Origin of the sequence: Nitrosomonas sp. Is35, from assembly GCF_033063295.1 — a bacterium.
In the GTDB taxonomy this organism is placed as follows: domain Bacteria; phylum Pseudomonadota; class Gammaproteobacteria; order Burkholderiales; family Nitrosomonadaceae; genus Nitrosomonas.
Genome location: NZ_JAWJZH010000001.1, coordinates 2302728 through 2360398, shown reverse-complemented (window position 1 = coordinate 2360398; position 57671 = coordinate 2302728). Strand labels below are relative to the sequence as shown.

General features: G+C 46.8%; 53 protein-coding genes and 1 tRNA gene (2 of these 54 cut by a window edge). 38 read left to right on the top strand and 16 right to left on the bottom strand.

All coding sequences use genetic code 11. The features are described 5' to 3' along the window. From R2083_RS11200 to R2083_RS11165, 8 genes are all read right to left on the bottom strand, one after another. Window positions 1-136: the start of a flagellar brake protein gene (locus R2083_RS11200; RefSeq protein WP_317538486.1), read on the bottom strand. The gene continues 650 nt to the left of window position 1, outside the view; 136 of the gene's 786 nt are visible here — the first part of the coding sequence; the start codon lies at window positions 134-136; the stop codon falls past the left edge of the window. 2 nt (window positions 137-138) lie between these two features. Further along, a complete protein-coding gene (locus tag R2083_RS11195) occupies window positions 139-462 on the bottom strand; it encodes an EscU/YscU/HrcU family type III secretion system export apparatus switch protein (protein ID WP_108698705.1) in 324 nt (107 codons plus the stop codon). Next, on the bottom strand, window positions 449-1492 hold the full coding sequence (locus R2083_RS11190) for a flagellar hook-length control protein FliK (RefSeq protein WP_317538485.1): 1044 nt from the start codon (window positions 1490-1492) through the stop codon (window positions 449-451). The genes R2083_RS11195 and R2083_RS11190 overlap by 14 nt, the downstream gene beginning before the upstream one ends. 70 nt (window positions 1493-1562) lie before the next feature. Continuing rightward, window positions 1563-1898, bottom strand: a complete 336-nt coding sequence (locus R2083_RS11185; RefSeq protein WP_317531333.1) for a flagellar protein FliT — start codon at window positions 1896-1898, stop codon at window positions 1563-1565. Between the two features lie 38 nt (window positions 1899-1936). Beyond that, window positions 1937-2365: a flagellar export chaperone FliS gene (gene fliS / locus R2083_RS11180; protein WP_132428147.1), complete on the bottom strand. Its 429-nt coding sequence runs from the start codon at window positions 2363-2365 to the stop codon at window positions 1937-1939. Window positions 2366-2403: 38 nt separating this feature from the next. Continuing rightward, entirely contained in the window at window positions 2404-4374 is a 1971-nt protein-coding gene (gene fliD, locus R2083_RS11175) for a flagellar filament capping protein FliD (RefSeq protein WP_317538484.1), read from the bottom strand. 28 nt (window positions 4375-4402) lie between these two features. Continuing rightward, complete coding sequence (locus R2083_RS11170) at window positions 4403-4774, bottom strand: flagellar protein FlaG (RefSeq protein WP_317531331.1); 372 nt, start codon at window positions 4772-4774, stop codon at window positions 4403-4405. Between the two features lie 98 nt (window positions 4775-4872). Then, window positions 4873-6336 (bottom strand): flagellin, encoded by a 1464-nt coding sequence (locus R2083_RS11165; RefSeq protein ID WP_317538483.1) that lies wholly within the window; start codon window positions 6334-6336, stop codon window positions 4873-4875. A 322-nt stretch (window positions 6337-6658) separates the two neighbouring features. Between R2083_RS11165 and R2083_RS11160 the strand changes: the two genes are divergently transcribed. The 17 genes from R2083_RS11160 (at window position 6659) to R2083_RS11080 (ending at window position 26132) form a co-directional block, all read left to right on the top strand. Continuing rightward, window positions 6659-8212, top strand: a complete 1554-nt coding sequence (locus R2083_RS11160) for a histidine kinase (protein WP_317538482.1) — start codon at window positions 6659-6661, stop codon at window positions 8210-8212. Between the two features lie 15 nt (window positions 8213-8227). Then, a complete protein-coding gene (locus R2083_RS11155; RefSeq protein ID WP_107803953.1) occupies window positions 8228-8860 on the top strand; it encodes a response regulator transcription factor in 633 nt (210 codons plus the stop codon). A gap of 144 nt (window positions 8861-9004) precedes the next feature. Next, a complete protein-coding gene (locus R2083_RS11150) occupies window positions 9005-10708 on the top strand; it encodes a diguanylate cyclase (protein ID WP_317538481.1) in 1704 nt (567 codons plus the stop codon). 292 nt (window positions 10709-11000) lie between these two features. Continuing rightward, window positions 11001-11717: a GGDEF domain-containing protein gene (locus R2083_RS11145; protein ID WP_317531327.1), complete on the top strand. Its 717-nt coding sequence runs from the start codon at window positions 11001-11003 to the stop codon at window positions 11715-11717. 161 nt (window positions 11718-11878) lie between these two features. Then, window positions 11879-13117, top strand: coding sequence for an EAL and HDOD domain-containing protein (locus R2083_RS11140; protein WP_317531326.1), 1239 nt, complete (start codon window positions 11879-11881; stop codon window positions 13115-13117). Window positions 13118-13406: 289 nt separating this feature from the next. Further along, complete coding sequence (locus tag R2083_RS11135) at window positions 13407-13991, top strand: hypothetical protein (protein ID WP_317538480.1); 585 nt, start codon at window positions 13407-13409, stop codon at window positions 13989-13991. Window positions 13992-14044: 53 nt separating this feature from the next. Then, a complete protein-coding gene (locus tag R2083_RS11130; RefSeq protein ID WP_090318542.1) occupies window positions 14045-14410 on the top strand; it encodes a response regulator in 366 nt (121 codons plus the stop codon). Between the two features lie 131 nt (window positions 14411-14541). After that, window positions 14542-16740, top strand: a complete 2199-nt coding sequence (cheA, locus tag R2083_RS11125) for a chemotaxis protein CheA (protein WP_317531324.1) — start codon at window positions 14542-14544, stop codon at window positions 16738-16740. A gap of 59 nt (window positions 16741-16799) precedes the next feature. After that, window positions 16800-17312, top strand: a complete 513-nt coding sequence (locus R2083_RS11120) for a chemotaxis protein CheW (RefSeq protein WP_317531323.1) — start codon at window positions 16800-16802, stop codon at window positions 17310-17312. Between the two features lie 308 nt (window positions 17313-17620). Beyond that, window positions 17621-18484, top strand: coding sequence for a CheR family methyltransferase (locus tag R2083_RS11115; RefSeq protein ID WP_317531321.1), 864 nt, complete (start codon window positions 17621-17623; stop codon window positions 18482-18484). A gap of 4 nt (window positions 18485-18488) precedes the next feature. Continuing rightward, window positions 18489-19100, top strand: a complete 612-nt coding sequence (cheD, locus tag R2083_RS11110; protein WP_090318531.1) for a chemoreceptor glutamine deamidase CheD — start codon at window positions 18489-18491, stop codon at window positions 19098-19100. Window positions 19101-19137: 37 nt separating this feature from the next. Further along, window positions 19138-20217 carry a chemotaxis response regulator protein-glutamate methylesterase gene (locus tag R2083_RS11105; protein WP_317531320.1) on the top strand — a complete coding sequence of 360 codons (1080 nt, stop codon included), beginning with the start codon at window positions 19138-19140 and terminating at the stop codon, window positions 20215-20217. Window positions 20218-20267: 50 nt separating this feature from the next. Then, window positions 20268-20762 carry an NlpC/P60 family protein gene (locus tag R2083_RS11100; RefSeq protein WP_132428174.1) on the top strand — a complete coding sequence of 165 codons (495 nt, stop codon included), beginning with the start codon at window positions 20268-20270 and terminating at the stop codon, window positions 20760-20762. A 112-nt stretch (window positions 20763-20874) separates the two neighbouring features. After that, a complete protein-coding gene (locus R2083_RS11095) occupies window positions 20875-21201 on the top strand; it encodes a DUF4389 domain-containing protein (protein WP_317538479.1) in 327 nt (108 codons plus the stop codon). A gap of 224 nt (window positions 21202-21425) precedes the next feature. Next, a complete protein-coding gene (locus R2083_RS11090) occupies window positions 21426-22406 on the top strand; it encodes a sulfite exporter TauE/SafE family protein (RefSeq protein ID WP_317538478.1) in 981 nt (326 codons plus the stop codon). 152 nt (window positions 22407-22558) lie between these two features. Further along, a complete protein-coding gene (locus tag R2083_RS11085; RefSeq protein WP_317531317.1) occupies window positions 22559-23194 on the top strand; it encodes a DedA family protein in 636 nt (211 codons plus the stop codon). Between the two features lie 268 nt (window positions 23195-23462). After that, a complete protein-coding gene (locus tag R2083_RS11080; protein ID WP_317538477.1) occupies window positions 23463-26132 on the top strand; it encodes an MMPL family transporter in 2670 nt (889 codons plus the stop codon). A 17-nt stretch (window positions 26133-26149) separates the two neighbouring features. Here the strand turns inward: R2083_RS11080 and R2083_RS11075 are convergent, their stop codons facing one another. Both R2083_RS11075 and R2083_RS11070 read right to left on the bottom strand, forming a co-directional pair. Further along, on the bottom strand, window positions 26150-27709 hold the full coding sequence (locus R2083_RS11075; RefSeq protein ID WP_317538476.1) for an amino acid permease: 1560 nt from the start codon (window positions 27707-27709) through the stop codon (window positions 26150-26152). Window positions 27710-28219: 510 nt separating this feature from the next. Continuing rightward, window positions 28220-28462 carry a hypothetical protein gene (locus tag R2083_RS11070; protein ID WP_317538475.1) on the bottom strand — a complete coding sequence of 81 codons (243 nt, stop codon included), beginning with the start codon at window positions 28460-28462 and terminating at the stop codon, window positions 28220-28222. Window positions 28463-28790: 328 nt separating this feature from the next. Between R2083_RS11070 and R2083_RS11065 the strand changes: the two genes are divergently transcribed. From R2083_RS11065 to R2083_RS11045, 5 genes are all read left to right on the top strand, one after another. Next, entirely contained in the window at window positions 28791-29123 is a 333-nt protein-coding gene (locus R2083_RS11065) for a helix-turn-helix transcriptional regulator (RefSeq protein ID WP_317538474.1), read from the top strand. Window positions 29124-29707: 584 nt separating this feature from the next. Continuing rightward, the gene (locus R2083_RS11060) at window positions 29708-30523 is read left to right on the top strand and encodes an integrase core domain-containing protein (RefSeq protein ID WP_317537428.1); all 816 of its coding nucleotides are present in this window, start codon (window positions 29708-29710) and stop codon (window positions 30521-30523) included. Window positions 30524-30565: 42 nt separating this feature from the next. Next, window positions 30566-31135 (top strand): hypothetical protein, encoded by a 570-nt coding sequence (locus tag R2083_RS11055; RefSeq protein WP_317538473.1) that lies wholly within the window; start codon window positions 30566-30568, stop codon window positions 31133-31135. 12 nt (window positions 31136-31147) lie between these two features. Further along, window positions 31148-31911, top strand: a protein-coding gene (locus tag R2083_RS11050) for an IS5 family transposase (RefSeq protein WP_317529838.1) whose coding sequence is annotated in 2 segments (ribosomal slippage) — window positions 31148-31463 and window positions 31463-31911 — 765 coding nt in all. Because the reading frame shifts where the segments join, the coding sequence is not laid out codon by codon here. 139 nt (window positions 31912-32050) lie between these two features. Next, entirely contained in the window at window positions 32051-32815 is a 765-nt protein-coding gene (locus tag R2083_RS11045) for a class I SAM-dependent methyltransferase (protein ID WP_317538472.1), read from the top strand. 34 nt (window positions 32816-32849) lie between these two features. Here the strand turns inward: R2083_RS11045 and R2083_RS11040 are convergent. Further along, window positions 32850-32925: transfer RNA gene (locus tag R2083_RS11040), tRNA-Thr, on the bottom strand. Between the two features lie 207 nt (window positions 32926-33132). Here R2083_RS11040 and aroQ point away from each other — a divergent pair. From aroQ to R2083_RS10995, 9 genes are all read left to right on the top strand, one after another. Then, window positions 33133-33588, top strand: coding sequence for a type II 3-dehydroquinate dehydratase (gene aroQ, locus R2083_RS11035; RefSeq protein WP_317538471.1), 456 nt, complete (start codon window positions 33133-33135; stop codon window positions 33586-33588). A 130-nt stretch (window positions 33589-33718) separates the two neighbouring features. Then, on the top strand, window positions 33719-34204 hold the full coding sequence (gene accB, locus R2083_RS11030; RefSeq protein ID WP_317538470.1) for an acetyl-CoA carboxylase biotin carboxyl carrier protein: 486 nt from the start codon (window positions 33719-33721) through the stop codon (window positions 34202-34204). A 25-nt stretch (window positions 34205-34229) separates the two neighbouring features. Further along, window positions 34230-35585 (top strand): acetyl-CoA carboxylase biotin carboxylase subunit, encoded by a 1356-nt coding sequence (accC, locus tag R2083_RS11025; protein WP_317538469.1) that lies wholly within the window; start codon window positions 34230-34232, stop codon window positions 35583-35585. Window positions 35586-35637: 52 nt separating this feature from the next. Then, the gene (gene prmA / locus R2083_RS11020) at window positions 35638-36555 is read left to right on the top strand and encodes a 50S ribosomal protein L11 methyltransferase (protein WP_317538468.1); all 918 of its coding nucleotides are present in this window, start codon (window positions 35638-35640) and stop codon (window positions 36553-36555) included. Between the two features lie 111 nt (window positions 36556-36666). After that, window positions 36667-37479: a zinc-ribbon and DUF3426 domain-containing protein gene (locus R2083_RS11015; RefSeq protein ID WP_317538467.1), complete on the top strand. Its 813-nt coding sequence runs from the start codon at window positions 36667-36669 to the stop codon at window positions 37477-37479. A 35-nt stretch (window positions 37480-37514) separates the two neighbouring features. Then, entirely contained in the window at window positions 37515-38000 is a 486-nt protein-coding gene (locus R2083_RS11010; RefSeq protein ID WP_317538466.1) for a hypothetical protein, read from the top strand. A gap of 250 nt (window positions 38001-38250) precedes the next feature. After that, window positions 38251-41961: a methionine synthase gene (gene metH, locus R2083_RS11005; RefSeq protein WP_317538465.1), complete on the top strand. Its 3711-nt coding sequence runs from the start codon at window positions 38251-38253 to the stop codon at window positions 41959-41961. Between the two features lie 278 nt (window positions 41962-42239). Continuing rightward, window positions 42240-43025 (top strand): FxDxF family PEP-CTERM protein, encoded by a 786-nt coding sequence (locus R2083_RS11000; RefSeq protein WP_411172544.1) that lies wholly within the window; start codon window positions 42240-42242, stop codon window positions 43023-43025. A 230-nt stretch (window positions 43026-43255) separates the two neighbouring features. After that, window positions 43256-43435: a hypothetical protein gene (locus R2083_RS10995; RefSeq protein WP_317538464.1), complete on the top strand. Its 180-nt coding sequence runs from the start codon at window positions 43256-43258 to the stop codon at window positions 43433-43435. Between the two features lie 54 nt (window positions 43436-43489). Here R2083_RS10995 and holA read toward each other — a convergent pair whose 3' ends face one another. From holA to R2083_RS10975, 4 genes are all read right to left on the bottom strand, one after another. Further along, window positions 43490-44506, bottom strand: coding sequence for a DNA polymerase III subunit delta (gene holA, locus R2083_RS10990; protein WP_317538463.1), 1017 nt, complete (start codon window positions 44504-44506; stop codon window positions 43490-43492). 51 nt (window positions 44507-44557) lie between these two features. Beyond that, window positions 44558-45052, bottom strand: a complete 495-nt coding sequence (gene lptE, locus R2083_RS10985; RefSeq protein WP_317531301.1) for an LPS assembly lipoprotein LptE — start codon at window positions 45050-45052, stop codon at window positions 44558-44560. A gap of 22 nt (window positions 45053-45074) precedes the next feature. Beyond that, the gene (leuS, locus tag R2083_RS10980) at window positions 45075-47675 is read right to left on the bottom strand and encodes a leucine--tRNA ligase (RefSeq protein ID WP_317538462.1); all 2601 of its coding nucleotides are present in this window, start codon (window positions 47673-47675) and stop codon (window positions 45075-45077) included. Window positions 47676-47905: 230 nt separating this feature from the next. After that, complete coding sequence (locus R2083_RS10975; protein WP_107803513.1) at window positions 47906-48112, bottom strand: dodecin; 207 nt, start codon at window positions 48110-48112, stop codon at window positions 47906-47908. Window positions 48113-48289: 177 nt separating this feature from the next. Between R2083_RS10975 and R2083_RS10970 the strand changes: the two genes are divergently transcribed. Further along, window positions 48290-49075: a M48 family metallopeptidase gene (locus R2083_RS10970; RefSeq protein WP_317538461.1), complete on the top strand. Its 786-nt coding sequence runs from the start codon at window positions 48290-48292 to the stop codon at window positions 49073-49075. Window positions 49076-49079: 4 nt separating this feature from the next. On the opposite strand, the gene R2083_RS10965 is transcribed toward R2083_RS10970, so the two are convergent. Beyond that, the gene (locus tag R2083_RS10965) at window positions 49080-49466 is read right to left on the bottom strand and encodes a VOC family protein (RefSeq protein WP_317531298.1); all 387 of its coding nucleotides are present in this window, start codon (window positions 49464-49466) and stop codon (window positions 49080-49082) included. Between the two features lie 235 nt (window positions 49467-49701). Between R2083_RS10965 and R2083_RS10960 the strand changes: the two genes are divergently transcribed. From R2083_RS10960 to R2083_RS10935, 6 genes are all read left to right on the top strand, one after another. After that, window positions 49702-50196, top strand: coding sequence for a chemotaxis protein CheW (locus R2083_RS10960; RefSeq protein WP_317538460.1), 495 nt, complete (start codon window positions 49702-49704; stop codon window positions 50194-50196). 43 nt (window positions 50197-50239) lie between these two features. Further along, window positions 50240-51961: a methyl-accepting chemotaxis protein gene (locus R2083_RS10955; RefSeq protein ID WP_411172510.1), complete on the top strand. Its 1722-nt coding sequence runs from the start codon at window positions 50240-50242 to the stop codon at window positions 51959-51961. A 576-nt stretch (window positions 51962-52537) separates the two neighbouring features. After that, window positions 52538-53050: a chemotaxis protein CheW gene (locus tag R2083_RS10950; RefSeq protein WP_317538458.1), complete on the top strand. Its 513-nt coding sequence runs from the start codon at window positions 52538-52540 to the stop codon at window positions 53048-53050. 43 nt (window positions 53051-53093) lie between these two features. After that, the gene (locus R2083_RS10945) at window positions 53094-54815 is read left to right on the top strand and encodes a methyl-accepting chemotaxis protein (RefSeq protein WP_317538457.1); all 1722 of its coding nucleotides are present in this window, start codon (window positions 53094-53096) and stop codon (window positions 54813-54815) included. Between the two features lie 620 nt (window positions 54816-55435). Then, a complete protein-coding gene (locus R2083_RS10940) occupies window positions 55436-56680 on the top strand; it encodes a D-alanyl-D-alanine carboxypeptidase family protein (RefSeq protein ID WP_317531293.1) in 1245 nt (414 codons plus the stop codon). Between the two features lie 249 nt (window positions 56681-56929). Then, on the top strand, window positions 56930-57671 hold the 5' portion of the coding sequence (locus R2083_RS10935) for an FxDxF family PEP-CTERM protein (RefSeq protein WP_317531292.1). The gene runs 293 nt beyond the window's last position; the window shows 742 of its 1035 coding nt (coding positions 1-742); it begins with the start codon at window positions 56930-56932; its stop codon lies off the right edge, out of view.

The following is a 57671-nucleotide window of genomic DNA, read 5'->3' as shown; positions in this document are numbered from 1 at the left end:
GCATAATCCCCCGCAGAATAAAAAGAATATCGATTTCCGAATGGATGCGGAAATTTTCGCTCATTTCTTCTCGAGAGAATTGAGTGGGTGTAAATACGGTAGGCTCTTCGGCGACTTGATCGGATGTATGCAACATTTTTAGTTCTCCAGAATTTTCTGTGTAATCTTTTTGTTCAGGCTATTTGCGGTTGAAGTTGCTTTGCCTTGCTCCAATTTGTAAAGCCATGCTAATAATTCCGCGACAGCGAGGTAGAGTTGGGGCGGAATTCGATCGTCAAGGTTGACTTGCATGAGTAGCGCGACCAATTCACTCGATTCGTGAACATAGATTCCGCTTTCTTTGGCGCGTTTTATAATCTCTTGGGCAATCAGACCGCGGCCTTTGGCAACTACTCTGGGAGCAACTTGCCCTTCGCGATAAGCGAGTGCAACCGCAGTAAGATAAGACTCATTTTCCATCATACTCGACCTCTACTGCGCGAATATTTAACCCTGCGGATTGCATGCCGGTGGCGAGCGGTAATTGATTACCTTTCAATAAACCGGCAGTATCTAATTGCGCAGCGTTCAGTTTGATGCTGATGCCATTTGCATTCAGCGCAATGCTGGCGGTAATATCACCCAGTTGCGGCATCGATAAACGAAGCTGTGTACGCCACTGCGCTGCTTGATCGAGCTCATTTTCCTGCGCCTTTTCGTCTGCGGGCTGTTCATAAATATCCCATTCCATCGACTGGCCTTGCCAGACTTCGCCCCGCCAAAGCAGATGACCGGTCTCCAAAGTGGTCAGCTGTTGTTGCACTAGCGGAATTGCCTGGGCGTGCACCGGCATCTCCGGACTTACCGAAGCTTGTACAGCCACTTTGGCAGTAGATAAATCAGCCGCAACCAGCATTAATTTTCCTTGAGGTTCTTGCTGCAAGTTTTCAAGTGTATTTTCTCCATTAACCCATTGTGCTTGGTGTGATTCATAGAATAAACCACTTTGAACAATTGCTTTTTGTAATAAACTGGGTAAATCAGTGCTATTTATTGGTGTACTGGTCAGGATAGGAGCGGAGCTGCTGAGTGATTGTGTGGCCGGGGTATTCGGTGCGTTTGCAGGTGCTTGACTTAGGATGTTTTGCATCAGCGCTCCCAAGAAACGTCCGGTGGTGCTTATGGATGTATTATTTGTTTCACTATCCGGCGGTGTATCGCTCAAAGCCAGAAACTCAAGCTTCGGTTCATTTGAAATGAAAACGAGCTGCAGTTTGTTACCCGGTTGAAAATTTTCAGGCAAGTGCATTTGTAATGACCTGCCTGCAACCAATACCCGTGAATCACCATTCAATAAGCGGGACTCAACTAGCGCTTGATACTTTTGACCTTGTATGAACTCTGCGGGAGAGGTTTGTGAATCGAGTATCGCCGTTACGGGCGTAACGGGGGCGGTTGGCTTGATTTGATTTGAAATTGCGGCTACATCTGTTTTAATTATGGTCGGAATCACGACAACTCATCTTCAATCTAAATAATGAATTGGAAGAATTCTGAGTGCGGCATATTGTTTCTATGTGTATTTATAGATTGTTAACAGGTTGATAAGCTAGTTGAAGATCGCGTGTACGACTATTCGTGTAGAGCATATCTTGCAGTTTCATCATCCATGGTTCTGTGATCGCTCTGATTTGCGCATCATCAGCCAATATTTGATGGATAATTTTTACTTTCTTTTGAAGTAATTCTTCGTCTAATATGGGTTCCTGATCATTTTCAATAAGTACTTCGGTTAATTGTCTGCATTCCTGTTCCAATTGTATTAATTGATCCCACTCGCTATTTTGCGCTGCTGCCAGCATTTTTCCAGTCGTTGCTAAAATAGCATCATATGTTTTCAGTGTTTGTACACTATTCATTTATCTTTGTACCCTTATTTTTATTACAGAATTGTGAGCTAGACTGCGACTGCTTTGATTGCAGTTTGTGTTTCACCGGTTTGTCCAATTTCTTTCCAAGCGCCATGCAATTCAGATAGCAATTTGCTGACCTCATTGACAATTTCAAGATTATTCTGGATATTGGCAACTAGAAGCCGATATGCCATGTAATCGTACAGTGCTTGAAGCTTAACTGCTAAATCACCACCGGCATTCATATCCAAGCTTGCTTTCAGGCCGTGATCAATAATCATGATAGCTTTTGAGATCATTTGACCTTTTTCGGCAATTTCATTGTGGTGCATGTGCATTTTTGCTTTTGCCAAGGCTTCTTGCGCACCTTCGAATAACATCAAAATAAGCTTGTGCGGATCGGCCGATTCAATTCCTGTTTCAACGCCAACACGTTGATAAGCGGATATCGCACTATTCATGGTTGTATACATTCTGTACTCCTTTATTTATTGACGAGACTGGTTACTAGTTATTCTGATTTTGGTAATCTTGATAATTGCTGTTGTAAAAAATTGCTGGTTTGCGTCATGCTGGCAATGGTTGTATCCAATGCGGTAAATTGAGCGCGTATTCGTTTTTCTGTGTCAGCAAGACGCTGAGTTAGAGTTTCTCGTTGTGTGCCTATATCTTTGATAGATGAATTTATACCATCTATGCGGCTGTCAAGAAGTTGGCCGTTTAGCATTCCTCCCACCAATTTATTCAATTTCGCTGCAAAACCATGTGCGAAATCTATATCCCCTCTTGCACCTGTGCCACCTCCAGTTATTTTGAGTATGAGCCCGCTGCTATCAGCGGCGCCAGTTAGAGTTTGACCAGAACCTGTTGCCGTGATGCCATTTATCGTGCCGGCTACGTTTACTCCCGCAGTTTCAACGGGTGTGCCGAATAGATCCGATTTACCATTTCCACCCGTTATGGATACGGTTGAGGCGGAGCCATAACGATCCGAGGTAATAGCTAGATTTCCAGCAGACTGACTGACTGTTACTTTGATTCCTGCAGAGGAAATTGCAGACGAGCCATTAATTCTCGATTGAATCTCAGCTGCCAGAGAGGTTGCTGTATAAGTACCGGCTGCAAGGGTTATATTGGCATTAACGCCATCAATGGTGAGATTCAGCGAATCATTAACCCCAGTATTGATGGTTAATGCTGCTGCGGTGCCGCCTACTGCGGTGCCTTGTGTTGCAATTTGGCTGATATTCAGTGCATATTTGCCATTGACGGTTTCGGGTTTAGCGCTGGTAAATGAAACGAGGCTGTCGCTGGTTTTCCCAACAGAGGCAAATAGAGTTGAGATGTCTTTGGTTGGATCATTCAGTGCTTTTGATAGCTTGGCTGAATCCAATTTAAGTGTTCCATCTGACTGAAAGGAAATGCCGGTTTCTGATAATAAGCTTAAACCCCCACCCGCAGTAGTCAATGGATCGGAAATTGCATTACGTATTTGTGTTTGAATTGATCTAACTGTTGAATCCCCGGTTAAAATTGATGCTTGCTTTGTTGCTGCATCATATTTCGAGAGACCAACGATCGTTTTATTTAAATCATTAAAGGATTTTACAAATGATGACACAACATTCTGGATACCCGCTGTATCTCGCGATAAATTTAAGGTAGATGTGGTGCCAGGATTTGCTTTTAATAAATTTAATGTGACACCCTCAATAGCATCCGTAATATTGTTTGATGCTTTGCTGATTGAGATACCATCGATAACCAGTGTGGCATTGCTAGCAGCTATAGTTTGAGTCAGGTTAGTCGTCCCACCAGTCGATGCATCGTAAACAAGCTGGGAGAGTCCGGTGTTATCCGTATTGTTCCCATCGGTATCAGTCGCAGTTATTTTCAGAGCATTACTTAAACCAGTATCTTGAGACGCAACAACTAAGCGATTGCCTGTTCCATCATTGACTATACTGGCGGTTACTCCCGCATTGGCTTGATTAATTGCATCGCGAATACCGGATAGCGATGAATTGCTTGGGGAAATGACAATAGACTGTGCGGCTTTATCCGGATTAAGTGTAAATGCACCGCTATTGTATGTGCCAAATTGTATCGTTAAAGTGCCGCTGCCGACCGTGGCGCTGGTGTTTGCAAAGTTAGCCGATTTTAATTTTTGAGCTTGAGCGAGTGTCTGAATTTCTACAGAATGACTTCCTGTGACCGCTGACGATGATGCGCTTGCATTGGCCAATGTTGTATCAGAGAAATTAGCCGTTACGGCGGTAAATTTTGCCGGATCGGACAGTGCCACAAGGTTGCTTTGAAATGACGATAATGCTCCCTTCAGGGTACCAAAAGCGGTTAACCGGGTTTGCTGTTTAGCTTCTTTGGCATCGAGAGCGGCAAGCGGCTGGCTTTCCGCCTTCATTAACTGACTGACTATGCCATTGACATCTAAGCCTGATCCAATTCCTGGAGATGAAAGCATTTTTGGGCTCTATCCAATATGATTGTAATTATGCTTTTCCGTTGAATAACAATCCTTGGACTTTGTCTAAGGTGCGGGCTATTTCAACAGCTTCTTCTGATGGAATCTGGCGGATAACTTCTTCAGTATGCACATCCATTACTTTAATAATTGTTTTCCCGGTATCCTCATCAATCGAAAATCGCAAGTTGTGTGCCAAGTTATCTACAGTACCTTGAATTTTTTGGACGGCCTGTTTAACTTGATCTTCGGATTTCGGGCTGTTATTAACTTTGGAGCCTGTGGTTGAAACTGGCGATGCAGTTACATCCGCATTAGATATGGATGATTTTCGAGATGTCGATAATGGCGGCGAAGATGGTGGAAGTGCGCCGATAGTATTTATTTGATTGATAGTCATGTTGTAACTCCTTAAAGTTGATAGAAACGCGAAATATTTCTTGAATTTCGCGCTCTATCAGCTTTATTTAATACGAAGTATCATCTGTTACGATCTGTTTAGCGTAATAATGATAGAACGTTATTGGGTAGTGAATTTGCTTGCGCCAGAATCGCTACACCTGCTTGTTGCAGAATTTGTCCGCGTGTTAGGTTGGCAGATTCTGCGGCAAAGTCAGCATCTTGAATCCGGCTGCGAGAAGCAGAAAGATTTTCCGACGCTGTTTGCAGGTTTGCAATGGTTGAACTGAAACGATTCTGAATTGCGCCCAAATCACCACGTGAACTATTGATGGCTTTTAAAGCTTCATCCAGTGTTTTAATTGCTGTTTGTGCGTTGGTTCCGGTAGATATATCCAACGTGGCAACAGAGTTAAAAGAACTGGAAGTGGCACCAAATACATCAGCATTTCCACCGCTGACAGATATTTGACCACCAGCACTAGCGAGTTCAACAGTACCCGTAGCAATCGTAGAATCGGTTGCTGCACCGCCTGTTAATGTGGTTGTAGTGGCTCCAGCAACTACATTAGCTGTTTTTGTTGCGCCAGTATTATTAAAGTCCTGGATTCCTATATCTCTACCATCAGCTGTCGTCAATGTAATAACTGATTTGTTGGTCGGGGATGCGAATGAAGCAGTAACACCAGTTAGCGATTGCAAACCATTTATGGCAGAAGCTAAACCACTTAGATCGGAGGTGTCAGTAACGGTAGCGGAAACAGTGTTACCGTTTAAATCGAAGGATACTGTACCAGCGGAAGCGATGCTGCCTAATGTTGCGCTATTGGTAGCTGTTGCCGTAATACCTATGCTGGAAGCAGAAGCGTTAATGGCGGCGGCTATCGCTTTTGCGTCAGATCCTACTGCGTAACCAATATTACCCGTGGCTCCTTTATTGTTGGAGAGCACCAAAGCGGCTTCAACCGTAACGCCATTACCCGCTGTGTTATCGGCACCAGCCGCTGTTGTGGTATTTACAGCAGTTCCATTGGTAGTCAATATATGACTGCCTAATGCAGTAGCGCGTGCATCAGAGATTGAAGAAATATTAATGGTTTGGTTTGCATTAGCGCCGACCTGGAAGCTTTGGTTTAGGAAAGAGCCATCCAGCAAGTTCAGACCGTTAAATTGTGTCTGACTGGCGACACGGGTTACCTCAGCACTTAATTGAGCGGCTTCAGCTTGTAGTGAGGCGCGATCACTGGCACTATTAGTTGCATTGGCGGACTGTACTGCCAGTTCGCGAATACGCTGCAAGTTGTTGCCAATTTCACCAAGTGCACCTTCAGCAGTTTGCGATAGAGAGATGCCATCGTTCGCGTTACGTACAGCTTGGTTTAAACCGCGAATTTGTGAAGTCATCCTTTCCGAAATCGCCAGACCTGCAGCATCATCTTTGGCGCTATTGATACGTAAACCGGATGATAAACGTGTCAATGATGTATTCAGCGCGGTTTGTGATGTATTTAAGTTACGTTGTGCATTTAATGAGGCTACATTAGAGTTAATGATTTGTGGCATTTGGGTTCTCCTTTTTGATAACTATTTGTTTTGGCATAATTGCCATTTACGACGTTGGCTGCCCTGCAATCCAAGAGGGTGTGTAACCACCGTTGATTGCAGTTATCGGAAATCATTTTGAAAAGTTTAGGATTTTACTTTCATGGTTTTTGTCCAATTGATTGGTTAATATGAGCTATTCATGGTGTAAAATGATTTTCTCTCGTAAAATTATCTTGTAAAATTGGGAATATATTCAGTTGTTTAATTTGACAAGTTAAGAGAAGTTATATGCTATATCGACTTCAACCGGTAATATGCTGAGATGATTAATGAAGAGAAATTGAACATACTGATGGTCGAGGATTCCGAGAAGGATATCGATCGGGTGTTGCAAATACTTTCGCAAGGCGGTTTTAAGACCGATTGCCTGTGTGTCACTACGGCTGAGGCTCTGCATGAAGCACTGATGACCCGGGATTGGAATGTAGTGCTATCGGATTATGATTTACCTCGATTGAGTGCTCAGGAAGTTTTGCAAGTCATAAAAAGCAAAGAGCTCGATATACCGCTGATTATCATATCCAGTCACGTAGGTGAGGAAGCAGCAGAACATATCATGGCTTTAGGTGCTTATGATTTCATGATGAAATCAAATCTGGCTCGATTGGTACCGGCAATCCGGCGCAGCTTGCACGAAGTTGAGAATTATCAGCGTTTCATTACCACACAAACTGCTTTACAGAAGAGCGAAGCGCTTTTTCAAGTGATCACCTCCAATCTTCCTGGCGTGGTATTTCAATTTTTATTATCGGGTAAACATCAGGCAAGTTTTCCTTATGTAAGTGATGCCAGTGAGACATTATTGGGATTGCCGCCCCAGATGCTGATGGATAGACCGGAACTGTTTCCGGAATTAATCTTGCAAGAAGACAAAAAAACTTATCATCAGCTAATGGTTACCTCTGCAGAGCAGTTATCAACCTGGAACTGGGAGGGCTGTATTCAGGTTAAAGGTGATAGTGATATCAAATGGATCAGCCTGCGTGCGACGCCCAGGAGAGTGTCGGATAATGCAACACTCTGGGATGGCATCATGATTAACATTACGCGCAATAAGCTGGCGGAGAGAGAAATCGCGCGCTCCCGCGAACAGCTGGCGGAATTATCGTCTTATTTGCAAAGAGTCAAAGAACAAGAGCGTGCGCGTATTGCGCGCGAAATTCATGACGATATCGGTGGCACATTAACCGCCATTAAATGCGAGTTGTTTCCCTGCATGGATTCAACGGCCAGAAAGCAGGAATTTTATCAACAAAAAGCAAAATCGATCGAATCGCTTGTGGATCGGGTGATTGATAGCACCCGGCGGATTTCGCTTGATTTACGTCCGGGGATTTTGGATTGCGGCATAGTAGCGGCTGTTCAATGGCAAGCAAAAGAATTCAGTGACCGGAATGGCATTGCCTGTAAAGTTTCGTGTGAAGAAGATGAAATATCGTTAGACTCGGATTTGGCGATAGCGATTTTCCGTGTTTTCCAGGAAGCGCTGACAAATATTTCCAAACACGCCAACGCTTCCCGGATACAAGTGAAGCTCATTGAATTAGAAGGACTGGTTTTGCTTGAAGTGATTGATAATGGCCGCGGTATTACCGATATCGATATGGAAAAGCAGGATTCATTCGGAATACGAGGCATGCGCGAGCGTTGTCAGCAATTGAAGGGCAATTTTCATATATCTGGAGAGAAGGGAAAAGGAACGAAAGTCACTATTCTCATACCGACAGGTAACCCGGAATATCAGTCCGGGCATGTGATTGGACTGGAGAGTGAATTGGAACGGCCGGTACAGCTAGAAACAATGAAAAAGAAAAAGAAGGTTTCTCGGCTCTAGAAGCCGGAGGTATCCATGATAAGTGTGATGATTGCTGATGATCATGCAATTGTTCGTCAAGGTCTAAAACAGATACTGAGCGAAACCGATGACATCAAAGTAACCGGTGAGGCAGAGACGGGATTTCAAGCAATCAAGATTGCACGGCAGCAAGATTTCGATGTCATGCTACTGGATATTTCTTTACCGGACAGAAACGGTATTGAAATTTTGAAGCAAATAAAGAAAGACAGGCCAAGTCTGGCCGTTCTCATGCTCAGCATGCATAACGAACACGAATTTGCAATTCGCGCACTGAAAGCAGGTGCATCCGGCTATCTCAATAAACAAAGCGCGCCCGCTCAACTGGTAGTGGCAATCCGCCAAGTAGCTGCCGGTGATAAGTACGTGAGTCCGGTGGTGGCGCAAGAACTCGCGAACATCATTAACACGGATGTCGACAAACCCCTCCACACCACGTTATCCGACCGGGAATATCAAACCTTATGTTTTATTGCCGCGGGTAAAACATTGTCAGAGATATCGGCTGAGATGTTCCTCAGCCCCAAGACAGTCAGCGTGTATCGAGCCCGTTTGCTGGAAAAACTCAAGTTAACTAATAATTCTGAGCTCATTCGCTATGCAATTAAAAATAGATTGGTCGACTGATTTCTCATTGTTGTCGCGGGAAGCCAATTTTTAATCTATTTTCGGGCTTTCTCATCGGATCAGGATTAAGAATTCTACGGCTTGGCCGATACTTTTGAACTCTATGAACTGCTGCTGATATAGTAATTAATTCTGGCCAATTTTATGAAGCAATTAAAAGACTCCAATCCAACCATCATAGCCCGTGAAACGCTGCGGCAGCTTGCAACGCTTAGAATTCCTCCGACTCCTGACAATTATCATAAATTGTATAACCAGATTTCAGGTAACCCGGAAGGAAATACCAATTCAGCGGTTGCGGGTTCAGCAAGTCTCGAATTGCCCATAGAGAATACAATCATTGATACCGTTCCAGCTTGGGGAGAGACAATAGAAACGCTGTTAAAGCAACTGGAAAGCAAGCATGGCACGCTGACAACCGCGAAGAAAAAAGAGGGTGTGAATCGGGTTCTAACCAAGTTCTCGAAAGATTCAAAACAATTGCACAACAAGCTAAAAGCGCTGATCGATTCATGGGGTGCATTGGCTGCTGCGTCGCAAGAATCAAGTACTGCGATTGAAGTGGAAGATGCGATTGCACAAACCGGTGTGGATCAGGAAGGTGTGCGATCCAAGCCAGCCGCCGTGGAGTCAAGTCATTCGGTCAATCATTTTACTGATCAGCTGCTGGAGCTGCTGGCCCAAGTGCTAGAGCAAGTTGTTGCCGCGCAAGTAGATGATATTACGCTGGCGGATGAAGCCAAAGTGCTGGCTCATCAAGTTCGCAAGATTAAAGAGACGCAGGAAATGGAGCGGTTTACTGCGGAGTTCAAACAATTCTGCCGCAGGTTTGATGAATATGGTGAGAGTGGCCGGAGATTGCAGCAGGGATTGCTCAATCTGCTCAATATGCTGATGAAGAGTACCGGTGAATTGTTGGCTGAAGACCAATGGGTTGGCGCGCAGATCAATAAACTACGTGAAACGATATCCAGACCGCTGGATTTTCAAGTCATCGAGCAAGCAGAGCACTATCTGGCAGAAATCACACAGAGGCAGGAAATTATCCGGCGTAACTTGAGTGAAGCCAAGCTGACACTGAAAAAGATGGTGACTTCACTGATCACCAATATCGAAGAACTCAGCGATACGACTGGAGGATATCAGGAAAAGCTTGAACAATATTCCGAGATAATCAGTAAAACGGATGATATAAAAGAGCTGAATCAACTGCTGGTGCAGATCATGGAAGAAACCAAGCAGATGCAAAAAAGCGCACTCAATTACCGTAATGATTTTCTGGCGGCGCGTGCTGAAGTGAGTCTGGCGCAAGATAAAATCAATCAACTCGAAACCGAGTTGCAGGAAATGGGCGAAAAAGTTCATGAAGATCATTTGACCGGGATACTGAACCGGCGTGGTTTGGATACCGCTTTTGAGCGGGAGACTTCCCGGTCAATACGCCATAAGACGCCATTGTGTTTTGCCTTGCTGGATATTGATAATTTCAAACTGTTGAATGACACACATGGTCACAAAGTTGGTGATGATGCCCTGGTTTATCTGGTTGAGTCCGTTAAGGATACGACACGTCCCGAAGATGTCGTGTCACGCTATGGCGGTGAGGAGTTTGTGATTTTGCTGCCGAACACAAGTCTTGAAGAAGCGACTCAGATTCTATCCAGAATCCGGCGCAATCTAACCAAGAAGTTCTTCCTGCATGAGAATAAGCGCTTACTTATAACTTTTAGCGCCGGTATTGCACAGTTGCAAGCGGACGAATCTCAGGAAAGTGTTTTCAAGCGAGCCGATGAAGCTTTGTATCGTGCAAAGAAAGGCGGTAAGAATCAAATCCTCATCGCTGGTTAGTTTTGTAACATTCTGTTAGTCATAGTATTTATACTTTCTGTCGGTAAATAGCACCGATTTCCCTTTTTATTCATTCAATCCATTCGCAGGCTGCTCTGTTAACGTTGTTGACATGGCAGTCTATACCGGAATGGGTTCTCCTTCGCAATCCAACGAATTATCCCCTGAACTGGCGTAGTCTGGCATTTAATGATGTCAATTGAGGAGGATAGCCATGCAAGAAGCTACTAAACAAAAAAGAATGCTGAGATTGGTTAAATCAACAAATGCTATTAAAAGTGAGCAGAAACCTATGATTGATTCTGAAGACTATTACAAGCAAGTGGAACGATATGCCGAGCAGATTCGTAAAACAAATAACGCTGATGAGATCATCGGGATTCTTGACATTGTGTTATCAGAAACCCGGGGATTGAGATTTAGTGATGAAGTTTTCACTGCGCAAGAGCAAGTAAAGCGCGCGGAACAGAAGATTGAATCTCTGAAGAGTGAGCTGGAGCAGTTAAGAGGTCTGGTGCAAACGGATCAAATGACCGGTGCATTCAATCGCCGTGGTTTAGAGGATATTTTTAAGCGTGAAGCCGCTCGGGCAGACCGTAATGCGCAATCATTAGGGGTCGTGCTGGTTGATCTGGATAACTTTAAACAGATCAATGACAACCTTGGCCATCAATATGGCGATAGTGTGCTGATCAATTTTGTTACCGTAGCCAAAGAAACACTACGGCCTTCCGATATTGTGGCGCGTTTTGGCGGAGAAGAATTTGTCATCTTGTTGCCCGATGTCGAGATGCAAGATGCGCTGACTGTTATTCAACGGATACAAAATAACTTGACAAAGAATTACTCAATCCAAGCGGATAACCAAATATTACCGATAACGTTTAGTGCCGGTGTCGCGCTTCGTTCGTTTGGCGAGCATCAAAACTCAGTCATAAGCCGCGCTGATAAGGCGCTTTATCAAGCGAAGCGCACAGGCAAAAATCGCGCTATTCCTGCATTGATCTAACGAGCTTAAACAAAATTCTCATGAATGAGTGTTTTGCTGTGATCAAGCTGGGAATTGGATCAATAGTGTGGACGAGTAAGAAAAAATACTTAAGAAACGTGTAACGCAGCCGATGAGTTAAAACTTTTATACAAAAAATATGAATTAACGCGGGAGGATAAATGGAAGGTTTTTTTCTTGGGCGGCAGCCAATTCTAGATCGTAATCAAAATCTTGTAGCATTTGAGTTACTGTTTAGACAAGAAGAAACTGAAGAGTCGGTCAGAATTACAGATGATTTATCCGCATCAGCAAATGTCATTATCAACGCTTATTGTCAGTTAGGAATCCAGAATGTATTAGGGAAGCAGCGTGGTTTTATCAACGCCGATCCTGAGTTGGTGATGAGTGACATTATCAGTTTATTGCCTAGTAAGCATGTCGTATTGGAAATAAAAGAAACAGCAACGGTAACACCGGAATTTATGCAACGCTGTAACGAGCTGAAGCAAAAAGGCTATCAGTTTGCGTTGGACAATATTGTTGAAATGAATAGCAAGGTGGAACAATTACTGCCTGTGGTGAGTGTGGTGAAAGTAGATGTGCTCGCACTTGAGCAAAATGTGCTCACAAAGTTGGTTGCTGAATTAAATCGCTGGCCGGTATTGCTTCTGGCACTGAAAGTGGAAAGCCGGGAACAAGAGAAATACTGCATGCAATTGGGTTTCCAGATGTTCCAGGGCTATTATTTCGCAAAACCTGAAGTAATGACGGTAAAACGTGCCGATCCAGGCAAACTTTCTTTGCTGAAGCTACTGACATTGGTCATGGGTGACAGTGATATCGAAGAACTTGAACGGGAGTTTAAGCATCAGCCTGGTTTAAGCTACAACCTGATGCGCATGGTAAATTCAGTTTCAAGTGGATTGCCTCAGAAAATTAATTCAATCAAACATGCAATCATGATCTTAGGGCGTAAGCAACTGCAAAGATGGATACAACTGTTGCTTTATACCGCCAATCAATCCGACGATAGTATGTCGAATGCATTAATGCAAACAGCAGCGGCACGTGGGAAATTGATGGAGTTGATCGCAACAGCGGAACGTCCTCATGACAAAAATCACCAGGAAAGAGCATTCATGGTGGGAATACTATCGCTGCTAGATGTATTGCTGGGCATTGAAATGCAACAAATCACTGACAGGCTGGGAATTCCGGATGATATGAGCCAGGCACTATTGACCCGGGAGGGACGTTTAGGTCAGGAATTGAAACTCATTGAAGCCAATGAAAAAGGTGAGATTGCTGCAATTCAATCGATTCTGTCGGAGTTGGGTTTTTTAAGTTTAAGCGAATTAGCTGATATCGAGATACAAGCGATTGAATGGGCAAATCGGATTGGTGAGGCAGCTAATTAAAATGAAGCATTATCTATCGAGAAAAAGCGTTGGTAGCTGACTTTTGGTCAGTACACAACGTAGTTTTTTATTTTTTAGATACTAAAGTTATTCTAGTTAATGTCGTTAACCTATTGAGTGTAAATAGTTTTGTTTTTTAGTGAAAACCGTTGATAGGTACTCATCGAAACAAATTCCTTAGTTTTTGTGAGCTGGGAGTATAAGCAAACAGAGATTAATAAGTAGCCAGTTTGCTGAGTTGAATGGCAGTTTAATAGCTTCGATCAAGATGAGCGACGAGGAGAGAGTTATGGCTGAGCTGCAAGCAGCTGAGGGCAAATCTGATAGCCAAGTAACACATCAATCAGCGTTGATGGAGCGGGATGGTGTGTTATGTAATGCTGAAGCTGATGAATACTTTATGAATATCAAGGAAGAATTAAGTCAGGTCGACCGGCTTGTAAGTGATGCGGTTAATAATCTGGTTATTAATTTTGGTTATATCAGTAATTTGACGAAATCACATCATGATATGGTTTTGGCTATTGAAAAAATGGCAGCACCTGAAGGAAGTAAACCCATATTGGAATTGCTAGAAAAACAAATGGTTATCGCCGATAAGATCGAACAGGAATTGGAGATGGCTGTTACCTCATTACAGTTTGGTGATTTAGTAACGCAATTGCTTGCACATACTACGCGCCAAGTGGAGGCATTGAATATTGAACTACAACGCATTGAGCGACAGGGAAGCTGGAAAGAAAATGCGGGTAAAAATACGTTAGGCACAATACATGAAGGGATTTCTAAAGCAGTGAATATGGCAAGAACTAAAAGTAAGAGAAAGCCAGTTGTGCAGCAAGGTATGCAGATGGGTGATATTGAGCTGTTTTAGTATGCATATTTTTATCAAACAAATTAACAATATTAGCAATAGGAGTGAGATCAATGGCTAAGACAATACTTGCAGTGGATGATTCTGCTTCCATCCGGCAGATGGTTGCTTTTACGCTTAAAGGCGCCGGATATGAAGTCATTCAAGCAGTCGATGGTCAAGATGCATTAGATAAAGCTAATTATCATCAGGTTAATTTGGTGTTAACTGATATCAATATGCCACGAATGGACGGACTGAAATTACTGGAGTTACTCCGTAAATTGGCGCACTACAAAAATATTCCTATCTTGATACTAACGACCGAATCCGGTGATGAAATTAAAGCAAAAGGCAGAGCGGCAGGTGCTACTGGTTGGCTCGTAAAGCCATTCGATCCGAAAAGATTACTGGAAGTAATCGGAAAAGTAATTGGTTAGATATTGATATCCCAAAGTGGGTTAATGGGTTGCCGATAGCATACTTATTTGGAAAGTTAAGTACTTACTGCTTCTATTTTCTCGCTTCTTTAGGGTGTTAGCCTAACAACTCAACGTGAAACAGGTTATCTATGAGTACAGATCTCGAACAGTTTTATGAAATATTTTTTGAAGAATCCTCAGAATTGCTTGCGGACATGGAGGCGTGCCTGCTGAGGCTCGATGTAAATTCGCCCGATTTGGAAGATTTGAACGCTATATTTCGTGCAGCGCATTCTATCAAGGGTGGAGCTGGTACTTTTGGTTTTACAGATATGACGGAGATGACGCATATGTTGGAGACATTGCTGGATAGATTGCGCAAAGGGGAGCTTGCAGTACGGAGTGAGATGGTGGATGCTTTTTTGAGAGCCGGTGATGTCATTAAGGCGCAACTAGCAGGTCACCGTGGAGAAGGTGAAGCGGATCCCGCAGTTGCGGCGGAAGTTTGTGAAGAACTGAAAAAACTGAGTGATGAAACACAAGTTTCGGCACCACCTTTTGAAACCGTGGCGGATTCTGGCATTGGAGTGGAAGCTATCCCTGTAGAGACCGATATTGGGAGATCATCTAATGTTGCGATTAGCGAAACTGAATCAGAAAGTGACGTAGCGAAACTAACGTATTGCATAGAGTTCTCCAGTACCGGGATGGGTGATGCGGCAGTTGGAAACTTATTTGCTAACTTGAAACGCTTAGGTAGTCTTGAAGATGCAACCTCGGCAGGCGGGAAAGATCATAAACTGAAACTTACGACCGCCAGTAGCGAAGAAGATGTTTGGGAAACGTTGGCATTTGTTGTCGATCCGGCAAACTTAAAGATCGAGGTTGCAACTCAGTGTGTTGCAGGTACTACAGAGATTGTGGAGCCTCATTCTAGTGAGGAGGATTCTGTTGCAGAACCTTTTGCCGATGAAGATGAGCTTTCAATAGCAAGTATGCCGCCTGCGCCTGGCTATGGTTTTTTCCCTGGAGCCCCAGCCGCACCCAAAGATGTCGATGACTCAGAATTGCAGCTGAGTTCAGCGCCTCAGCAAAACATCCATAGTAATAAGAATGAAACACAGAACGTGACGAATAAGCCTTCCAGCAAGGCAAGCGCATCGGCTTCCGCCAGCGAAACTTCATCGATTCGAGTCAGCATAGAAAAAGTTGATCAGATGATCAACCTCGTGGGTGAATTGGTGATTACCCAGGCAATGCTGGCACAGACGGCGTCACAGCTTGATCCTGTGGTTTTTGAGAAATTGCTTAGTGGAATGAGTCAGTTAGAGAGGAATACGCGAGATCTTCAGGAGTCTGTTATGTCAATCCGAATGATGCCGATTAGCTTTGTATTCAGCAGATACCCGCGTGTTGTGCGCGATCTGGCGGCAAAATTAAATAAACGTGTTGAGCTGAAAACTGTCGGTGAAAATACTGAACTCGATAAAGGTCTTATCGAGAAAATCGCCGACCCGTTAACTCACTTGGTAAGAAATAGTCTTGATCATGGCATCGAAGTGGCTGAGAAGCGTATTGCGGCGGGCAAACCCGCGCAAGGCACGATTACATTACGTGCTTTCCATCAAGGTGGCAGCATTGTTATAGAAGTCAGCGATGACGGTGCGGGTTTAAATCGAGGAAAAATTCTCGCCAAAGCCAAGGAACGTGGCTTGCCAGTGAGTGATGGCATGTCTGATCAAGAAGTTTGGTTGCTGATTTTTGAGGCAGGTTTTTCTACCGCTGAAACAGTTACTGATGTATCTGGCCGCGGTGTGGGTATGGATGTTGTGAAGCGTAATATTCAAGGTATGGGCGGGCGCATTGATATTGAGTCGGCACTCGGTGTGGGTACACGCATATCGATTCGATTACCATTAACGCTGGCAATCCTCGATGGGTTATCAGTGGCAGTTGGAGATCAGATGTTTATCGTGCCGCTCAATTATATTATCGAATCTATGCAACCGACAGCTGCTGATATTAAGACGGTAAGTGGTCATGGCCGGGTGGTGCAGGTGCGTGGCGAATATCTTCCTGTGATTGCATTGCATGAAATTTTCAACTTACATCCTAATGTGACGGCGGTGCATGAAGGAATTCTGGTGATTCTTGAAGCTGAAGGTCACAAAGCAGCCTTGTTTGTGGATGACTTAATTGGGCAGCATCAAGTTGTGATTAAAAGTTTGGAAAGTAACTATCGCAGAGTACAGGGGGTTTCAGGTGCGACGATTATGGGCGATGGTAAAGTCGCACTTATTCTGGACACTGCTGCGCTTGTGTTGGCATGCCAACAAGAAATGGTATAGATCGATTGGATAGTTGATATTTTTATACCAAGATAACTTATTAATCAGGAGTGTTTACCATGTCTCAAGAGCAAGCAGCGATTACTACTTCTAATGCAGTCAATCAACATACCAGTCAAATGGCGAATGAATTTCTGACATTCCGGTTAGGAAGTGAGGAATACGGTATAGAGATACTAAAAGTACAAGAGATAAGAGGCTATGACGCGATAACGCAGATAGCGAATGCTCCGGAATTTATCAAAGGAGTAGTTAATTTGCGCGGAATAATCGTGCCGATCATAGATATGCGGATTAAATTCCGGCTGGGAAATGCAACGTACGACCAATTTACCGTAGTGATAATTTTGAACGTGGCCGGCCGGGTGATGGGGATAGTTGTGGATGGCGTATCGGATGTGATCACACTAGGGCTGGAGCAAATGCGTCCTGCGCCGGGATTAGGATCGGTGATTGATACGGAATATATCATGGGACTGGGGACTGTAGACGAACGCATGCTGATATTGATTGATATCGAAAAAATGATGAGCAGCAGCGACATGGGGTTAATAGAGCAAACGATCAATTAGAGAATAGTTGATTCGGAGCGGAGATCTTAAGAAGAAACGAGGCAGGCAATTGGTGATTGTTAAGTTACCGGTTCACGTATGGGACTGAAGAAAGCAGTAAGAAATTGGGTGCAAAATTCGCTACTGGCATAAAGATTATGCCTTCGAATTATCTGCTCCATATTAGCAATAGATATAACTAATTGTATATCATTGTTTACTCAATATATTAATATATTCTGTCTGATGAATAGTGGTGAAGCTCCAGAGTCTGATACTGTAAGGAATGACAGTAAAGCAGTATTTGTTAGAATTCAAATGGATACATTATGGAAATGATTTTGGGTGGTGATGAAAGCTCTGATAGCAGGATACGTGAGTATGCTTTTACTCAGGCTGATTTTGAACGCATCAGAAAACTGATATATAACCATGCAGGCATCTCACTTTCCAAAGGCAAGCAAAATATGGTTTATAGCAGACTTGCCCGGCGTCTGCGTGCCAACGGTCTGACGAGTTTTCATGAGTACCTTAATTTTCTGGAACGTGGCAATCCTGAAGAGTGGGAAGCGTTTACAAATGCTTTAACAACTAACTTGACAGCTTTTTTTCGCGAACAGCATCATTTTCCGATTCTTGAGAAGCATGTAGAGAAGCGCAAGAATCAGGGCAAAATTCAACTCTGGTGCAGTGCATCGTCAACCGGTGAAGAGCCTTATTCAATGGCGATGGCGATGGTGCAGGCATTTAAGACATTTTCACCTCCAGTGCACATTCTGGCAACGGATCTGGATACCAATGTTCTTGCAAAAGCACAGTTGGGTATTTATTCATTGGATAAGCTGGAAAAAATACCCCAAGAAAAACTTAAACAATTTTTTCTTAAAGGCAAAGGGCATAACGCCGGATCGGCGAGAGTGCGTCCTGAATTGCGGAATATGATTACATTCCGGCAACTGAATTTGCTTGATGAAAGCTGGCCGATTCGCGGTCCTTTTGATGCGATATTCTGTCGTAATGTAATGATTTATTTTGATAAACAAACTCAATATAAAATTTTGAAAAAATTTGTGCCACTTTTGGCACCGGATGGATTGTTGTTTGCTGGTCATTCAGAGAGCTTTCAGCATGCAGTTGATTTGTTTAAATTGCGTGAGAAAACCGTTTATGAGTTAGCTAATAAACAGAGGTAATCGTATGGCTGAGATCATCGATGATCAAGTTGCTACCAATTTGTACTTTGATAAAAGTTTCAATAATCAGGCTGTTAAGCTGCTTCCAGGGGAATACTATGTTACGGATAAGGATTTACTGCTCGTAACCGTGCTTGGCTCATGTGTTGCGGCTTGTATTCGAGATAGTTATAGCGGTATCGGTGGTATGAATCATTTTATGCTTCCGGATGGTGGGGGGGATGCGGGTAGTCCGTTAAATGCTTCAGCCCGTTATGGTACTTACGCAATGGAGATACTGATTAATCAGTTATTGAAGCTAGGCGCTCGCCGTGGAAACCTTGAAGCAAAAGTATTCGGCGGTGGTAACGTTCTGGATGGATTGACAGTCGCCAATGTCGGACAACGGAATGCGGATTTTGTCTTGAAGTTTTTACAAACAGAGAAAATAAAAGTCGTAGCACAAGATCTGGTTGATATCTTTCCGCGCAAAGTCTATTTCTTTCCAAAAAGCAGCAAAGTAATGGTAAAAAAATTACGCAATATACACAACCCGACTATTTCCGAGCGTGAAAAGGATTATAGACAGCGTCTGCACAAGGTTGATAGCGGTGGAGATGTGGAATTGTTTTCCTAGCTTGAACCTGTTTCATGAAATACGTTGAGTTTTTATTATGAAGAAAATAACAGTTATCGTTGTTGACGATTCGGCGCTTATTCGTAAGCTATTAACTGAGATAATTAATAGCCAGCCCGATATGGAAGTCATTGGAGCGGCGGCTGATCCGCTAGCGGCAAGGGAAATGATCCGGGAATTGAATCCGGATGTGCTGACGCTGGATGTTGAAATGCCCAAAATGGACGGGCTTGATTTCTTGGAAAAATTAATGCGATTAAGGCCAATGCCGGTGGTTATGGTTTCAACATTAACTGAGAAAAGCTCCGATGTGACATTCCGTGCACTTGAATTGGGCGCAGTTGATTTTGTGGCTAAACCCAAAATTGACATTGCATCGGGATTAAAAGAATACGGTAGCGAAATTGCCAATAAAATCCGTATTGCGAAGTCTGCCAGACTCAAGCGAAATGCATCCCCACTGGTAACCAAAAGTGCAACTGCGGATGCAGTGTTGCCTGCCATTGCGAATCGAATCGCCTCGACAGAAAAGTTAATCATCGTGGGAGCTTCTACCGGTGGTACAGAAGCCATCAAAGAATTTCTAATTCGTATGCCGCCTGATTCGCCGGGGATTCTGGTCACTCAACATATGCCGGAAGGATTCACAAAATCATTTGCCAATCGTTTAAATAGCCTGTGCAAGATAGCTGTGGTTGAGGCCCAGGGAGGTGAGAGGGTGTTACCAGGACATGCATTTATCGCACCTGGACACTCGCACTTATTGCTCAAGCGAAGTGGTGCGAACTATATGACGGAATTAAATCAGGGGGAGCTAGTCAGTCGACATCGGCCATCGGTTGATGTACTATTCCGTTCGGTTGCAAATTGTGCAGGCAAAAATGCTATCGGTGTGATTCTCACGGGCATGGGAAAAGATGGTGCGGCCGGAATGCTTGAAATGCAGAAGTCAGGCGCTTATAATTTCGCCCAAGATGAAGCCAGTTGTGTTGTTTTTGGGATGCCGAAAGAAGCAATCGCAGCAGGTGGCGTCAATGAAGTTGTATCATTAAAAGATATGGCAAGGTCTGTTTTGTCAAAAATATCAAGTATGGGATCGCACGGTAATCGCGTATAATCGCTGTAAGAACTTACTTTTAATTGGTTATAGAGTAAAGCGACTTATCAATGAAAAGGATTATTTCTCGGCTTATTATATTTATTGGCATCAGCTTCTTGGTGAGTTGTGGATCCCTTCAGGAAAAACCTTCGGTAAAACAGGGCTCGCGCCCACCAGTCAATAAATCAACAGATTCCGGTCACATTAAGAAAGCACTCTATTCCCAATTTAATGAGTGGCAAGGGGTGCGGTATCAGCGTGGCGGAATGAGTCAGCGCGGAATCGATTGTTCAGGTTTCGTGCATCTGACATTCAAATCAAAACTTGGAATGCATCTGCCTAGAACAACCAGAATGCAGATGATGGTTGGGAAAGAAATCAGGAAAAACGATTTAAGAGCGGGTGATCTGATATTTTTCAAAACGGGTCCGAGTTCAAATCATGTTGGAATCTATTTGGAAAAAAATAAATTTCTGCATGCCTCCGAAAAGAAAGGTGTCACAATATCCCGGTTGGACCATGTTTACTGGCAATCCAACTACTGGAAATCGGTTCGCATATAAGCGAAAAAATAGCATTATCTGATTCAACTCAAGCAAATCCAGCATAGTGGTATTCTTGTTTTCCTATATGCAGATCGCGTAATGTGACTGCATCAAATTACGGAAAAATAAAATGAATGAAGAGATTAAACAAAGAATTCAGAAAAGAGAAAACTGGCAGCGTGGACTTTTTATGCTTTTCTTCATGTTCATTTACGGATTTTCTAATTCATTGGTCATTGGTATCTTGTTTTTCCAATTTGCCACGTTAATACTAACCGGAAAAACGAATGAATTTTTACTTGGATTCAGTCAGCGTCTAAGCATCTATATTCATCAGATCATTAACTTCCTGACTTTTAATAGTGAGCAACGCCCGTTTCCGTTCAGCACTTGGCCAAATGCCAGCGATACCCTCGATATGATTAAAGATAGCAGTGATAGTAGTAGAAACGATTGATTCATTGCTGTTCTGGTATTTTTCTGATTTTTCCTTTATCTGATTCAAACAAACTCCAATCCGATTCCGGCGTATTCTTTGGTTGTAATCGCATTTCTGCCGGATACTGCACCCGGCGATAGCTCTAACTTATTGCTATAAGCATATTACTAAATATTATTTCAAATTATGTTCGGGTGCGGCTATAGTGCAGCGCATTTTAAAGGTTAAATAAAGCTAAGCTCATGAAAATACGCAATCTTGATCTGACATCCAATTCCGTCAATGAGGAACATCAGCAATTAGGATTGCCGCCTGTCGAAGATACTGTTTCCCATTTGGACGCACATCCTTTTTTGCGTGCTGCTGTATGGTTTGCAGTAGTTGTATTAGTTTTACTGATCGCGTTTTTGATCATTCGCTTTTTCCTTGCGCAGGATTTGGGGGAAAGCTGGCAGATTATTAGCAGCACGCTCGATAGCAGGATTTTCTGGAGTGCAGTTGCCGTTGGTTTTCTTGCGCAAGTAGTCGATGGCGCTTTGGGTATGGCTTACGGCGTCACCGCAACCACTTTTTTATTAGCCTCCGGTGCAAGTCCGGCTGCCGCTAGTGCCAGTGTGCATATCGCTGAGATATTTACCACGGGCGTCTCAGGCATTGCGCATGCCAAATTCGGTAATGTCAATAAACAATTGTTCACTCGTTTACTGGTGCCGGGTGTATTGGGCGGTATCTTGGGCGCGTTATTAGTTACGCATGTCAATAGCGCATTATTCAAGCCTTTCATATCCGCTTACTTAGTTCTGCTGGGTGTTTATATTCTCAGTAAAGCTTTCCGGCAACTGAGCGCCCGTAAGGACGCGCCTCAGCATATCGGTAAACTGGCCTGTTTTGGTGGATTCATGGATGCAGCGGGTGGTGGCGGCTGGGGACCGATTGTGACCTCAACCTTGGTGGGGACAGGCACTGATCCGCGCACAACCATCGGTTCGGTCAATTTTGCGGAATTTTTTCTGACATTAGCCAGTGCGGCGACGTTTGCACTCCTGATGGAAACCGATCACTGGCCATTGATTATCGGATTGGTTTTCGGCGGTTTGTTTGCAGCGCCTTTCGCTGCTTACTTGTGCAAGAAGTTTCATGCGCGTACTTTACTGATACTCGTGGGTATTCTGATCATTACGATTAGCTGTTTCAATCTCTATAAAGCGCTCATCACGTTGTAGCTATAATAATCTCCCGGAAATAAAGCGATATTCCGGGAGATTTTTTCTGTTCTTCCAGTTAAACTTAACCAAACTGGATTCTTCTTCAGTTTAAGTATGCCTCTCCATCCGGAGTCCGATGCCTAACGTTCTCATTCTTCCCACAATTATTTATGTTTCTTATTGATTTCATTCTTCATATCGACAAGCATTTGCAACAGCTTGCTTCAGAATACGGGTTGTGGATTTATGGCATTCTTTTCCTGATCGTGTTTTGCGAGACCGGACTCGTTGTGTTGCCGCTTCTGCCGGGCGATTCCCTGTTATTCGCGGCCGGTTCTCTGGCATCGCTGGAAGGTTCTCAGCTTAATCCGCATGTCTTATTTGCTGGCTTGAGTTTGGCCGGTATTCTAGGGGATTCTGTGAATTATTGGATAGGCAAAACGGTGGGAGCAAAAGTATTTGCTTCGCAGAAATCCCGCTTTTTCAAACGGGAATATCTCGAAAAAACCCAAGCCTTTTATCTGAAACATGGCACAAAAACCATCATCATCGCACGCTTTATTCCCATCATCCGTACCTTTGCGCCCTTTGTTGCGGGTATCGGCACGATGCCTTACCGCACCTTTATTGTATATAACATAGTGGGCGCCGTGCTATGGGTCGGAACATTTGTTTATGCCGGATTTTATTTTGGGCAGCTGCCGATGGTGCAGCAAAATTTCAAACTCATCATTCTAGCGATCATCATTCTATCGATAACGCCGCCGGTGATTGAGTATCTCAAGCACCGCTACAAAAAACAGTAAGAATCTCCTGCGGATAGCGGTGTATTTCATCAGACTGAAGAGTGATAATTATCAGAAGGTTAAATCCGTGCTGTGACTAATTGCCGTAAGACCAAGTTTTTAATGTAAAATCAGCATATTTAACTCAACTGAAAGATCATTCAGTGCGATTTGACCCCATATTGTGCGCGAAAAAACAGCCGGTGCATCTTAATACCGTGATCGCCAGCATCCCGAATTTCGCGCAGGCAATATTCATCACCGATCGTTTCAATTCCTCTTCAGAACAATGACAACACCAGTGGAAACTTCACATAGCCGTGTTCATGCCATTTTTGCGCGTTGGACCACATTTTCTTATCAGTATGCGTTGTGGGTCCTGCTAGCGGCGCTACTGATCGCAATCGTCAGCGGCGTCTACGTCTCGCGCAATTTGGGTATGAATACCGATACCGCCGAGATGCTGTCCGAAGACTTGCCGTTTCGTGTCAATCTGAAACGCTACAATGAATCATTCCCGCAAGACATCGATACGCTTCTCATTGTCTTGGATGCGCCCACGCCGGAACAGGTACGCGTGGCGACCGAGAATCTGGCCGCACGGTTAAAGCAAGATTCCAACAATTTTTATGATGTCTATTCACCGCGAGTGGACGACTTTACCGCGCGTAACGGATTGCTTTACCAAAGTATTCCTGAGCTTGAGCGGATTACCGATAGCTTGGCTGCGGCGCAGCCCTTGATCACCCGCATCAGCCGCGATCCTTCGCTGGCTGCTTTTGCCGATGTGCTGACCAGTGCAGTGGATGAGTTGAACAAGGGACGGAGCATCGAATTGCGTCCGGTATTGAAGGGCGTCAATGCAACCCTGGAAGCGCGATTGAATGGTTCTCCCAGAGCATTGTCATGGCAGACAATGTTCAGCGGCGAAGCGCAAAAAAACACTTATCAGGAACTCATCATCATCAAGCCGCGGCTTGATTTTTCTCAGCTGTTTCCAGCCGAGCAATCCATTGCCGCGTTGCATGCCGCGGCGGAAAGTGTCGGAATCACAGAGGGTAGTCCAATCCGCTTACGCATTACCGGCGAGGTGGCCCTGGCCGAAGAAGAGCTCAACAGCTCGCTGCGCGGTATGGAATATGCCGGAATTATGACGTTTGTGCTGGTCGGCTTCGTGCTTTTCTTCGCCATGCGTAACGGAGGGTTGATCCTCAATGTGCTGGTGTGCCTGCTGATGGGATTGATTTTGACGGCGACATTTGCCACTGCGGTTGTCGGCCATCTGAATCTGATTTCCATTGCCTTTGCCGTACTGTATATCGGCCTGGGGGCGGATTTTGCAATCCATTTTCTGCTGCGCTATCGCGAAGTTCTGGAAAATAATCATTCCCCGGCTGAAGCCATCCATATCTCCGGCGGCGATGCCGGAGCAGCCTTGACTGCGTGTACCGTCACCAATGCGATCGGTTTCTATGCTTTCATGCCAACCGATTACAGCGGAGTAGCCGAGCTCGGCATCATTTCCGGAACCGGTATGATCATCAGTTTGCTGGTTACGCTCATTATCGGCCCTGCGTTGTTGCGCTATCTACCGAAGAAGGCGGTGGCAAAACCGGCTGCAAAAAGTTCGGTTGGCAAGGTGCTCGAGCTTTCGTTGAAGTGGCACAAAGCAACGTACGCGGTTACGCTGGTGGCGACGGTGGCAGCGCTGGCAATCTTACCGCAAGTGCGATTCGACTACAATTTGCTCAATATGCAAGACCCGAAGGGGGGCGCAGTACAGACTTTCCGGGAATTGCTGGCCGAGCCCGATCTTTCGCCTTGGCATATTGCAGTGCTGGCTAACAATCCGCAGGAAACGGAAATTTTGGCCAAACGGCTGGCTGATCTGCCCGAAGTCAACAAAGTCGTCACGGTATTGGATTTTGTGCCGGCGCAGCAGGAAGAGAAATTCTCGCTGATTCAGGAAATGGCGCTGACGATCGGACCGATTGCCGCGACACCGCCGCCGCAAATCCGGATCACCAGCGATGCGATTTTGGCCGAGCAATATAAGGCCTTACGGGAATTAGTCGCGGCATTGGAGCGTTTTGCCGTCAACCATCCGGAGCATCCATCGGCCGCCACTGTAAGTGCTTTAAAGTCGACGCTGACCCATTTGTTCACGCAATTGGATAAAGTGAGCAACGATGAAAAAAGTAAACTGTTATATGCCATCGAAGACGATCTGCTGGCGATGTTGCCGCTGGCTCTGCAAAGTTTGCGTACTGCGACTGAGGCAACTGTTTTCGATGAGGGGGATTTGCCCGTTGCGTTTAAAGACCGTTGGCATAGCGATGCGGGCGGGTACCGGCTAGCGGTTTATCCGGTTGAGGATCTTAACGATAACGATGCCTTACGGCGCTTTGTGCGATCCGTACAAGAAGTGGCGCCGCATGCCATCGGCGTACCGGTGATCAGTCTGGAAGCGGGCGAAGCCGTGGTGCAGGCATTTGTTCAGGCATTCTCTTTGGCACTGATCGGTGTGGTGGTGATTTTACTGGTGTTACTGCGCAGTATTAAATATACCTTGCTGGTGCTATTGCCGCTGTTGCTGTCGAGTTTATTCACTGCGGCATTCACCATTCTGCTGGATGTTCCGTTTAATTTTGCCAACATCATAGCTTTGCCGCTCTTACTCGGACTCGGCATCGATAGCAGTCTGCACATGGTGTATCGGAGTATCAATAATGAGCTGGTGAGTGAAGTTCTGATTCATACCAGCACCGCGCGGGCCATTTTTTACAGTGCGCTGACAGCACTGGTGGACTTTGCCAGTTTAATCTTCTCGTCGCATTTGGGTACGGCGAGTATGGGGATACTGCTGACTGTGGGATTGGCTTTTACCCTGATCTGCACACTCATTATTCTGCCGGCTTTGCTTCGCGCTCCGGCTGCCGGGGTTAAAGCGAATGCATAACACGCTAAGCGAGGAACTCAACTTTTCTTGTTCGTGCCGTCCGGATCACAATCGGCCAGAGGCCGGACCTGGCTGATGATATCTTCACCACCGGCGGGTGTATCAACGCCCCGGCCAACGTGGCTTTTGCGGTAGCCATAGAGAAAATAGAAAATCAATCCAATTCCTGACCAGATCGGGAACACCAATTTTGCATCGGCTGGCAAAAAGAAAAAAAGCGTGATGCAACCCAGTACGGCGAGCGGGCCGATCAGCCAGACTATGGGTGTCCGGAAGGGGCGCACGCGGTTCTTGTCTTTGATGCGCAGTATCATCACGGTAAACGCTACGACCATGAAAGCGAACAGCGTTCCGGAATTGGAAATATCCGCCAGTTTTCCAACCGGCAGGAAAGCGGCGGCGGCCATGACACCCAGGCCCGTTACGTAAGTGACAATATGCGGCGTTTTGAAGCGCGGGTGAATGCGGCTTAAAACTTCCGGCAGCAGACCGTCGCGCGACATGACGAAAAAAATGCGCGTCTGGCCGAACAACATCATCAGAACCACCGAAGGCAGCGCCAGGAAAGCGGTCAGCCCCAGAAAATTACCAATCTTTTCCCAGCCAATCTCACGTAACACCAACGCCAATGCTTCACGCGAGCAAACCAGCGGCTGCTGTCCGAGAGCGGCTAGCGATTTGCATTGCTCGGCCAATTGCAAGGAACCGGGCACCAAATTCTTACCGGTTTCATCCAGCAGCGGCTGTGCACCGATAGCGCCGATCGCGCCGGCTGAAATGAGCAAATAAAAGACAGTGCAGATTGCCAGCGAACTGATCAACCCGATGGGCACATTGCGCTGCGGATCCTTGGTTTCCTCCGCAGCGGTGGAAACCGCATCAAATCCTACATAAGCAAAGAATATGGACGATGCCGCAGCCACTACCCCAGCTTCTCCTAATGGTAAGAAAGGCTGGAAATTTTCCAGATTGGCAACCGGTAGTGTTAAAGCAATGAAAAGCGTTAATGCGGCAATCTTGATAGCGACCAATGTGGCGTTAAATGTGGCGCTTTCGCGTGTGCCAATAACCAGGAGTGCGATGACCAGTATGCAGATGAAAACCGCCGGTAAGTTAATAATTCCACCAGCAAAAGGTCCATTCGCCAGCGCAAAGGGTATCTCTATCCCAAGTGAGTTTTGCATAAGACCGACAAAATAACCTGACCAGCCGACAGCAACCGCGCTGGCGGCAACGGAGTATTCCAACATGAGCGCCCACCCGACCAGCCACGCGACCAATTCGCCCAGCACGGCGTAGGAATAAGTATAAGCAGACCCGGATACCGGAACCATGGAAGACAGCTCGGAATAGCACAGCGCGGCGACGGTGCACACGAAACTGGCAATAACAAAGGAAAGCATCATGCCGGGCCCGGCTTTCTGTGCAGCCTCAGCTGTTAAAACGAAAATACCGGTACCGATAATCGCGCCAATACCCAGCAGCGTTAACTGCCATGCGCCCAAGGTGCGGTGGAGACTTTTCTTTTCTGCAGTTGCCAGGATGGCATCAAGTGATTTTACGCGCCAGAAAATCATACATGCTACCTTTATTTAAACAATTAGTTACGATTCAATGGGATTAACCCTCAATCGGGCTCGAATAATATCATAAAATCTTTTCAATCCGATTGCCAACACTGGAAGCTGTCCCGACTTAATGTGTAAAGGAGTTTTGCTGAGCGCTAATTTATCCGGTATGCGATCGTTTGCTCATCGTTAGGGTAAGCTGAAATTGACAGTAAAATTGCCGGAAACCAGATGCGCGATGTTGCTACTGCACACAGCAAGTTAATCTGCATCGCCGGTAAGAATGAAACTATGTGAATCCACAGAATGATGGCAGTTGTTTGGTTTTGAAAATGTTGCCGCTGGAAGGAGTCTGAGCGATTGGGTTCGATGGCACACCAAGGCATTCTTCTTTCCTCGGCTCTGCCAGAGATGATTTCTTAATTCGACACTTTTGATTTCTGCTGACTTTATAAATAAAAAAGGTCAATGTCTAAAAAAACATTGACCTTATAGGCAGGCAGGTAAAGAGCTTACAGTTTAGGCATATATTTTTTTCATCGGAAGGCGCGTTTTACTTTTCGATACACTTCCAATTAAAAGATAGCTTACAAAGAATACTGCCCCCAACATGAGATCAATTTCTAACCAGCTTATTTCAGACTGCATGACTGAGAACGAATGCAAATCACCAAATGTGATAAGTCCAATCAGCGGTAAAACACCGAATAAAACGAAAGTAGTTTTTACAGCTGCGCTCAAAAGGCTTTGACTTGTTTTCATTTTTATCTCCTAAATGAAAGTTTATTGAAGTTATCAAAAGTTTACGAATATTAAGATTCAATAATTCACAAAAAGTTCACATATTATTGATGAAAAATTCACATATAATGATTTTGTTTTATAGAATAAGACATTATTAAAATAATTTAATCTCGCACGGTATTTTTATTCATAGATTTTCAATCATCGTTGGAAACTTTCTGGTCTATCAAAACATTTGAAAATAATGCTTTATGAGAGTGGGTAACTGGCGCATCATTTTTGAATGGCATGATGTTGTTAGAATTATTGCGATTGAGAAAATCAAATCGCGTGAAGATGCTTACAAATGACACTGCAAAAAATCAAATCCATCCAAGGTAAAGATGAATATGTTTTGTTACCAATCGCGGTTTATCGCGTTCTGAAAGATCAAATCGAAAACGAATTGGCGGCTTGCCAAGCAAATCAGGGTGACGAACAAACCTATGAACCGTTCGTGCTTGAGGATTACGTCGATAATCCCGTCGCCTTAGCACGCACCAGGGCAGGCATTACACAAGAGCAGTTGGCCCAGCGTCTTGGTGTCAGTCAAGCCTATGTCAGCCAAATTGAGCGCCGCAACAACATAACCAGCAAAATGCTTGAGCGAGTGCACGCAGCCATCTCTGAGACTACATAAAATTTACAGACATAATCGATTGTAAACGCAATACATGACATTAAGGAAGCAACCGCTAGCCGATAAGGAGCTGGAAGCCTGGGGAAGCAGCCGGGAGATTTAAGCGCTGAATTACTGGAATCTGGCCGTCAAATGAAAGCGGGGAAGGGACGCGTCGTCATGTCACCTCTCATATCGGCACGAAAAAATCAGAGCTATCCGAAGTAGAATTTGCCAGATTGTTTGGCGTGTCAGTGCGCACCTTGCGCGATTGGGAACAACGTCGCCGTAATCCCAACGATGCAGCAAACATTGATTGTTATTCTTGAACGCCACCCCGATGTACTGAAGGAAATCATACTTATCAATACCACCTTGGAGTTCGAGTTCTGTTAATAACTGTACGAAATAAATTAAATCTGACACGGAGTATGTGCTCTGTTATTACTATGAAATAATTTCTGCGCTAACGTATTTCTTAAATCAAGGATCTATGCAAAGTACATTTGCGAAATAGGAATTTCCTGCTAGTCTGAGTTTTTAAATTATTTTCTTAGGTGTAAGAATTACTAGCGTTGTTTACAGTATTTGGGAGAATACTGTAGATGAACATACACAAACGCACCCGATTAACTTTATTAGATCGTCAGGAAATCTGGCGGCTTTATCAAACCCGGCTGTGGAAGGTGGCGCATTTGGCGGAACGCTTTCATGTCAGCCGGCCAACGATTTATGATGTACTGAAACGCGCGAGACTGCAGGAATTTACGCCGCGTGACAGCACCAATCAGCGGTTCAAGACGTTGCAATACGGTCTTAAGCGCCTGGCTAAGGTCGAACAAGCCATCCAGGAACGGCTCAAGCGTGAAGCCAAACGCTATAACAAGTCTTACCCAGGTGAGCTTGTTCACTTTGATACCAAGCGGCTTTCCTTGTTGAAAGGGCAATCCGCCAATGAACCTCGCGAGTACCTGTTTGTGGCCATCGATGATTTTTCCAGGGAGCTGTATGCCGATATTTTTCCCGATAAAACTCAACACAGCGCAGCTCGCTTTCTCATAGACACTGTCATTGCCCAATGTCCGTATCAGATCGACTGCGCTTATTCCGATAACGGCAAGGAATTTAAAGGAACTGACGGCCATGCTTTCGGCAAAGCTTGCACACAACACGGTATCGGACAGAAGTTTACCCGCATCAATCGTCCGCAAACCAATGGCAAAGCCGAACGAGTCATCCGCACCCTGATGGATATGTGGCACAGCCAGATTTCCTTTAAAGACTGCGCCGATCGGCGCATTCTGCTTTCCCGTTTCATTAACTTCTACAATACCGTCAAACCTCATAAGAGTTTGAATAATGCTACCCCTTATGAAATACTTCACGCTTATTTCAATCAACCTCTCTGTAAACAACCCTGAGATTTCTTACATCTTAGGATTATGAAAAAGGAATATATTAACTTGAGTAGTCGCTTGATTGGTGCGATTGGTGCAATTGTTACTTGCGTGTCTGTTATTGATTTCAGCACCAATAGTTTCGGTAGTTTAGGTATTAATTTTGGGTTACTTTTGACCATTGGTATTGTGACTTTTTTTATTGTTTCTGACATTAAACATGAATTACTTGACCGAAAACGCTTTGAATCCAATGATCCTAAAATTGCTGTTTTTTTATGTGAGCAATTAAAGAAGGCTGGAAGGGTTGCCATATTTTCTAGGGATATTAGCTGGATCACTTCCGGCAGTGAAGCCGAGAAACTACTTTTGCAAAAAGCAAATTCAAAAGAACTAGTTCTGTTTGTTCAATCAATAACTTCTATTGCACAAAAATTAGCCAATGAAGGTGCCGAAGTGAGAACTTATCAGAAATTCTCAGGCTATAAGCCAAAATCTCGCTTTACTGTATTGGATTATGAAAAAACGGGAAGCAGGGTTCTTATAGGGTATTCCTCTAATGGAGAGCACTTGATTGATGAGTTTAATGATTCTAATAAAGCCATTGTCGATCTAGGGCCTGTTAACGCTATTTGATATAATTTGGTGATGGAAATCACCGAAACTCAATATCAACAGATCGAGCACTGCCTGCCGCGTCAGCGTGGCAACGTCAGCCATTCCAATCTGCAAGTTCTCAATGCCATTCTTTACGTTGCCGAGCATGGCTGCAAGTGGCGAGGACTGCCCAAGCGATTCGGCAACTGGCATACCATCTATACCCGCATGAATCGCTGGGCAAAGAGTGGTGTACTGAGCCATGTATTTGGGCAACTTCAGCATCAGCAAATCATCCGTATCCGTATTGAAACTGTTTCGCTGGACAGCACCAGCATCAAAGTCCATCCCGACGGTACGGGTGCGTTAAAAAAAACGGCCCCCAATCCATCGGAAAATCTCGAGGTGGATGGACCACCAAAATTCATCTGGTTGCCGCAGATTCCAGAACAACCATAGGCTTTGCCCTCTCGCCCGGTCACGCCCACGATGCGCCAGAGGGCAGGCAGCTTTTGCTTTCCCTCGGTCCCGTCAATACGCCCACCTACCTGCTGATGGATCGTGCTTATGAGGGCGACCAAACCCGGCAACTGGCACTAGATTTGGGTTACATCCCGGTTGTTCCGCCCAAAGCAAATCGCTTGTCACCCTGGGAATACAACCGTGCCATGTACAAAAAACGCAACGAGATCGAACGATTGTTCAGAAGGCTCAAGGGATTTCGCCGCATCTTCTCCAGGTTCGATAAGCTCGATGTCGTCTTCATCTCCTTTATCCACTTCGCTCTCATCGTCGAAGCAATCAGATTGTGTTAACAGGCCCTAGTTGAAACATTTGTTCAACTTGCGGAACATTCATCCCAGCCTGTTAAGCCAAACTTTTCCCTGAAAAACTTATTGTCATGATTTCAGGTCTTTCAATTGTGTCAGCAAAATTTTTTTCAATGTATCTTTGATGAAGATTCTTCCAAAAAAAGCATTTCCAATAAGTAATCGTGACTTGTCTCATCAGTGGGATGCAGTTGCTCAAGCTCGTAATAAACAGTTGCGTTCAGGTAAAGACTTGAGTTTTCAATTTGTTCTAATGCCTACAATATTAAAACTGATAGAACTAGCTAATAAGGATCTTGTTCTGGATGCGGGGTGCGGATCTGGTGTCTTAACAGAGAGAATCGCAAAATCATCTAGACAGGTGGTTGGAATAGATATGAGTCGCGTGAACATTAGAATTGCAAATTCAAGTACAAACAAACCGGATAATATTAAATACTCATACGGAACGATTGAAGCCTATACTAAGAAAATAGCGCAACCAACATTTTCATTGTTGGTTGCAAATATGCTTTTACAAGATGTAAAAAATCTTAAGCAATGTATAAATGCTTTCTCAAAAATTATTCTTCCCGGTGGGCATCTAGTTTTTTCAATTTCTCATCCTTGGTTTTGGCCAACTTACTGGGGATACGATAAGTATGATTGGTTTAAATATGATGAAGAGATTGCCATTGAGGCACCTTTTCGTGTCTCTTCAGATGAAGAAGTGGTTGGGGTAACCACCCATTTCCATAGACCGATTAATCTTTACTTAAAAGAGTTGCGTAAATCCGGATTTGAGATTGATCATTTAACTGAGCCTATGCCTCAGAAAGAAATTGAATTGAAATACCCTGCACTCTGGGAATTTCCTCGTTTCCTGGTCATTAGATGTATTCGCAAATGATAGGCAGACTTATTATTGTAACTTATTAATTTATTGGTGCTGTTGAGAGGAGTCGAACCTCCGACCTACTGATTACGAATCAGTTGCTCTACCAACTGAGCTACAACAGCCTTGCTTAAATCAAGCGGCGTATTATAGATGGTTGGGGAATTACGGGCAAATGATAAAGAGTTGAATTCAATTGTTTGTGTTTTTTCTTCGTTGGATACTGTTTATTGCGCAATCCCATTCAGTATTTTTTGACTAAATTTCGTCTAAGTTCGGCGAATTTCGCCAAAAATCTGTACATTTTTACTATAAGAGTCCATAATTATCTGATGGATTCCAAAAATGTAAAAGTGCAAAATATTTTAATCGTGCATGGCCCGAATTTGAATTTACTGGGGCTTCGTGAGCCGGAGATTTATGGCGCTACTACATTGCAAGATATTAACAGAAACTTAAGCAAATTAGCCGAAAATCAAGGCATTCATCTGGATTTTTTTCAAAGTAATGCTGAATTCGCGTTGATCGACCGGATTCAGCAAACCCTGCATGACGGGACGGATTTTATAATTATTAATCCAGCTGCGTATACGCATACCAGTGTGGCATTGCGCGATGCGCTGGCTGCTGTGAAACGGCCTTTTATCGAAGTGCATTTATCGAATGTTTATGCCCGTGAGTCTTTCCGGCAGCAATCCTATTTCTCGGATCTGGCGGTTGGTGTCATCAGTGGTTTGGGCGCCAAGGGCTATGAACTTGCGCTGGAATACGCAATGACATCTCATTAACCGGTCACATTCGATGCATCAGGTGAAATTCTTTTTACGTTGCCGCAATTTTGCGCATTTTTACACGCAGTATTTTGTTTTCTAGTTATAACACTACCTTTAAACGAGGCGTAGTCTCGGGAGATTGAAAATGGATTTAAGAAAGCTTAAGAAGCTCATCGAGCTGGTTGAAGAATCAAGTATTGCGGAACTGGAAATTACCGAAGGCGAAGAAAAGGTTCGTATCAGTAAGTCCGGCTCCGGCGTGCAAAATTATGCGTTCATGCCGCCAGTGATGGCGCCGGTTCAACAGCAATTGCCTGCAGCGGCGCCGGATGGAGATAAAAACGGCGATGCGAAAACCGGTGACAGCAATGGTTCCGATAAGAGCGCGCTACCCGATGGCCACGTCGTCAAGTCTCCGATGGTCGGCACCTTCTACCGTGCGCCATCTCCCGGTGCGAACGCATTTGTGGAAGTCGGGCAAAGAGTCAAGGAAGGCGATACTTTGTGCATCATTGAAGCCATGAAGCTGCTGAATGAAATTGAGGCCGATAAAGGCGGGGTTGTTAAAGCAATCCTGCTGGAAAATGGTCAACCGGTCGAATACGGCGAGCCTTTATTCGTTATCCAATGATCGTCTGAATAAAGGCCAGATCACTATGTTTGAGAAAATTCTTATTGCTAATCGCGGCGAAATCGCTTTGCGGATACAGCGCGCCTGCCGTGCGTTGGGTATCAAGACGGTGGCGGTACATTCCGAAGCGGATGCCGAAGCGAAATACGTCATGCTGGCCGACGAATCGGTTTGTATCGGTCCGGCTGCGGCAACGCACAGTTATTTAAACGTGCCGGCGATTATCAGCGCGGCTGAAGTAACCGACGCCGAAGCGATTCATCCCGGTTATGGATTTTTATCCGAAAATGCGGATTTTGCCGAGCGTGTGGAGAAAAGCGGGTTTGTATTTATTGGTCCGCGCCCGGAAACCATCCGCTTGATGGGTGATAAAGTCAGCGCGAAGAATGCCATGAAAAAAGCCGGTGTGCCTTGTGTTCCCGGATCAGATGGCGCATTACCGGAAGATATCGATGAGATCAAAAAGATCGTGCGCGAGATCGGCTACCCGGTCATCATTAAAGCTGCGGGTGGCGGTGGCGGGCGCGGCATGCGGGTGGTGCATACCGAGGCTGCGTTATCCAATGCGATCATCGTGACACGTAATGAGGCGCAAACAGCCTTTGGTAATCCGGTAGTTTACGCGGAAAAATTTCTGGAAAACCCACGCCATATCGAGTTTCAATTGTTGGTTGATGAGTACGGCAATGCCGTGCATCTGGGAGAGCGGGATTGTTCCATGCAGCGCCGCCATCAAAAGATTCTCGAAGAAGCGCCAGCGCCCGGCATACCGGAAAAATTACGCGACAAAATCGGCGAGCGTTGCGCGGAGGCTTGCCGCCGCATCAAATACCGCGGTGTCGGCACATTTGAATTTCTCTATGAAAACAATGAATTTTATTTCATTGAAATGAATACGCGGCTGCAAGTGGAGCACCCGGTGACCGAAGCGGTGACCGGCATCGATCTGGTGCAAGCGCAAATCAACGTTGCAGCGGGTATTGTGCTGCCGGTGAAGCAGAAAGATATCGTCATGAAAGGGCACGCGATCGAGTGCCGTATCAATGCCGAAGACGCTTACAAATTAACGCCATCGGCTGGGCGCATTACGCAGTATCACGCGCCGGGCGGACCGGGCGTACGTGTGGATTCGCATGTTTATCACAATTACATGGTGCCGCCGTATTACGATTCCATGATCGGCAAGATCATTACGTACGGTGATACACGCGAGCAGGCGATTGCCCGTATGCGCATCGCCTTGTCTGAAATGGTGATTACCGGTATCAAAACGAATATCCCGCTGCACCGGGATTTGCTCAATGATGCCTCCTTCTTGCGCGGCGGCGCTTCGATTCACTATTTAGAGCAAAAGCTCGCACTGCATAACAAATCGAATTGACAGACTGGCGTATCGAATCCGACCCATCCATTAACAATCCTCATCGCGCAGCATGTCCTGGGTGACACTGATTATCGAAACGGATGCGGCGCATGCCGAGGTGCTGAGCGATGCGCTGCTGGAACAAGGCGCATTGTCGGTGGATATTCATGATGCCGCCGCCGATACGCAAGACGAGCAAATGCTGTTCGGCGAACCGGGTGAACCCAGCGGGGAAATCTGGCAAAACGCGGAAGTTTCCGCGCTGTTCGATCAGGACGCGGATATTGTGGCAATCCTGCGCAATGTCACGCGGATAATACAGCCGGATCAGCCGCTCGACTACCGTATCGAACGCATCGAAGAACAGGATTGGGTGCGCTTGACGCAATCGCAATTCGATCCGATTCAAATCTCGGCGCGCTTATGGATCGTGCCGACCTGGCACCAATCACCCGATCCGGCGGCCATCAATCTGATACTTGATCCCGGGCTGGCTTTCGGCACCGGCAGCCATCCCACCACGCAACTATGTTTGGGCTGGCTGGATCAGAATCTGCAACCGGGCGACAAAATGATGGATTATGGCTGTGGCTCCGGAATACTCGCTATTGCCGCATTAAAACTGGGTGCGCGGTATGTTACCGGCATCGATATCGATCCCCAGGCGATCAAAGCCAGCCAGGAAAATGCGCTGCATAATCAGTGCGATCCGGCAAAATTTCATTTTGCGACGGCACATCAAGCTACGGAACGGAGTGTGCAACCGGAAGAGCAAACGGACGTGGTCGTCGCTAACATTCTGGCCAATCCGTTGATCATATTAGCGCCGCTGTTGATGCAAATTGCCCGGAAACATGGCCATATCGTGCTATCCGGGATCCTCAAGGAGCAGGCCGAGGAAGTCAAAGCTGTCTATCAGCAGTGGTTCGATATGCGCATTGCCCGCGAGCAGGAAGGCTGGGTGTTGTTAACCGGAATCAAAAGGTGAAATAATTTGCCGCTGGTTGAAAGCAGGTAAAGCAATCATAACCTTGCCGATACCTGATCCTGTTACCTATTAACCGGTGATATCAATGCGACTAAATACAGCGAGTAACCCATGGCGTTGGTGACGCTCTGTCCCGGCTGCGGCACGACGTTCCGCGTGAATGCCGCGCAATTGCAGGCGCACGGCGGCGATGTGCGCTGCGGGCAGTGTCAACGGGTATTCAATGGATTTGCCACCTTGATCACCGTGCATGAATCGGCGATTGAGTCTCCGCCGCCGTCGCAACCGCAGTACGATCTACAAGCCGAACCACTGAGATCATCGCTGCAAAGCCGCGCACTGACGGCGCAGGTGAATAACGGCATGGACCAACCGGTTCTCTCGGGTGGCGAACAGGAAACAACGGAATCCCCGGTGGATCTCTTCGATGAAGAACCGGTCAAAAAATCATCCGGCTGGTGGGGATTGGCGAATGTATTGTTGTTATTGCTGTTGCTCGGACAGATCGCGTATACCTATCGCACTGAATTGACCATTATCGCACCGGAAACCAGACCATACTGGGAGCGCTATTGCGCGTTTATTGGCTGTCAGGTGCCTTACGCGCAAGATATCCAGCAGTTCGGTATCGAATCGTCCGATTTGCAGAAAAATCCCGCGCGTCAACCGGAAGTGACTACCATGCGTGCGATCATCAGCAACCACGCGCCTTTCCCGCAAGCTTTCCCGGCATTGCAGTTGCTGTTGCTGGACGCGCAGGAGCAAGTTATCGCCAGCCGCATTTTTAGCGCGCAGGATTATTTGCTGGAAGCCGATAAAACCTTGCCATTCATTGCACCTCGGCATGAAATGGATATCCGCCTGGATTTCGACAGCAGCCAGCTGAATGCCTTGGGCTATCGCCTATTGCTGCTGTATCCTTGAAATTTCAATAGCTATTCGATCAAGTGGATGAAATCATGAAAATCAAAGATCTGTTTGAAAAATGGGGACTGACTGGACTCAGAATCAAAACACCATTTCTAGATTTGGAGTGGAAGCCATCCGATTCCGACAAAGCCGCCGCTTGGGATCTCTATGTGGAACTGCTCACGCGCATTACGACGCAACCGCTGCCGGACGAGGACGGTGTGGAACAAACCGCGTTGGATAGCATACACGCCTTGTTCGGTATCACGCGCACAACACTCAAGGATCATGGCCGAGGCTGTGATCAGTTCGCACGAATTGCGATCATCGTTCTTAATCAGGTGGTGCGTCCTTTTACTGCCAAGTGGCACCGCAAAAGCCAGCAAGGCGCTTTCACTTCGCCAGAGGAATGCCAGCAATTCCGCCGGGAATTGCAAGCTTTGCAAACACAATTAAGAAATTACACCCGGTTGCTGGCTAAGCTGGCCGACGTGGAGGATTTGACCGGGATTGAGGCGGAGGTTGCAGGAGAATAACGCAGCGCCAACACAGGATCAGCAAGCCTTGGTCTGCGACCATTGCTCTGCAATTGCACCGTCATTTTCCGGATAACCCATGAAAATATCGCTCATTCTCTGCTAACCGGGTAACAGTTCATTGTGTATTATAAACGTACTATAGGCGGTTTTTTCGCGTGTTTAGCCGCTTGCAAAACCGATAGCCTGCGCGATAGAGCGGAACAGCTCAGGTATAATGACTTTTCATCTTTTCACAACATAAACATCCATGACTAGAGAATCCCGCACTGCCTTATTGGAAAGCCTGTTTGCACAACGCATCCTGATTTTGGATGGCGCGATGGGTACGATGATTCAGACGTTCAAACTAACCGAAGCGGATTTTCGCGGACAGCGTTTTGCTGATTTTCCGCATGATCTGAGGGGCAATAACGATTTGTTGACGCTGACACGGCCCGATATCATTCACTCGATCCATTCGGGTTACCTGGAAGCGGGCGCGGACATCATTGAAACCAATACGTTTAATTCCAACGCGGCTTCGATGGCGGATTATCATTTACAGGATTTGGTGTATGAATTGAATTGCGCAGCGGCCAAGTTGGCGCGTGAGGCCGCGCAAAGCTTTGAAGCAAAAACACCGGATAAACCGCGTTTTGTCGCCGGTGTGATTGGTCCGACCACCAAAACCGCGTCGATTTCTCCCGATGTCAACGATCCGGGTTTTCGCGGCATTACCTATGACCAATTGGTCGTGGATTACACCGAATCGATTCGCGGTCTGGTCGATGGCGGAGTGGATATTCTCTTGGTCGAGACCATTTTCGATTCGCTTAATGCCAAGGCGGCGTTGTTCGCCATCGATCAATTCTTTGAAGATCATGGCATCCGGCTGCCGATCATGATTTCGGTGACGATTACCGATGCATCCGGCCGTACACTGTCGGGACAAACACCGGAAGCCTTTTGGAACTCAATCAGCCACACCCGGCCGTTGTCGGTCGGTATCAACTGTGCTTTGGGTGCCGAATTGATGCGTCCGTATATCGAAGAATTATCCGGAGTGGCGAATGTGTACACCAGCGTGCATCCCAACGCTGGATTGCCGAATCCGCTCTCCGAAACCGGTTACGATGAGTCGCCGGAGTACACCGCAAACCAGATCAAAGGTTTTGCCGAGGCGGGATTCGTCAATATCGTCGGCGGTTGCTGCGGCACCACGCCTGCGCATATCAAAGCCATTGCGCAAGCGGTTAGCGCTATCGCGCCACGCCAGGTATCTGATATTCCTAAAAAATTGCGGCTGTCCGGTTTGGAACCGCTGAACATCGGTGACGATTCGTTGTTCGTCAACGTCGGTGAACGCACCAATGTGACCGGCTCGCGTGCGTTTGCGCGCTTGATACTCAGCGATAACTACGCAGAAGCGCTGAATGTGGCGCGCAGTCAGGTGGAAAACGGCGCGCAGATTATCGATATCAACATGGACGAGGCGATGCTGGATTCGCAAAAAGCCATGGTGACTTTCCTCAATTTGATCGCCGCCGAACCGGATATCTGCAAGGTGCCGATTATGCTCGACTCCAGCAAATGGACGGTGATCGAAGCCGGTCTGAAATGTGTGCAGGGCAAATCGGTCATCAACTCGATCAGCATGAAGGAAGGTGAGGAAGAATTCATTAAGCACGCCAAACTGGCGCGCCGTTATGGCGCAGCGGTGATTGTCATGGCCTTTGACGAACAGGGGCAGGCCGATACGTTGCAACGTAAGGTGGATATTTGCACGCGCAGTTATCGCCTGTTGGTGGATCAAGTCGGTTTCCCGCCGGAAGATATTATCTTTGATCCGAATATCTTCGCGATAGCGACCGGTATCGAAGAGCATAACAACTACGGTCTCGATTTTATTAATGCAACCCGCACTATCAAGCAAACACTGCCGTACGCCAAGATCAGCGGCGGGGTATCGAATGTTTCGTTCTCGTTCCGCGGCAACGAACCGATCCGCGAAGCGATTCATACCGCCTTTCTGTATCATGCGATCAAGGCCGGGATGACGATGGGGATCGTCAACGCCGGACAGCTCGGCGTTTACTCGGATATTCCCGCAGAGCTTCTGGAGAAGGTCGAGGATGTGATTCTGAACCGGCGCCCGGATGCAACCGAACGCTTGGTTGAATTCGCGGAAAACTTCAAAGGACAGAAAAAAGAACAGGTGGAAGATCTGGCCTGGCGCGATGAGTCGCTGCAACAGCGCCTGACGCACGCGCTGGTCAGAGGTATTTCCACGTATATTGTCGAAGATACCGAAGCGGCACGGGTGGAAATCGAAAAACAGGGTGGGCGTCCGATTCAGGTGATCGAAGGCCCGTTGATGGAAGGCATGGGCGTCGTCGGTGATTTGTTCGGCGCCGGAAAAATGTTTTTGCCGCAAGTGGTCAAATCGGCGCGTGTGATGAAGCAGGCGGTGGCGCATTTGCTGCCGTTTATCGAAGCTGAAAAGAAATTATCAGGTGACAACAAGCCGAAAGGTAAGATCGTCATCGCCACCGTCAAAGGCGATGTACACGACATCGGCAAGAACATCGTCACCGTGGTACTGCAATGTAATAACTACGAAGTGATCAACATGGGTGTGATGGTGCCGAGCGCGCAAATTCTCGACATGGCCAAGCGCGAAAAAGCTGACATTATCGGTCTGTCCGGTTTGATTACGCCTTCGCTGGAGGAAATGGCGCATGTGGCCAAGGAAATGCAACGTGAAGGATTCACTATTCCGTTGCTGATCGGCGGTGCGACCACGTCGCGGGTGCACACCGCAGTCAAAATTGCCCCGCACTACAACGGCCCGACCGTGTGGGTGCCCGACGCCAGCCGCGCGGTGGGCGTGTGCAGCAATCTGCTGTCGCAGGATTTGCATGCGGGTTATATCCAGGAAATTAAGGATGAGTACGAGAAGGTGCGCGCGCAGCACAAGAACAAAAAAGGCCCGGCGAAACTGCTGGCGCTCGCCGAAGCGCGCGCCAATGCGTACAAAACCGACTGGAGTAATTACCAGCCGTACCAACCCGAACTGATCGGTGTGCGCACATTGAACAATTACCCGCTGGAAAAAATCGTGCCGTATATCGACTGGACGCCGTTCTTCCAGGCTTGGGAACTGGCCGGGCGGTATCCGGACATTCTGACCGATGAAGTGGTCGGAGAAACGGCCAGCCAGTTGTTCCGCGATGCGCAGACGATGCTGAAGAAAATCGTTGAGCAGAAATGGCTCAGCGCCAATGCGGTGATCGGTTTGTTCCCGGCCAATTCGGTCGGCGACGATATTGAGATCTACACCGATCAGTCGCGCAGCAAAATCGCCATGACGTACCATTGCCTGCGTCAGCAGGATCAAAAACCGACCGGGAAACCGAATCGCTGCCTGTCCGATTTTATTGCACCGAAGGAAACCGGCATTAAGGATACCATCGGCTTGTTTGCCGTCGGCGCAGGATTCGGTATTGACGAGCGCATCAAAGTGTTTGAGGACGCGCATGACGATTACAGCGCGATTGTGCTCAAAGCGCTGGCCGACCGGCTGGCGGAAGCATTCGCCGAACATATGCATGCGCGCGTGCGCCGTGAATTCTGGGGTTATGCCAAGGACGAGACACTGACCAACGAACAATTGATTAACGAAGAATACCGCGGCATCCGTCCCGCACCGGGTTATCCTGCCTGCCCGGATCACACTGAAAAAGGTCCGTTGTTTGCCACGCTGAATGCCACCGAGAACACCGGCATCATCATCACCGAATCCTTCGCGATGGTGCCGACTGCGGCGGTGTCCGGGTTCTATTTTGCGCATCCGGAATCCACTTTCTTCGCGGTTGGAAAAATCGGTAAAGACCAGGTGGAAGATTACGCCCAACGCAAGGGTTGGGCGCTGGAGGAAGCCGAACGCTGGCTGGCCCCGGTGCTGGCGTACGAGCGGTAAATTTTGTAAGAAACACATGCGAGCAGGTTCACTCGCATGTGCCGTCTGTAGAAAGTGTTGGTGCTATTTTTTCCGGCACATTCTATGCGATGCGACTCAGAAAGCCAGTAAATTTTGCTTCAATTTATTACCTGAAAGTATTAGTATCGGAACTGGTGAAACTGGAAACAGTTAATTTTTCACCAGAAAAATGCAAGGTAAATTATTGATAATAATAAGATACTATTAATGAGGGAGTGCCTTGTTAGAATAAAAACTTTTTAGAGGAACCTATCATGATGAAAAAAAATTTACGTTACCTGGCAACAGCTGGATTATTCTTATTAACCCCGCTTACTACTCAGGCTGCACCGATCGATTTATCGAGCTGGACACCATTAACGCTGAATTATCCAGGCGGGCAAGGTGCTGGCAGCTGGGTGTTGGAGCCTGGCAATACGGCAGTTAAGCAAGTCATTAATGCCGATCCTTCTTTCTATTTGAATAATCTGAATCTTAGCAGCTATTCAGTCGATGGCTCATGGCAGGTTACGACAACAAGCGATGATGATTACATGGGTTTTGTCTTTGGCTACCAGAATTCGAGTAATTTTTATTTGTTTGACTGGAAACAAGCGGCGCAAGGCTATGTTGGCCGTACCGCAGCGGAAGGTATGACCATTAAGGAATTTCATGGTGCTACAGGTAACGGTCTCGTAGACTTGTCATTGGAAGAGTTCTGGGAGAACACGGCTAATTTTGGCGATATGGAAGTTCTTGCTACCAATCACTCCAGTTCGAAGGGGTGGGCGGACAATGTGCTATACAATTTCCACCTTGATTTTAATATGAATCCAGGCGAAATTCATATCGTTGTTAAACAGGGTGCTACCGAATTGTGGAACGTTACGGTCGTTGATACATCATTCACTTCCGGGCAGTTTGGTTTCTACAATAATTCACAGGAAAATGTGAGATACGCAGGATTTGAGGTAACGCCTGTTCCCGAACCTGAAACGTATGCCATGTTATTGGCCGGTTTAGTGTTAACGGGTTTCGCAGCACGCCGTAGAAAAGAAGCATAAGTGTAATAATCCGGATTGATCGTGTAAAAATGGGAGCTTTGGCTCCCATTTTTTTCGATGTTATAAGCGTGATGCTGCATAATGCACTTGCTGACTCTCTCTATTATTCAAATACTTTATCAAGAGTAGAGTTGAAAATAAGCAAAATGCTTATTCACTTGTTACAAGTGCCGGTACTAGAATGAGAAAGTGAATGTGAAAATTTTGATGAATTTTTCTAGGAGGCTACGATGAAAGCAAGTCTATTACATTACCTGTTAATTCTGCTCATGATCCCAATGCTATCGGGTTGTTGGCTTCTTGCAGCAGGGGGAGCCGGTGCATACGGTGGCTACAAGGCCAAGGAAGCTGGATATGGTGTGCAGAATCCTGTCACAAAGGATAAGAAGACCGAGGATCAGAAAAAGTAGCCGGAAATATAATTGATTTTTTGCGGCTATCAAATGCAATAGACCAGTCACAGACTAACTGCTTAGTTTGTGGCGGGTAAAACGTAACCCCAACTGCAACAATCCCTCCCAAGCATCTCCTTGCGCCACGCCCTTAATCATCCGGTCAATTTCTGCGGCAGCGGTCAGGCCTTGTAACAATGCTTGAATACTGACGCGCTGGGCGGCGGCCATGGCCGGTTTTTGCCGGTCACCCCAAATTCTGGCGGCTTGCAGTAATTGCACAGGTGGCTGACTGTTATCCAAGCCTTTACGGATAATGATCAATTGGCGGATTTGTTCAGCCAGGGTGGCGAGGATCAGCAGCGGGGCGGTGCCTTCGCCTTGTAATCCGGTCAGAACACGCATAAAGCGAGCGATGTCGCCTGTAATCATGGCGTCGGATAGCTGATAGACATCGTAGCGCGCGACGTTCAGCACCACGTCTTTCACCTGCTCGAATGTCAGGTTACCGGCAGGATAGAGCAGCGCAAGTTTCTGGATTTCCTGATGCGCCGCGAGCAGGTTGCCTTCGACTTGGTCAGCGAGAAATTGCAAGGTGGCGGCATCGGCTTTTTGCTGTTGTTTGGCGAGACGCTGACCAATCCAACCGGGTAATTGATTGCGTTCGATGGGATAAACTGCGATCAACGTACCCGCCGTTTCGAGCGCTTTGAACCATTTGCTGGCTTGCCCTTGTTTGTCGATGCGCGGCAGCGTGATCAGTGTCACGGTATCGGGCGGTAACGCGGTGCAATAGGTTTCGAGCGCTTTGCCACCCTCCCTGCCGGGTTTGCCGGAAGGGATGCGGAGATCCATGATTCTGCGGTCGCCAAACAGTGATAGGTTATTGCCGGCATTGAGCAGCTCTGTCCAATCGAAATGCTGATCGACTGTGAACAATTCGCGCTCGGTATAGCCTTGCTGGCGTGCGTGCGCGCGGATCTGATCGGTAGCTTCCAGAATCAGCAAAGGTTCGCTGCCGAATAACGTGTACAGCGGGGCGGTTTGTTTCTGCAACTGCTGGTGAAGCTGTTCGAGTTTTATCCGCATGATGGCGCCGCGTGGATTAAAAGCGGAGTGATCCCCGATTCGCGGATCCGGCTATCGCTGGATGGTCGACAAACGCCACAGCATTTGCTGAATCGCGTCGGCTTCCATATCTTTTTGCAGCAACCGCTCTTCCGCTTCCTTCGCTAGGATTTGCGCATCCAGGAATGGGAGGACGCGCGTTAAGGTAACTTCCGTGTGTGGGACGATTTCTACGTTCTGTTTGTCGTAAAGACGGTACTTGACGCGATACAACAGATTAAAGTCACGTACCCGGCCGCCTCCGGACAGCGACAGGATGATCCTTTCATGGGTGGCGCTGATGACCTCCAAAGTAGCCTCAGCATCTTCCGCATTGGCAACCACCTTGGTTGTTGACGACGTGCCGATGGCACGCTCCAGATTCATACCGATGGTGTTTCCGTCCGGAGCGGAAATATACAGGGTTTTGAACGGCAGCGAGGAAATTTGCCCGCGCAGTTTAAAACCGCAAGCCGTCAGCAGGAACAAGATCACCAAGATAAGAATGTGCTGTTTACTCAGTTTCATAGGGGTATGGGCGTCAGTATTTTTATACGACTATGTTGATCAGTCTGCCGGGTACGACAATGATTTTTTTCACTGTTTGCCCTTCTATAAATTTCTGTACATGCTCGTTGGCCAAGGCAGTGCGCTCGATGGCTTCTTTTCCGGCATCCTTGGCGACATTGATTTGTCCGCGCAGCTTACCATTCACTTGCACGATCAACTTGATTTCATCCTGCGCCATTGCAGCGTTATCCGCTTGCGGCCAGGGTTGACCGGATAGCTCGGTGCCCGGTCTGAGTTCGCGCCAGAGCTCATGACAGATGTGCGGTACGATCGGGGACAGCAGCAGCACGATGCTTTCCAGCGCTTCCTGCATCAGATTGCGGCTGGCGGCGTCGGTGTCCTGGCATTTTGCCAAGCCATTCATCAATTCCATCACCGCGGCAATCGCAGTATTGAAAGTATGGCGACGTTCCAGGTCGTCGGTTACCTTGGCGATGGTCTGGTGCAACTGGCAGCGCAAGGCTTTGAGTTCCACCGGTAACGTGGCATGCAATGCCGGGTCGATTTGGACCGCGCCATGCTGGAGATGCAAGTAGGCTTGCCGCCACAGGCGTTTCAGAAAACGGTACGCACCGTCGACGCCAGCGTCCGCCCATTCCAATGTTTGCGTCGGCGGGCTGGCGAACATCATGAACAGACGCGCGGTATCGGCGCCGTATTCTTCCACCAGTTTTTGCGGATCAACGCCATTGTTCTTGGATTTCGACATCGTGCCGATGCCGCCCGATTCGACCGGCTGATTATCCGCCAGTAGAGTTGCGCCGCAACGTTTGCCTTGCTCGTCATACTGAAGGCTGACTTCGGTCGGATTGAAATAGGTCATGCGCCCGTTGCTGGATTTGCGGTAAAAAATCTCGTTCAGCACCATGCCTTGCGTCAGCAAATTGGTAAACGGTTCGTCCAGTTTCAGCAAACCCAGGTCGCGCATGATCTTGCTCCAGAAGCGCGAATACAGTAGATGCAAAATGGCGTGTTCGATACCGCCGATATACTGATCGGCAGGCAGCCAGTAGTTGGCGCGTTCGTCGGTCATGGCGTTATGCTGATCCGGGCAAGCGTAGCGGGCGTAATACCAGGAAGAATCGACAAACGTGTCCATGGTATCGGTTTCCCGGCGTGCGGGCTTACCGCATTTAGGACAGGCGCACTCATAAAAGGACGGTGTTTTACCGAGCGGATTACCGGAACCATCCGGTACCAGATCCTGCGGCAGCACTACCGGTAATTGATCGTCGGGTACCGGCACCACGCCGCAATCGGCGCAATGAATCAATGGAATCGGGCAGCCCCAGTAGCGCTGCCGGGAAATGCCCCAGTCGCGTAAGCGATATTGCACGCGTTTGCTACCCAGGTTTTTCCGTTCCAATGCAGAGGCCATCGCATCGACTGCTGGCTGAAATTCCAATCTTGAGAATTCGCCCGAGTCGAACGTGATGCCATGTTCAGTGTAGGCTTCGGTGAGCGGTAGCGCCAAATTGCCTTCCAGAGGTTTGATAACCGCTTTGATCGGTAACCGGTACTGCGTGGCAAAAGCAAAATCGCGTTCGTCATGCGCAGGAACTGCCATGACGGCGCCTTCGCCGTAGCCCATCAATACATAATTGGCGACCCACACCGGCAGTTTCTCACCATTGAGCGGATGAATCACGAATAAACCGGTATCCATGCCTTTCTTTTCCTGCGTGGCCAAATCCGCTTCCTTGGCTGAGCCGAGTTTGCATTCCTGGATGAAGGCTTGCAGTGCTGGATTATTTTGGGCAGCGTGCAATGCAATCGGATGTTCGGCGGCTACCGCCACATAGGTGGCACCCATCAGCGTATCCGCACGGGTGGTGAATACTTTCAGATCTTGCGGTGTGCCGGATTCGCGATCGGCCGGGAAGGTGATATCGACACCGTAGCTTTTGCCGATCCAGTTGGCTTGCATGGTCCGGACGCGCTCAGGCCAGCCAGTTAGTGTATCCAGTGCCGCCAGCAGTTCGTCGGCGTACTGGGTGATTTTCAGGTAGTACATCGGGATTTCGCGTTTTTCCACCGGTGCGCCGGTGCGCCAGCCGCAACCGTCGATGACTTGCTCATTTGCCAGCACCGTCTGATCGATCGGGTCCCAATTGACCGTGCCGGTAGTTTGATACGCCAGTCCCTTTTCCAGCATGCGCAAGAACAGCCACTGATTCCAGTGATAATAGCTCGGATCGCAGGTGGCGATCTCGCGCTCCCAGTCGATACTCAATCCCAGGCTTTTCAATTGTTTGCGCATGTAAGCGATGTTGTCGTAGGTCCATTTGGCCGGCGACACATTGTTTTGCATCGCGGCATTCTCCGCAGGCAATCCGAATGCATCCCAACCCATGGGCTGTAATACGTTATAGCCCTGCATGCGGCGGTAACGCGACAGCACATCGCCGATGGTGTAATTGCGCACATGTCCCATATGCAGCTTGCCGGACGGATAGGGAAACATCGATAGGCAGTAATATTTCGGTTTTCCTGGGGTTTCAGCCGCTTTGAATGCTGCGGTTTGTTCCCAGTGGTGCTGGGCTTTTTTCTCAATTTCCTGGGGATGATATTTTTCTTGCATGGGAGCGATGTTTTTATTGGGTAAATTGTTTGATTATACCGCGAACCGGTAGGCTTGACGCTGGCTTATAGATGAGAGAATGCTGCGACGAGAGCGGGAGAGGGAACAACTTGCGCTGTTCGTAGCACGATGCTTGGTAAATAACCGCTAGCGGGAGAATGTGAAGACTTGTTGGGATTAAGCCTCAAGTTCTGAGGCTTTGTTGCAGTATTATCGATGCGCTAATCGCCTCAATCCAGGCGGAAACCGATCTTTAATTTAACCTGGTAATGTGCAATCTTGCCATTGGTAATATGTCCGCGTGTTTCCACTACTTCGAACCAATCCAGGTTATGCAAGGATGCACCCGCTTTGGCGACGGCTTGCTGAATCGCATCATCACTGCTTTTAGTCGACGAACCAACGATTTCGATAACTTTGTACACATGATCGCTCATTTTGGTGCTCCTTTTGTTTGTTAAAAAATGCGTTATATCATACTTTAAGTGCTCTGCTGCGTCTGAATCTTAATATAATAATGATGGTAAAGAAAATTGCTTTTTTGCTGGCTAAAAGGAATATCATGACGGCGACGAGAAAAATCGTCTACACCCACCCCATGGAGAGAGTTTGATATGAAGTTCAGAATACTATGTGCTTTGTTGATTATATTTTCTTTGACGGCCTGCGCCACTTCACCGATGGGTAGAAGTCAGCTGGTTTTTATGCCGGATAGTGAAGTGGATGCGATGGGGTTGCAAGCTTTCTCGGATCTGAAGCAGGGAAAGAAAATCAGTCAAGACACAAAAGAAAACCAGTTTGTAACCTGCGTTACTGATGCGATCACTCGTGAAGTAGGCGGTACTTGGGAAGTAGTCGTATTCGAAGATGCTACGCTGAACGCCTTCGCCTTGCCGGGCAACAAGATTGGTGTGCACACCGGTTTGGTTGAGCTTGTGGATAATCAGGATCAACTGGCTTCGGTGATCGGTCATGAGATTGGCCATGTGCAGGCGCGGCACAGTAATGAGCGGATGTCGCAAAAGCTGGGGGCGCAAGTGGGCATCTCACTGATTGCCGCAGTCGCTGCGCCAACGACACCGATGGGACAAACGGCGCTGAGTCTGCTTGGGGTTGGCGCGCAATACGGGGTGATCATGCCGTTCAGCCGCTTGCACGAAAGTGAGGCGGACATGATAGGTGTTGAGTTAATGGCAAAAGCCGGGTTTAACCCCGCCGAAAGCGTCACACTGTGGCAGAAAATGGCGCAAGCCAGTCAGGGAGCGCAACCGGCTGAATTCCTGTCAACCCATCCTTCACACGAAACACGTATCGACGATTTACGTGCGCATTTACCCAAAGCTACGGCATTGATGCAACAAGCGCGCGCTGCGGGTAAGAATCCGAAGTGTGCCAAATAACGATCTAAGCCTTGGGTTCCGGTTCACTGGCCGGAAAATCCAATTCCACTTTGGCGCCATCCGGATCATGGCAAAACAACTGCCAGATTTCCAATCCTTTCAAGCGGTGCAAGTCGTACTGAATACCGTGTAGCTTCAGGCAATCAACCGTGGCCTGCAGATTGCTTGCCGTAAAAGCCATGTGATCGATTACACCGGTTGCGTTGACCGGCATCGGCTTGCCCGCCATGATGTGCAGAATTGCTTGATTGCCGGCGTAAAGCCATGCGCCCGGAAATGCAAACGGCGGGCGGTAGCCTTCTTTCAATCCAAGAACATTCATATAGAAAGCCTTGCTTCTTTCCAAATCATTGCTCACTACAGTGAAATGATTCATGCCTTCAATTGTCATTTTGCTGAACCTGTAAATAAATTGTGAAGAGTCTCTTATTCCTGCAAATATTCAATGATGATAAATCAATAATGTAATCGAAATTTTCGAAATGATTAAAGATGATTTTTCATTTTTCCGTAAGAAAAGCCTTATTAGTTTAATTAAGAAACCATAAATACGATGCATTAACGATCGTTGAATCGATTTTAGATAGAAAGCGAAAGGAGCTTAGATTATGTTTCAGGAGCAGGCAATGAATACAGTCACTGAGTCATCTGGTTCGGCGATGAATCAAATGGCGAATGAATTTCTGACATTCCGGTTAGGAAGTGAGGAATACGGTATAGAGATACTAAAAGTACAAGAGATAAGAGGCTATGACGCGATAACGCAGATAGCGAATGCTCCGGAATTTATCAAAGGAGTAGTTAATTTGCGCGGAATAATCGTGCCGATCATAGATATGCGGATTAAATTCCGGCTGGGAAATGCAACGTACGACCAATTTACCGTAGTGATAATTTTGAACGTGGCCGGCCGGGTGATGGGGATAGTTGTGGATGGCGTATCGGATGTGATCACACTAGGGCTGGAGCAAATGCGTCCTGCGCCGGGATTGGGGGCGGTGATTGATACGGAATATATCATGGGACTGGGGACTGTAGACGAACGCATGCTGATATTGATTGATATCGAAAAAATGATGAGCAGCAGCGACATGGGCTTGATTGAGCAAAGTTTAAATTAACAGAAAGTTACAGTTTCATGAAAAATAAATTTCACAGGAGATCATGATGAACAACATGACAATTAAGGCCCGTCTAGCATTTGTCATCGGTATGTTGTCGATATTACTTGTCAGTATCGGTGTCTTAGGTTTGTATGGCATCAATCAATCCAATACCGGATTGAAATCCGTCTATGAAGACCGGACTGTGACTGCGGTGCAGTTGGGGAAAATTCTGGATGTTTGGTATCAAGTGCGTAAGAATGCGGAAGATGCAGTTGAATCGAAGAATATCGAGACCTCGAAAAAGCTGGCGGAGGAAGTGAACCGGCTTGTCAAACAAAATGAAGGGGTTTGGGCGCAGTATCTGAAAACTGCATTAACGCCGGAAGAAGAGCTGTTGACTCGAACGAAAAGCGAGCAGCATATCCAGTACGTTAATTCCATTAATCAAACCCTGAAATTGGCGATGGCAGGAGATTTTGACGCCGCAACGAAAAATCTGGCAGCGGATTCAGTACAAAAATTTAATGTGCTTAGAAATACTGTGTTTACCCTGTTTGATTTACAAGGGACAGTCGCTGCGCAGGAATATGAGATTGCACAAGATCATTACGAGAGTATTTTTGTGATGTCGTCCGCGGCAATGATATTGGGTGTGTCATTGGCGATAATAATCGGGTTATTGTTGATCCGGGCGATTGTGAATCCTTTAAACGAAGCCATTACTGTGGCCAATGCCGTGGCATCCGGTGATTTGACCAGCCGTATTGAGGTCAACTCAACCAATGAAACCGGACGTTTGCTGCAAGCATTGAGGACAATGAATGACAGCTTGGTAGATTTGGTCGGCAAAGTGCGAATGGGAACCGATCAGATCTCAACGGTATCCGGGGAAATTGCTTCGGGCAACTCGGATTTGAGCCAACGGACCGAAGAGCAAGCATCCAGTCTGGAAGAAACCGCATCGTCGATGGAAGAACTAACCTCCACCGTGAAACAAAATGCGGACAATGCCCGTCAAGCCAATCAACTGGCGACAGGCGCATCCGAAGTGGCAATGAAGGGTGGTGCAGTGATCGGTCAAGTGGTGCAAACCATGAGTTCGATCAACGATAGCTCCAAAAAGATTGTCGATATTATCAGCGTAATCGATGGTATTGCCTTTCAAACCAACATATTGGCCCTCAATGCCGCAGTCGAAGCAGCGCGTGCTGGAGAACAAGGGCGTGGCTTTGCCGTAGTGGCGACAGAAGTGCGCACGTTGGCGCAACGCTCAGCTGCAGCGGCAAAAGAAATCAAGGAGTTGATCAGTGACTCGGTAGCAAAAGTGGAAGATGGCACGCGTCTGGTCGATGAGGCAGGCACCACGATGGATGAGATTGTCAATGCAGTCAAACGTGTCACGGATATCATGAGTGAAATTTCGGCTGCATCGCGAGAACAAAGCTCTGGCATTGAGCAAGTTAACCAAGCTGTGACGCAAATGGATGTGGTCACACAACAAAACGCTTCCTTGGTGGAGCAAGCCGCCGCCGCGGCTGAATCCATGCAAGAACAGGCACAAGCATTGATTCATGCGGTAAGCATCTTCAGATTATCCGGCGGTTACTCAACACCAACAACGGTTAAAAGAAGTAATCGCGCAACTGCGGTTACCAAACTGCCGAATCGCGGCGCGGCGACGAGAAAGGCGGCGGTAAAGCCCGAACCGAATGTTAAAGCATTACCCGAACAACCGCGTAAAGTAGCTGCGGGAGGTGGCGATGATTGGGAAGAATTCTAAAATTTTCTGAGTTGTTTCAAGAACACCATCCGGATTTCCGGGTGGTGTTTTTTTATTCCAACGCAATCCCTAGAAGAAAGCTTGAACACTTGAAAGTTATTTTTCACAATCAAGCGGTCTTTGCAGATTCAGGTTCCCAAAATTGTTCAATTGTTTTTTGTTGTGATGAAAACAATTTCGACAGACTACAATAACTATCTCATTTTCCACTTAAACACTCCTACGGTGTTTCCCCCCTCGAATATTGATCAACCCTTACCCTTCTTGAGAACAGTTTTATTGATCAGAGCTGTTAACTGAAGTTGTAATGTTCATAATTATCATATTGTTATCAGAGCGCTGCCCCGATTGTGTAAGATAATTCCTGCAAACTTATGCCGTTAATTCTTAAGATAAAAGAAGAATCGACCGGCAAAATATATAGATTTGAATTCCGTAAGAATGAACTGCATTTTATGAAATAGAAGAATCTATGAAAATTAAGAAGTTTATGAAGAAATCTTCATGAAGAATCGATGAAAACTTATTCGTCATCGATTGATCCGGTTTTTAGATAGTGCATAGAGGAGCATAAACATGTTGCAAGAACAAGCGGTTAATGTACCTATTGAATCACCTGGTTCAGCGGTTAAACACATGATCAATGAATTTCTAACCTTCCGCTTGGGTAATGAAGAATACGGAATCGAAATACTCAAAGTTCAAGAAATCAGAGGATATGATTCTGTTACGCAAATAGCGAATGCTCCGGATTTTATTAAAGGGGTTGTTAATCTGCGGGGAATCATTGTCCCGATTCTCGATATGCGGATCAAATTCAGGCTGGATCGTGTGGAATACAATCAATTCACTGTGGTTATTATTTTGAATGTCGCCGGGCGAGTCATGGGGGTTGTCGTGGATGGCGTATCGGATGTGATTGAACTTGAAGCTAATCAAGTCCGGCCTGCGCCTGAATTTGGCGCTGTGATCGATACCGAATATATCACGGGATTGGGAACTGTTGCGGAACGGATGTTGATATTAATTGATATCGAAAAAATGATGAGTAATAGCGATATGGGTTTGCTTGAACGAAGTATAGGTTGATAGGTAAGGTAATTTTTAATAGAAAGACTTTAAGGAGGCACCAGTGTTTAATAACTTAACAATAAAATCGCGATTAGTGTTTGTAATTAGTTTGCTGTCGATATTGCTGGCCGGTATCGGTGGTTTAGGTATCTACGGGCTAAATCAAACAAATGACGCTTTCAGAGGAGTTTATGAGGATCGCGCTGTGCCCCTGGGGCATTTGGGGTTGGTTATTGACCGGATGCAACGTACGCGTTTGAATGCAGTATTGTCCGCGTATGCGCGTAAGCCTGAAGTGGTAAAAGAACGGCAAGCCATGAACGATCAGCGGGATGCCGAGATTGCCACAACTTGGCAAAAGTACTTGGCAACCAATTTGACGCCAGCAGAAAAAACACTGATTGAAAACTTTAATCACGAATGGAAAGCCTATGTGGAGGCTCGTAATCATACAATGGTCTTGGCAGCGGCTGGAGATTTTGATGCGGCGATTGTAAATGCTACTAATGCAACGCCTAAATTTGATGGGGCGCATGCCACCATGTTCAAATTGATCGATCTTCAGCGTGATGAGGGTGCTAAGGAATACGCGGCATCGCAAAAAAGTTACGAGAATATTTTGGTCACCAGTGTGGTGGTGATTGCATTAGGAATACTGCTGGCAGTAATCATCGGCTTTCTTCTGATACGTGCAATTATCGGTCCTCTGAATGAAGCTGTCGCAGTGGCGAATGCAGTCGCCGCCGGTGATCTGACCAGCCGCATTGAAGTCAATTCAAACAACGAAACCGGACGGTTGTTGCAAGCACTGAAAGCCATGAATGACAATCTGGCGGATCTGGTGAGTAAGGTGCGTGTGGGTACAGATCAAATCTCAACGGCATCGGGAGAAATTGCGTCGGGTAACTCGGACTTGAGCCAACGTACCGAAGAACAAGCATCCAGCCTGGAGGAAACCGCATCTTCAATGGAAGAGCTTACTTCTACGGTCAGACAAAATGCCGATAATGCCCGTCAAGCCAATCAACTGGCAGCAGGTGCTTCCGAGGTTGCAGTGAAAGGGGGAGCGGTGGTCGGCCAGGTTGTGCAAACCATGAGTTCGATCAATGAAAGTTCCAAAAAGATTGTTGACATCATCAGCGTTATTGATGGCATCGCTTTCCAAACCAATATTCTGGCGTTGAATGCTGCGGTGGAAGCAGCACGGGCGGGTGAACAAGGGCGTGGATTTGCTGTGGTGGCGACGGAAGTGCGCACCCTGGCGCAACGCTCAGCGGCGGCGGCTAAGGAAATCAAGGAATTGATCAGTGATTCGGTCGCCAAAGTGGAAGATGGTTCTCGCCTGGTCGATGAAGCAGGTTCTACGATGGATGAGATCGTCAATGCTGTGAAACGTGTCACGGATATTATGGCGGAGATCTCAGCTGCATCCCAGGAGCAAAGCTCGGGTATTGAGCAAGTGAACCAAGCCGTTATGCAGATGGATGAGGTAACGCAGCAGAATGCAGCATTGGTGGAAGAAGCCGCTGCCGCCGCCGAATCCATGCAAGACCAAGCGCACTCCCTGACACAAGCAGTCAGCACCTTCAAGTTATCGCATGGCAGCAGCAATACCGTAGCCACGCCGGTTAGAAGAAGCAATCGCGTGGCACCGGTTGCCAAGCTGCCTAATCGCGGGGCTGCAACCAAAAAAATTGCAGCTAATCCCAACTCGGGCTCGACAGCACAAGAAGTTCAACCGCGCAAGGTTGCTGCTGGCGGTGGTGACTGGGAAGAGTTCTAAGCATTTGTACAAGAGCGCTGCCGTGCGAAGCGGTGCTCTTGGTTGTTATCTGTAGTAATTCACTTCTAAAAACAATATCTCCTTGCACTGCGCTGATTGGCGAGCCAGTCAGCGCATTCTGTTCCACATTCACTCTCCGTAGCATGCTGCATTTTCCGCCGGTTCAGTCACGGTTAGTGTGTTTGCCAGGTAGTCATTAGAATCGTTTAATCAAGATGATAGTTTTGCAGTATCTTGGTTTTTTAACAGCCTGCTCATTGCCATGAGCATTATGCTTTTCTTGCTGGATTATTCATTTTGGAACTGAGGGGCGAAATTGCCGGACGTTTAACATCGCGCTGCAGCATAAAATACTTCTTTGTAGATAGAGGGAAATATGCTATTTATTACGAAATATAGAACTACGCTGTTCCAGTAAAATGCGCAGATGAGAAATTACGCCACGGAAATTTTTGAGTTATCGATATATGATCAGCAAAATAAATAATAAAAAAGCAGCTATCAATGGATATTTGTCGTTATTTCAGCAAGCGGAAGCAGCATTGATCCGGAGTGTGAAAACTTCATGCCGGTCATTTAAGCTTCTTTCTATGGGCAAGCTTTCAGAAGGAGTAGATCGTATGACGATACCGGAGCGCGCAGGAGTGAAAGTTTTTTTTGTTCTCGCGGTGTTATTGACTCTGGTGAATCCGGCGCAAGCGAATCCGCGCTCCGCGGCTATCGTAATCGATGCAAGTACAGGCGCTGTACTGCATGAATCCAATGCGGATGCGAGCCGTTATCCGGCTTCATTGACTAAAATGATGACGCTTTATTTGTTGTTTGAAGCGATCGAGCAACACAAAATGACGCTGGATTCCCGCATGCCGGTGTCTGCGCATGCGGCGTCGATGCCGTCAACGAACATCGGTTTGCGCGCAGGGGATAGTATCAGTGTGCGGGAAGCGATTCCGGCATTGATTGTGCGTTCTGCAAACGATGTGGCGGCTGTGGTGGCCGAGGCTTTGGGTGCCAGCGAAACGAATTTTGGCCGCATGATGACAGAGAAGGCACGTAAGTTGGGTATGCAATCCACTACTTTTCGCAATGCTTCAGGTCTGCCCAATCCTGAACAAAAGACAACGGCACGGGATATGGTCACCCTCTCGGCGCGGTTGATCAAGGATTTTCCCCAGTATTATCATTATTTCTCTACCCAATCGTTCAGCCACAAAGGCATCACTTATAAAAGTCACAACCGTATGGTGCGTAATACACCGGGTGTGGATGGTTTAAAAACCGGGTTTATCCGGGCTTCCGGTTTTAATGTGGCTACTTCCGCCAAGCGCGGCAATCGTCGCGTGGTTGCTGTGGTGATGGGAGGAAACACTGCGGTGGCCCGCGATCAACACATGGCGCAATTGCTGGAGCGCAGTTTTAATCAGGGTGCGGTTCATTTAGCCAGTAATACAACTGATAGCCGAACCGTACCGGCAGCATTGCCTAGCGAGCGGAAAGAGAAAGCCAGAGTCCAAGCCTCGCCTCCCAAATCGGCGCTGACTGCTGAGAAAACAGCCGAGCCCACGGCACGGCAACTGGCCGTCAAACCGTCAGCCAGTCCGCAATCGCAGCCGCAGAAGGTGGCTATGCTGCCAAACGACGGCTGGGCGGTGCAGATAGGTTCTTACCAGGAATCGAACAGGGCGCGCGCGCAAGCTCAGGTTGCCGCTCGCTTGATACCGGGTGAAGTGGTAATCACCGAAGTGGAAGTCAGTAATCGCAAATTGTACCGGGCGCGTCTGGTCGGTTTGCAAGAAAACCAAGCGCGTACCGCCTGTCAGAGTCTGGTCCGGCAGGGAATGGGATGTCTTGTGGTGCGATCGTAAGATTCCTATAAAACAACTTTTTTCATCGAATTGGCTGGACAACACCGGAAGCTGGATATCATAGGCCTCCGGTAAAATTTGTGCTAAGCTACTCCTGTCATTACTATTTGATTTTAGGTGTTAAATGCCCCGAAAGTAGGACAAATAACCTAGATCAAACAGTACAGACTTCCCTTATTTAAGGGGCTCTTCAAGCTTATGATCATTTACCCAATAAGAATAATTACCTTTGATCGACAGGAGAATAAAATGAAAAAGAAATTGGTAACGTCATTATCAGTAATAGGAAGTCTCGCATTGTTGTGCGCGGGCAATGCGTCTGCGGTTAGTTTCAGTACTTTTGTAGGCGGCACAGGTGGCTCGCCCATTGGATTTGCCTACGCGGGTAATAAATTCGTAGGTTCAAATTATTTTAACAATCAACTCTATCAAACGGATCTCAGCGGCGGCAATCTTCTGCCTTTCGGAGCGCCGTTGCCTATCAGCAGTGGCAGTATCGGTGAAATATACGTTTCCAGTTCCTTGGGACTGGGCGGGTTTGGATCAACTGGGGCGCGTGATATATTTGCTGGATCAGAAGCGGCAGGCAATGTTTACCGTTTCTCTAACGACGGATCGACGCAATCGCTGTTTGCCACTGGATTGAGCGGCGATGTTCGCGGCATCGCTTTTGATCCTTACGGCAACTACGGTTTCAATATGGTGGTGACAACACAGACAGGTAACGTCTATCGCGTCGACAGCTCGGGTTCCGCCACATTATTAGCCAATGTCGGTGCAGATGCGGAAGGCCTGGATTTCACACCTCAAGCATTCGGCGATATTCCAGCGCATACCTTGGTCGTTGTGTCGGAAGGAACCGGGCGGTTGACAGCTATTTCACCCGATGGCACGGAAAAAGACTTGGGACTACACTTTGGTACACCTGAAATGCTGAGCTTTGTGCCCTTAAACTTAGGTGACAGCGGCAATCCGCTGGAAGGTTTTTATG

Bases quoted from the DNA above. Each gene is read 5' to 3' on its own strand.
- R2083_RS11195 (WP_108698705.1), bottom strand. From the start codon at position 462: ATGATGGAAAATGAGTCTTATCTTACTGCGGTTGCACTCGCTTATCGC.
- R2083_RS11185 (WP_317531333.1), bottom strand. From the start codon at position 1,898: ATGAATAGTGTACAAACACTGAAAACATATGATGCTATTTTAGCAACG.
- fliS (WP_132428147.1), bottom strand. From the start codon at position 2,365: ATGTATACAACCATGAATAGTGCGATATCCGCTTATCAACGTGTTGGC.
- fliD (WP_317538484.1), bottom strand. From the start codon at position 4,374: ATGCTTTCATCTCCAGGAATTGGATCAGGCTTAGATGTCAATGGCATA.
- R2083_RS11170 (WP_317531331.1), bottom strand. From the start codon at position 4,774: ATGACTATCAATCAAATAAATACTATCGGCGCACTTCCACCATCTTCG.
- R2083_RS11165 (WP_317538483.1), bottom strand. From the start codon at position 6,336: ATGCCACAAATCATTAACTCTAATGTAGCCTCATTAAATGCACAACGT.
- R2083_RS11155 (WP_107803953.1), top strand. From the start codon at position 8,228: ATGATAAGTGTGATGATTGCTGATGATCATGCAATTGTTCGTCAAGGT.
- R2083_RS11150 (WP_317538481.1), top strand. From the start codon at position 9,005: ATGAAGCAATTAAAAGACTCCAATCCAACCATCATAGCCCGTGAAACG.
- R2083_RS11145 (WP_317531327.1), top strand. From the start codon at position 11,001: ATGATTGATTCTGAAGACTATTACAAGCAAGTGGAACGATATGCCGAG.
- R2083_RS11140 (WP_317531326.1), top strand. From the start codon at position 11,879: ATGGAAGGTTTTTTTCTTGGGCGGCAGCCAATTCTAGATCGTAATCAA.
- R2083_RS11135 (WP_317538480.1), top strand. From the start codon at position 13,407: ATGGCTGAGCTGCAAGCAGCTGAGGGCAAATCTGATAGCCAAGTAACA.
- R2083_RS11130 (WP_090318542.1), top strand. From the start codon at position 14,045: ATGGCTAAGACAATACTTGCAGTGGATGATTCTGCTTCCATCCGGCAG.
- cheA (WP_317531324.1), top strand. From the start codon at position 14,542: ATGAGTACAGATCTCGAACAGTTTTATGAAATATTTTTTGAAGAATCC.
- R2083_RS11120 (WP_317531323.1), top strand. From the start codon at position 16,800: ATGTCTCAAGAGCAAGCAGCGATTACTACTTCTAATGCAGTCAATCAA.
- R2083_RS11115 (WP_317531321.1), top strand. From the start codon at position 17,621: ATGGAAATGATTTTGGGTGGTGATGAAAGCTCTGATAGCAGGATACGT.
- cheD (WP_090318531.1), top strand. From the start codon at position 18,489: ATGGCTGAGATCATCGATGATCAAGTTGCTACCAATTTGTACTTTGAT.
- R2083_RS11105 (WP_317531320.1), top strand. From the start codon at position 19,138: ATGAAGAAAATAACAGTTATCGTTGTTGACGATTCGGCGCTTATTCGT.
- R2083_RS11100 (WP_132428174.1), top strand. From the start codon at position 20,268: ATGAAAAGGATTATTTCTCGGCTTATTATATTTATTGGCATCAGCTTC.
- R2083_RS11095 (WP_317538479.1), top strand. From the start codon at position 20,875: ATGAATGAAGAGATTAAACAAAGAATTCAGAAAAGAGAAAACTGGCAG.
- R2083_RS11090 (WP_317538478.1), top strand. From the start codon at position 21,426: ATGAAAATACGCAATCTTGATCTGACATCCAATTCCGTCAATGAGGAA.
- R2083_RS11085 (WP_317531317.1), top strand. From the start codon at position 22,559: ATGTTTCTTATTGATTTCATTCTTCATATCGACAAGCATTTGCAACAG.
- R2083_RS11080 (WP_317538477.1), top strand. From the start codon at position 23,463: ATGACAACACCAGTGGAAACTTCACATAGCCGTGTTCATGCCATTTTT.
- R2083_RS11075 (WP_317538476.1), bottom strand. From the start codon at position 27,709: ATGATTTTCTGGCGCGTAAAATCACTTGATGCCATCCTGGCAACTGCA.
- R2083_RS11070 (WP_317538475.1), bottom strand. From the start codon at position 28,462: ATGAAAACAAGTCAAAGCCTTTTGAGCGCAGCTGTAAAAACTACTTTC.
- R2083_RS11065 (WP_317538474.1), top strand. From the start codon at position 28,791: ATGACACTGCAAAAAATCAAATCCATCCAAGGTAAAGATGAATATGTT.
- R2083_RS11060 (WP_317537428.1), top strand. From the start codon at position 29,708: ATGAACATACACAAACGCACCCGATTAACTTTATTAGATCGTCAGGAA.
- R2083_RS11045 (WP_317538472.1), top strand. From the start codon at position 32,051: ATGAAGATTCTTCCAAAAAAAGCATTTCCAATAAGTAATCGTGACTTG.
- aroQ (WP_317538471.1), top strand. From the start codon at position 33,133: ATGGATTCCAAAAATGTAAAAGTGCAAAATATTTTAATCGTGCATGGC.
- accB (WP_317538470.1), top strand. From the start codon at position 33,719: ATGGATTTAAGAAAGCTTAAGAAGCTCATCGAGCTGGTTGAAGAATCA.
- accC (WP_317538469.1), top strand. From the start codon at position 34,230: ATGTTTGAGAAAATTCTTATTGCTAATCGCGGCGAAATCGCTTTGCGG.
- prmA (WP_317538468.1), top strand. From the start codon at position 35,638: ATGTCCTGGGTGACACTGATTATCGAAACGGATGCGGCGCATGCCGAG.
- R2083_RS11015 (WP_317538467.1), top strand. From the start codon at position 36,667: ATGGCGTTGGTGACGCTCTGTCCCGGCTGCGGCACGACGTTCCGCGTG.
- R2083_RS11010 (WP_317538466.1), top strand. From the start codon at position 37,515: ATGAAAATCAAAGATCTGTTTGAAAAATGGGGACTGACTGGACTCAGA.
- metH (WP_317538465.1), top strand. From the start codon at position 38,251: ATGACTAGAGAATCCCGCACTGCCTTATTGGAAAGCCTGTTTGCACAA.
- R2083_RS11000 (WP_411172544.1), top strand. From the start codon at position 42,240: ATGAAAAAAAATTTACGTTACCTGGCAACAGCTGGATTATTCTTATTA.
- R2083_RS10995 (WP_317538464.1), top strand. From the start codon at position 43,256: ATGAAAGCAAGTCTATTACATTACCTGTTAATTCTGCTCATGATCCCA.
- holA (WP_317538463.1), bottom strand. From the start codon at position 44,506: ATGCGGATAAAACTCGAACAGCTTCACCAGCAGTTGCAGAAACAAACC.
- lptE (WP_317531301.1), bottom strand. From the start codon at position 45,052: ATGAAACTGAGTAAACAGCACATTCTTATCTTGGTGATCTTGTTCCTG.
- leuS (WP_317538462.1), bottom strand. From the start codon at position 47,675: ATGCAAGAAAAATATCATCCCCAGGAAATTGAGAAAAAAGCCCAGCAC.
- R2083_RS10975 (WP_107803513.1), bottom strand. From the start codon at position 48,112: ATGAGCGATCATGTGTACAAAGTTATCGAAATCGTTGGTTCGTCGACT.
- R2083_RS10970 (WP_317538461.1), top strand. From the start codon at position 48,290: ATGAAGTTCAGAATACTATGTGCTTTGTTGATTATATTTTCTTTGACG.
- R2083_RS10965 (WP_317531298.1), bottom strand. From the start codon at position 49,466: ATGACAATTGAAGGCATGAATCATTTCACTGTAGTGAGCAATGATTTG.
- R2083_RS10960 (WP_317538460.1), top strand. From the start codon at position 49,702: ATGAATACAGTCACTGAGTCATCTGGTTCGGCGATGAATCAAATGGCG.
- R2083_RS10955 (WP_411172510.1), top strand. From the start codon at position 50,240: ATGATGAACAACATGACAATTAAGGCCCGTCTAGCATTTGTCATCGGT.
- R2083_RS10950 (WP_317538458.1), top strand. From the start codon at position 52,538: ATGTTGCAAGAACAAGCGGTTAATGTACCTATTGAATCACCTGGTTCA.
- R2083_RS10940 (WP_317531293.1), top strand. From the start codon at position 55,436: ATGACGATACCGGAGCGCGCAGGAGTGAAAGTTTTTTTTGTTCTCGCG.